The 49,667-nt window shown below is 65.7% G+C and carries 39 protein-coding genes and 1 pseudogene (1 of these 40 only partly in view); 17 read left to right on the top strand and 23 right to left on the bottom strand.

Features of this window, described 5'->3' with window-relative positions; genetic code table 11:
- Positions 1-353: hypothetical protein (locus J8847_RS12155; RefSeq protein WP_211524966.1), on the top strand; the 353-nt coding region annotated here is incomplete at its 5' end.
- A gap of 30 nt (positions 354-383) precedes the next feature.
- Here J8847_RS12155 and J8847_RS12150 read toward each other — a convergent pair.
- Positions 384-3,401, bottom strand: coding sequence for a TonB-dependent receptor (locus J8847_RS12150; protein WP_211524965.1), 3,018 nt, complete (start codon positions 3,399-3,401; stop codon positions 384-386).
- A gap of 106 nt (positions 3,402-3,507) precedes the next feature.
- Between J8847_RS12150 and J8847_RS12145 the strand changes: the two genes are divergently transcribed.
- Complete coding sequence (locus tag J8847_RS12145) at positions 3,508-3,957, top strand: nuclear transport factor 2 family protein (RefSeq protein WP_211524964.1); 450 nt, start codon at positions 3,508-3,510, stop codon at positions 3,955-3,957.
- Positions 3,958-3,978: 21 nt separating this feature from the next.
- Here J8847_RS12145 and J8847_RS12140 read toward each other — a convergent pair whose 3' ends face one another.
- The 7 genes and pseudogenes from J8847_RS12140 to J8847_RS12110 form a co-directional block, all read right to left on the bottom strand.
- Complete coding sequence (locus J8847_RS12140) at positions 3,979-4,431, bottom strand: hypothetical protein (protein WP_211524963.1); 453 nt, start codon at positions 4,429-4,431, stop codon at positions 3,979-3,981.
- Positions 4,432-4,530: 99 nt separating this feature from the next.
- The gene (locus J8847_RS12135) at positions 4,531-5,739 is read right to left on the bottom strand and encodes a transposase (protein WP_229512753.1); all 1,209 of its coding nucleotides are present in this window, start codon (positions 5,737-5,739) and stop codon (positions 4,531-4,533) included.
- On the bottom strand, positions 5,730-6,356 hold the full coding sequence (locus J8847_RS12130) for an IS607 family transposase (RefSeq protein ID WP_211524962.1): 627 nt from the start codon (positions 6,354-6,356) through the stop codon (positions 5,730-5,732). The genes J8847_RS12135 and J8847_RS12130 overlap by 10 nt, the downstream gene beginning before the upstream one ends.
- Positions 6,357-6,529: 173 nt before the next feature.
- Positions 6,530-6,715 (bottom strand): annotated as a pseudogene (locus tag J8847_RS12125) (IS1595 family transposase); the annotation flags it as partial.
- Positions 6,716-7,128: 413 nt separating this feature from the next.
- Entirely contained in the window at positions 7,129-9,432 is a 2,304-nt protein-coding gene (locus tag J8847_RS12120; protein WP_211524961.1) for a diguanylate cyclase domain-containing protein, read from the bottom strand.
- Positions 9,433-9,470: 38 nt separating this feature from the next.
- Positions 9,471-13,829 carry an EAL domain-containing protein gene (locus tag J8847_RS12115; protein ID WP_211524960.1) on the bottom strand — a complete coding sequence of 1,453 codons (4,359 nt, stop codon included), beginning with the start codon at positions 13,827-13,829 and terminating at the stop codon, positions 9,471-9,473.
- Between the two features lie 454 nt (positions 13,830-14,283).
- Positions 14,284-15,936, bottom strand: coding sequence for a M28 family metallopeptidase (locus J8847_RS12110; RefSeq protein WP_307727516.1), 1,653 nt, complete (start codon positions 15,934-15,936; stop codon positions 14,284-14,286).
- Positions 15,937-16,064: 128 nt separating this feature from the next.
- Here J8847_RS12110 and J8847_RS12105 point away from each other — a divergent pair, with 128 nt between their 5' ends.
- The gene (locus J8847_RS12105; protein ID WP_211524958.1) at positions 16,065-16,514 is read left to right on the top strand and encodes a nuclear transport factor 2 family protein; all 450 of its coding nucleotides are present in this window, start codon (positions 16,065-16,067) and stop codon (positions 16,512-16,514) included.
- A 69-nt stretch (positions 16,515-16,583) separates the two neighbouring features.
- Here J8847_RS12105 and J8847_RS12100 read toward each other — a convergent pair whose 3' ends face one another.
- The 5 genes from J8847_RS12100 to J8847_RS12080 all read right to left on the bottom strand — a co-directional run bounded on the left by J8847_RS12100 (position 16,584) and on the right by J8847_RS12080 (position 22,251).
- The gene (locus J8847_RS12100; RefSeq protein WP_211524957.1) at positions 16,584-17,363 is read right to left on the bottom strand and encodes a PEP-CTERM sorting domain-containing protein; all 780 of its coding nucleotides are present in this window, start codon (positions 17,361-17,363) and stop codon (positions 16,584-16,586) included.
- Between the two features lie 242 nt (positions 17,364-17,605).
- Positions 17,606-19,690 (bottom strand): M13 family metallopeptidase, encoded by a 2,085-nt coding sequence (locus tag J8847_RS12095; RefSeq protein ID WP_211524956.1) that lies wholly within the window; start codon positions 19,688-19,690, stop codon positions 17,606-17,608.
- A gap of 155 nt (positions 19,691-19,845) precedes the next feature.
- The gene (locus J8847_RS12090; protein WP_373888834.1) at positions 19,846-20,991 is read right to left on the bottom strand and encodes a branched-chain amino acid ABC transporter substrate-binding protein; all 1,146 of its coding nucleotides are present in this window, start codon (positions 20,989-20,991) and stop codon (positions 19,846-19,848) included.
- A 44-nt stretch (positions 20,992-21,035) separates the two neighbouring features.
- Positions 21,036-21,245: a DUF2945 domain-containing protein gene (locus tag J8847_RS12085; protein ID WP_211524954.1), complete on the bottom strand. Its 210-nt coding sequence runs from the start codon at positions 21,243-21,245 to the stop codon at positions 21,036-21,038.
- Positions 21,246-21,348: 103 nt separating this feature from the next.
- Entirely contained in the window at positions 21,349-22,251 is a 903-nt protein-coding gene (locus J8847_RS12080) for a class I SAM-dependent methyltransferase (protein WP_211524953.1), read from the bottom strand.
- A gap of 222 nt (positions 22,252-22,473) precedes the next feature.
- Between J8847_RS12080 and J8847_RS12075 the strand changes: the two genes are divergently transcribed.
- A complete protein-coding gene (locus J8847_RS12075) occupies positions 22,474-24,213 on the top strand; it encodes a methyl-accepting chemotaxis protein (protein ID WP_211524952.1) in 1,740 nt (579 codons plus the stop codon).
- Between the two features lie 18 nt (positions 24,214-24,231).
- On the opposite strand, the gene J8847_RS12070 is transcribed toward J8847_RS12075, so the two are convergent.
- From J8847_RS12070 to J8847_RS12040, 7 genes are all read right to left on the bottom strand, one after another.
- Positions 24,232-25,311: a hypothetical protein gene (locus J8847_RS12070; RefSeq protein ID WP_211524951.1), complete on the bottom strand. Its 1,080-nt coding sequence runs from the start codon at positions 25,309-25,311 to the stop codon at positions 24,232-24,234.
- A gap of 32 nt (positions 25,312-25,343) precedes the next feature.
- A complete protein-coding gene (locus J8847_RS12065; protein WP_211524950.1) occupies positions 25,344-26,654 on the bottom strand; it encodes a GGDEF domain-containing protein in 1,311 nt (436 codons plus the stop codon).
- Positions 26,655-26,805: 151 nt separating this feature from the next.
- Positions 26,806-27,675 carry a hypothetical protein gene (locus J8847_RS12060; RefSeq protein WP_211524949.1) on the bottom strand — a complete coding sequence of 290 codons (870 nt, stop codon included), beginning with the start codon at positions 27,673-27,675 and terminating at the stop codon, positions 26,806-26,808.
- Positions 27,676-27,684: 9 nt separating this feature from the next.
- Entirely contained in the window at positions 27,685-28,848 is a 1,164-nt protein-coding gene (locus J8847_RS12055) for a hypothetical protein (protein WP_211524948.1), read from the bottom strand.
- A 61-nt stretch (positions 28,849-28,909) separates the two neighbouring features.
- Positions 28,910-32,074, bottom strand: coding sequence for an outer membrane lipoprotein-sorting protein (locus J8847_RS12050; RefSeq protein ID WP_211524947.1), 3,165 nt, complete (start codon positions 32,072-32,074; stop codon positions 28,910-28,912).
- Positions 32,056-33,246, bottom strand: a complete 1,191-nt coding sequence (locus tag J8847_RS12045; RefSeq protein ID WP_211524946.1) for an alkane 1-monooxygenase — start codon at positions 33,244-33,246, stop codon at positions 32,056-32,058. The genes J8847_RS12050 and J8847_RS12045 overlap by 19 nt, the downstream gene beginning before the upstream one ends.
- 17 nt (positions 33,247-33,263) lie before the next feature.
- The gene (locus J8847_RS12040) at positions 33,264-34,295 is read right to left on the bottom strand and encodes a 2Fe-2S iron-sulfur cluster binding domain-containing protein (RefSeq protein ID WP_211524945.1); all 1,032 of its coding nucleotides are present in this window, start codon (positions 34,293-34,295) and stop codon (positions 33,264-33,266) included.
- 314 nt (positions 34,296-34,609) lie between these two features.
- Between J8847_RS12040 and J8847_RS12035 the strand changes: the two genes are divergently transcribed.
- Genes J8847_RS12035 through J8847_RS11990 form a run of 10 tightly spaced genes read left to right on the top strand, consistent with a single transcriptional unit; the run spans position 34,610 to position 44,405 of the window.
- Entirely contained in the window at positions 34,610-34,891 is a 282-nt protein-coding gene (locus J8847_RS12035; RefSeq protein WP_211524944.1) for a MoaD/ThiS family protein, read from the top strand.
- Between the two features lie 2 nt (positions 34,892-34,893).
- A complete protein-coding gene (gene moeB / locus J8847_RS12030) occupies positions 34,894-36,045 on the top strand; it encodes a molybdopterin-synthase adenylyltransferase MoeB (protein ID WP_211524943.1) in 1,152 nt (383 codons plus the stop codon).
- A gap of 10 nt (positions 36,046-36,055) precedes the next feature.
- Positions 36,056-36,508 carry a hypothetical protein gene (locus tag J8847_RS12025; protein WP_211524942.1) on the top strand — a complete coding sequence of 151 codons (453 nt, stop codon included), beginning with the start codon at positions 36,056-36,058 and terminating at the stop codon, positions 36,506-36,508.
- Positions 36,505-39,183, top strand: coding sequence for an aminotransferase class III-fold pyridoxal phosphate-dependent enzyme (locus tag J8847_RS12020; RefSeq protein ID WP_211524941.1), 2,679 nt, complete (start codon positions 36,505-36,507; stop codon positions 39,181-39,183). The genes J8847_RS12025 and J8847_RS12020 overlap by 4 nt, the downstream gene beginning before the upstream one ends.
- On the top strand, positions 39,180-39,920 hold the full coding sequence (locus J8847_RS12015) for a hypothetical protein (RefSeq protein ID WP_211524940.1): 741 nt from the start codon (positions 39,180-39,182) through the stop codon (positions 39,918-39,920). The genes J8847_RS12020 and J8847_RS12015 overlap by 4 nt, the downstream gene beginning before the upstream one ends.
- Positions 39,921-39,931: 11 nt before the next feature.
- On the top strand, positions 39,932-40,279 hold the full coding sequence (locus tag J8847_RS12010; RefSeq protein ID WP_211524939.1) for a hypothetical protein: 348 nt from the start codon (positions 39,932-39,934) through the stop codon (positions 40,277-40,279).
- Between the two features lies 1 nt (position 40,280).
- Positions 40,281-41,570, top strand: coding sequence for an APC family permease (locus J8847_RS12005; RefSeq protein WP_211524938.1), 1,290 nt, complete (start codon positions 40,281-40,283; stop codon positions 41,568-41,570).
- Positions 41,567-42,496: a ferritin-like domain-containing protein gene (locus J8847_RS12000; RefSeq protein ID WP_211524937.1), complete on the top strand. Its 930-nt coding sequence runs from the start codon at positions 41,567-41,569 to the stop codon at positions 42,494-42,496. The genes J8847_RS12005 and J8847_RS12000 overlap by 4 nt, the downstream gene beginning before the upstream one ends.
- Positions 42,497-42,513: 17 nt before the next feature.
- Positions 42,514-43,578, top strand: coding sequence for an alkane 1-monooxygenase (locus J8847_RS11995; RefSeq protein WP_211524936.1), 1,065 nt, complete (start codon positions 42,514-42,516; stop codon positions 43,576-43,578).
- The gene (locus tag J8847_RS11990; protein ID WP_211524935.1) at positions 43,575-44,405 is read left to right on the top strand and encodes a metal-dependent hydrolase; all 831 of its coding nucleotides are present in this window, start codon (positions 43,575-43,577) and stop codon (positions 44,403-44,405) included. The genes J8847_RS11995 and J8847_RS11990 overlap by 4 nt, the downstream gene beginning before the upstream one ends.
- A 9-nt stretch (positions 44,406-44,414) precedes the next feature.
- On the opposite strand, the gene J8847_RS11985 is transcribed toward J8847_RS11990, so the two are convergent.
- The 3 genes from J8847_RS11985 to J8847_RS11980 are packed head-to-tail and all read right to left on the bottom strand — an operon-like array spanning position 44,415 to position 45,970.
- Positions 44,415-45,131 (bottom strand): LuxR family transcriptional regulator, encoded by a 717-nt coding sequence (locus J8847_RS11985; protein ID WP_211524934.1) that lies wholly within the window; start codon positions 45,129-45,131, stop codon positions 44,415-44,417.
- Positions 45,132-45,190: 59 nt separating this feature from the next.
- On the bottom strand, positions 45,191-45,313 hold the full coding sequence (locus tag J8847_RS24345) for a hypothetical protein (protein ID WP_267875487.1): 123 nt from the start codon (positions 45,311-45,313) through the stop codon (positions 45,191-45,193).
- Positions 45,314-45,349: 36 nt separating this feature from the next.
- Positions 45,350-45,970 carry a TetR/AcrR family transcriptional regulator gene (locus J8847_RS11980; RefSeq protein ID WP_211524933.1) on the bottom strand — a complete coding sequence of 207 codons (621 nt, stop codon included), beginning with the start codon at positions 45,968-45,970 and terminating at the stop codon, positions 45,350-45,352.
- A 203-nt stretch (positions 45,971-46,173) separates the two neighbouring features.
- Between J8847_RS11980 and J8847_RS11975 the strand changes: the two genes are divergently transcribed.
- The 3 genes from J8847_RS11975 to J8847_RS11965 form a co-directional block, all read left to right on the top strand.
- Entirely contained in the window at positions 46,174-46,662 is a 489-nt protein-coding gene (locus J8847_RS11975) for a helix-turn-helix domain-containing protein (RefSeq protein WP_211524932.1), read from the top strand.
- 168 nt (positions 46,663-46,830) lie between these two features.
- Positions 46,831-47,757 (top strand): helix-turn-helix domain-containing protein, encoded by a 927-nt coding sequence (locus tag J8847_RS11970; protein WP_229512751.1) that lies wholly within the window; start codon positions 46,831-46,833, stop codon positions 47,755-47,757.
- Positions 47,758-47,948: 191 nt separating this feature from the next.
- Positions 47,949-49,667, top strand: partial view of an MASE4 domain-containing protein gene (locus tag J8847_RS11965; RefSeq protein WP_211524931.1) — the 5' portion only. 1,053 nt of this gene lie beyond the right edge of the window; 1,719 of the gene's 2,772 nt are visible here — the first part of the coding sequence; its start codon is at positions 47,949-47,951; the stop codon falls past the right edge of the window.

Raw genomic sequence — 49,667 nt, 5'->3', positions numbered from 1 at the left:
ATAGGGCGCTGAACACGCCTGGTTCGCTCGCGCGGCACGCCAGTTCGCTGGTGGTCGATCCAGGCTTTCAGGCGCGTTTCCCGTGCGTGCGGACCAGCATCCAGTGTAAATTGCCGACCAGTAGCAAAACCTTGGTCCGGCAAACCGATGGTGTGGCAGCAGGCGCGACGCTAAGATTGAAAATCCTTGTGTCGGTGGTTCGATTCCGCCCCGGGCCACCAAGAACATGCAGTTCCTCCCTCCCAAGACGCCAACCCATGCAGGTTGCGTTGTCGTTTCCAAAGCTCACAATACGCGTAGCGCTGCTCGTGACGAGCGAGCGCTGCTGGCGGTTGGCTGGCGTTGCCGTTTAAGAAGAATAGGTTCTTCCCGACCCTCGCCTGCTACAACTGCAAGCCCAGAACCAGGCCGAAGCGACGAGGCTCCAGCAGGAAGACATTGGTGTAAGAGCCGGCCGCCTGGGTGGAGGACCAGCGCCCGGTGGCGGCATCGCTGCCGTTCAGGTTCTGCGCATAGGCGCGCACGAACCAGCTTTTCCCGCGCCCGGACAGCTCCAGCTGGGCGTTGACGGTGGCGTAGCCTTTGATGCGGTCGAGCGGCTTGTTGAATGCGGTGGAAAACGTTTTCCCCGTGTAATGCGCATCGATCCTCGGCACCAGACTCATGCCATTGGCCAGACGGAAGCTGTATTCGGCGCCGGCCGACAATTTGAAACGTGGCGACAGCGGCAGTTCATTCCCCGCGATGTTCACTTCGACCCCGTTGCTCACCGTATACTGGGCGCCCCCTGCTGCCCTGAGTGCATCGCACATGCTGAAGGCGCCGGTCGTGCTGGTGCCAGGCAGGGCGACCGGCTCTCTCAGGCCCAGCGCTGCGTTCACCCTGCTCACCAGGGCATTGGCGCCGGCGCCGCTTCCTCCGGCCGCCGGAATGACGGCGCAGTTCGACCCGCTGCCGACGTCCTTGATGACGACGACATCCGAACGTCCGGCGGACGGGTCGCGCGGATCGATCAGCGGCAAGTCCTTCAGCCGGGTCTTGAGGAAGCTGGCCGAGAGGTTCAGCCTGAAGCCGCGTGCCGGAACCAAAACCGATTCCAGCTCCGCCCCATGGATATCCGCGTCCGCATTATCGTTCACGACCGTCCGCGCCAGCAGGCGGCTGATCTGCAAGTCCTTGTAGCGCATGGCGAAGACACTCGCGCCGAGGTTGAGCTTCCCTCCCAACAGCGTGTTCTTGGCGCCCAGTTCGACGGCATCCAGCACTTCCTTCCTGAACTCCGTCGCCGCCTCGAACTCCACCTGGGCCGCCGGGTTCATGCCGCCCGCCTTGTAGCCGCGCGCATAGGATGCGAAATACAGGCTTCCCGGGCGCGGACGATAATCGGCCACCAGCCGGCCGGTCAGCGCATTGGACCTGGTGCGCTGGTCGGCAAACGGCTGGGCGCCAGGCTGCGTGGCGTCGGCATCGAAGCTCCCGGCATAGGGCGACTGGAACGCATCGCCTGTGCCGAAGGGCACCGGCACCGAGAGCAGCAAGGCGCGCTGGCGCTGCCGCTTTTCGTCACTGGAATAACGCAGGCCGGCGGTCAGTTTCAGGGTCTTGCTGACGTCGTAATAGGCCTCGCCGAACACACCGTGGCTGTCCAGCGTCAGCTCGGCAAGCTCCGCATCGTAGTACGACGGGGCGATGAACACATTCGGGAAGGACAGGTCGCCCGCCGCGCGCCGGCCGAGGCTGGTGAGCGCCCCCAGCACTCCCCCGGCGTAGTCCAGGGCAAACAGGTTCACGAGATAATCATTGTCGCGCACGTAATCGAGGTAGACGGCGCCGAGCAGGAAATTCCATGGCCCATCGAGCTTGCTGTCCAGATGGGCCTCGACCGTGCGCTGGGTGAACTTGTCCCGGAAAACTTCGAACTCGGCGCCTCGTGGCGAGCAGCTATTCACGTGTCCGCCGAAGACGCCGGTATGCTGGCGGTTCGGTTCCGAGGTACACAGTCCTCCCGCAAGGCCATTGGGAAACAAGGCCTGGGCCGCCAGCGTGAATGGATTGACGCCTCCGGGAAACGCGGATCCCGGCGCGCTTGCCAGCGCCGCGAAGTTGCGCAGGCCAGGGTTATCCGTCAGCGGATTCACTGGCGTCATGTTGAAGTCGGCCCGCTGGTCGCTGCGGTCGCGCACATAGCCTCCGGTAACGGTCAGCGCATATTTCTCCCCGATTTTTTGCTCGAGCCGCAAGATCAGATGGGCATTCTCGACCTGGTAGGACGGCGCCATGTCGGCGCGCACCTCGCGCAGGTTTTCGACCGGCGGCTGGCCGCCGTAGAACGGGTCCGGGCCATACACGCTCGACAGACCCAGGCCGGCGATCATCGGATTGCCTCCGCTGGCGATGGCAAGGAACTCGCGCGACGCCAGCACGCCGCCGACATTGCCATGGAAATTAGGCGTGTCGAATCCCAGGCGGTCGGGCCGGCAGCCCATGATGCCGACCTCGTCGCGGGCGCACAGGTGCCTGGTGAAGCGGCTGCGGTTGTCGTCCTCCCGGAAGTACGAGGCGATCAGGTCGAGAGTGGTCGACGCGCCGGACCGGATACGCAGCGTGGCACGCAGTGCCGCCAGGTCGCGCCCATCGATGCGGCTGTTGTCGAACAAATTCTTCGTGTATCCATCGCGCTTCAGGTAAGTCCCGGCCAGCCGCAGGCCAATGGCTTCGTTGATTGGAAGATTGAGCATGCCGGTGACCCGGCGCGTATCGTAGTCACCCGCTTCGGCCTGGATGCTGCCGTGCCGCTTGTCGAAACTCGGGCGGGCTGTGACGAAGTTGACCACCCCTGCGGTCGCATTCCGGCCGTACAGCGTTCCCTGGGGGCCGCGCAGCACTTCGACGCGCTGCAGGTCGAAGAATTCGGTTTCGAAAATGCGTGGCTGGAGCAGGGGCATGTCGTTGACATGGATGGCGGTCGCCGGGTCGCAGGAGATACCGGTGCACAGGTCGCCCACGCCCCGGATCGTGAATGTGGCGCCATCGAACTGTGCCTTTGTGAAATTTACATTCGGAACACTGAATTGCAGGTCGAGGGCATTGTTGATCTGGCGCGCCGCCAGGTCGCTTGCGGTCAGCGCGGTGACCGCCATCGGCACATCCTGGAGAAACTGCGACTGGCGTTGCGCCGTCACCACCACCTGGTGCACGACCTCGGTGTCGCCGGCGGGGGCTTCGTCGCGGCCGGACGTTTGCACCTGCGCCAGCGCATCCTTCGCCGCGATCGCAAGAACGATGCATGAGAGTGCGGAACCGAGCGCAGGCTCGCGGCATTTTCCGGTACGCATATCCATCGCCTCCTTTTGCAGGGAAACAGGATCCATCCGTGGCATCGCGCCATCCGAGTCTGCCATGAATACCGCAGTGCGCAAACCCTCTTCTGGGCGAGGTATTTCACCTTGACGAGCCGATGACGTCGCACATACTGGAAATCCCAGCTTGACTCCACAGGAGACGGCCATGAACGAGCAGCAGAATATCGAACTGATCAAGCAAGCCTACGACGCCTACAAGCGCGGCGACATACAGCAGCTCCTCGCGTGCGTGGACGACCAGGTCGAATGGGAACTGCCGGAGACGCCCGGCGTGCCTTTCACCGGCAAGCGCCGGGGCTGCGAACCGGTCCGTGAAGTTTTCCGTATTCAGCAACAATTGTTAACTGTGCGGGAATTCACCGTGAACGAATTCATCGCCCAGGGGAACAAGGTCGTCGTGCTTGGCCATGGGGCGTGGACGGTGAAGGACACCGGCCAGGATTTCGAGAGCGACTGGGTGGACGTATTCACGATCAAGGACGGCAACATCGCGGCGTATCGCGATTTCATGAACACCAGCGCCGCGCTCAAGGCCTTCCAATGCGAAGCCATTCCCGCTGCGCCGCGCCCGGCGACGGCGACCGCCCCACATTGAACTGGCTTCAGCTATCCAGCCTCAATCTTTCTTTTCCCGGAATTCCCCGTCGATCACCCTGTCGTCGGTGCCGGTGGCACGGCTTTGCCCAGCGAATTGGAAAACAGACGAGACCATGCGATCGAACACAGCTCGCCTCAAGCGCGGGTAGGTGAGAAGAAAAGCCGTCGTGAAACCCATGAACCCTGCCGGCACGTAGTCGCCCTTCAACAGAAAGTGCAGCAGGCAAAGTGCGAGCAAACCGATGATGAGCGGCCGCCGGACAGGTTTGGGTAACAGGCCGACAACGCTCAGCTTGCCTTTGCGTATCCATGGAAATCTTGCGAAAAGCGCGCCCAGCAGCAGCCCCGCGATCACCCGATTCGTGCCGAGATACTCCGCCAGCACCCCGACGACAAGGAAACCGGTATAGGTCATGGTGCTGGCCAGCGCTGCCAGGGCTAACAGTGCGATTGCGAGCGTTAGCTTTGGCATACGGATCACCGCTCTGACGAATAAGCCGAGGATTTGCGTACTCCTGTAAATGGACATCGGATGGCTAGCGCAGATTCTAACAGCACCGTTCCTCCAGACTTACGCAAAGCTATCCGTAGTTACTTTGCCGCTGGATTCCTGCTTCACCGGGGCCAGTTTCGTCCCGCGCTCGCGCGCAGGGCCAGCGCCTTCCCCTCCACAGGCAGTCACGGTAGAACTTACCGCGATATGCTTCAGATTGATGGCCGCATTGACGTCTCGCTCGTGCGCCGTTCCACAGCCCGGGCACGCCCAGTGGCGGATCGCCAGGCTTAGCGCTTCCAGCCGGTAGCCGCAGCTGGAGCACAGCTTGCTGCTCGGGTACCAGCGGTCCGCCAGCACAACCTGACCGCCGCGCCATGCGGCCTTGTATTCCAGCTGGCGGCGCAACTCGTAGAACCCCATATCCGAGATCGCCCGCGCCAGGTGTCCGTTGGCCAGCATGCCCTTGACGTTCAAGTCCTCGATACCGATCGTGTGAAAACGGCGCGTAATGTTAGTACTCAGCTGGTGCAGGCTGTCTCGGCGAATGTTGCCGATCCGTGCGTGCAGGCGGGCCAGTTCCAGCTTCGCCTTCGCCCGGTTGCGCGAACCTTTCACCTTGCGCGACAGGCTGCGCGACAGACGGCGCAGGCGCGGCAGCAGGGTACGCAATGCCTTCGGACCTTCGAACTTCTCGCCGGTCCACAGGGTCGCCAGCGCCGAAACCCCGAGGTCGATCCCTACCGCACCTTGGTTCTCGGCTGGCGGCAGGGACAGCTCATGAGTGTCGACGGTGATGCTGGCGTACCAGTGATCGGCGACGCGTGAGATCGCAGCCGATACGATCCGGCCGGTAAAACGCAAAGTTTCGCACATGCGGATCCAGCCCAGCTTCGGGATGCGGATCCGCTTGTCCTCGACCCGGAACTGGTCGTTGCTTAAGGTGAAGCGGTCATCGCGCCCCTTACGACGGAAGTTCGGATAGCGGGCACGTTTGTTGAAAAAATTGTCGAAGGCGCGGCCCAGCTGCATGATCGCCATCTGGGGCGCGTTCTTGGTGACTTCCAGCATCCAGGGAAATTGTTCGCGCTTAATGGCGTTGAGCTGGCGCCGCAACGCACCTTCGGACGGCTTGGGCAGCGATGGATCGGCCTTGCAGGCTGCGTACTGTTTGCCCCACTCGTCTAACGCCCAGTTGTAGGCGAAGCGCGCCACGCCAGCCGCCCGGGAAAGGTACGTCGCCTGGACATTGTTGGGATCGAGCCGGATGCGGTGCGCTACGAGCATTGCGCCTCCTTCACGGCGCTGCGCACGCCTTCCAGCAGCTTCTGGTTCTTGCGCGACCTGCTGCCGTACAGCCTTGCCGAGAACACGGTAACGATCTCCAGTACGTCGCTGGCCAGGTCTTCCTCGAAGCTCGTCTCCGCACCTTGATTGATGATCACGACCTCGACCTCCCTGGCTTCGCAGACAGCAAACACCAGTTCGGCGCCAAAACGCAGCAGCCGGTCCTTGTGCGTGAGCACGAGACGGCCAATTTCGCCCGCCAGGATCCGCTCCAGCAGTTGTCTCAAACCCTTCTTGCGGTAGTTCATGCCGGAGCCCAGATCCTCGATCACGTCGAAGGTCCAGCCCTGGCTTGCGCAGTACAATTCCAGCACCTGCCTTTGCCGTTCAAGGTCGGCCTTCTGGTCGTGGCTGGAGACACGCGCATAGGCGGCCGTTCTCCGTTCGGCCTGGATGCCATGGTGCAGTCCAGGGCGCAGCGTGGCCAGGTCATAGCGCCGTTGTCCGCCCTCGGTCCTCGCGGGAATAAGCTTCCCGCTCCTTTCCCAGCGCCGTAGCGTACTGGTAGAGACACCAATCGCTTTCGCGGCGGCACCAATTGTGATTAGCTTGGTCATAATACATATGACCGCACAAATCCGAATAAGTTCTGAGCTAACTGTTTGAACCCCGGTCGGGGCTGTCCGGTCTCTGCACCAGGGATGCAAACGAAAAGGCGCTGTCACCGTTGAGTGTTGAAGATGCCAATCGCGGCTCGCAGGAGAGCGTCAGGCGAATCCAAGCGATTTCCATCCAGCGCCCAGCGCCATCCGAGATAGTTGGGAAGGTAGCGAGTGGCTACGCCATGGAAGCGGGCGAGCCATTCCCGGAAGCGGCGATGGTAGGCGTTGACGTTCTGGACATGGACTGCCCCGCGCACACGCTCGCCGGCGCGCAGGTTGACGGCCTGGTGAGAGATGCCGGATTCACGCGCAAAATAGCGGTCCAGCCCAACCGTCGAACGCAGCACCTGAAGCAGCTGCTCGCGTTGACGCTTGCTTAGGACTGCGACCTGTTCCAACAGCTTCTTGAATGTCGAGTCCTTCATCGCTTCCTCCGCCGAGATATGGATCCTCGTTAGACCTCAGCAGTTAAGGAAGATTCAACACTCAACGGTGACAGCGCCAACGAAAACGCCACCTTCGCGGTGGCGGTCCTGTGTCCGGAACAGCTGGCGCCGCGCCCTGGCGGCCCTAATGGAAGACGATGCGCCGTCATTGGTGCCCATGGCGAAGGCTCTCATCCATTCCATGCTTCGCCCTGTCTGCGCTGGTGTGAGAGCGCAAATTTTCCAAACCGCAACTCATCGCGAAGCTGCTGTCAGGCCGGGCTCGATCGCATCGCGTGAACCTAGTCCTTCTCCGCCGGCTGCTCCGCCGTCCCCGCCTGCCGGAAGCAATTCCTCCCCGCCCGCTTGGCGTCGTACATGGCCTGGTCCGCCGCCTTCACCAGCGTCTCCGGCGTCATCGCCGCCTCGAAGTAGGCGATACCGATACTGGTGCTGACCTGTAAGGTCGTCCCGCCCACGCTGAAGGGCGGCACCATCGCGTCGACCATCTTCTGCCCGATCACCGCCGTATCGCCCGGCTGGTGCAGCCCTTCCGCGATCAGCACGAACTCGTCGCCGCCCAGGCGCGCGATGAAGTCGGACTCGCGCAGCACCTGGCGCACGCGCTGGGCGAACATGCGGATCACCTGGTCGCCCACGTCGTGGCCGTAGGTGTCGTTGATGTGCTTGAAGCGGTCGATGTCGAAGTACATCAGCGCCAGGCCGCCGCGGCGCTGGGCGCGCTTGACGGCTTCCTCCAGCTGGTTGTTGAAATAGCCGCGGTTCGGCAGGCCAGTCAGGGTGTCGTAGTTCGCACGCCGGAACAATTCCTGCTCCATGTACTTGCGCGCCGTGATGTCCTCGGTCACGGCCAGCACGCCCACCACCTTGCCCGCCTCGTCCCTGAGCGGGATCTTGCTGGTCTCGATCCAGCACTCGGTGCCGTCCTTGCGCAGATCGGTGGCCTGCATGCGCATGCGCCCCACGCCCGAGCGCATCACCTCGAGGTCCACCTGCCGGTAGTGCTCCGCCATGTCCTTCCAGGCCGCGAAATCGCCGTCCTTCCTGCCGACCAGCTGGTCGATGCCGTCCAGCCCCATCTCGACCAGCAGCGAGCGGTTACCGCCCTGGAAGACACTGTCGAGGTTTTTCCAGAATACGCTCTGCGGGATGTTGTCGATGATTAGCTGGAGCATTTGCTGGGATTCGTGCAGCGCCTGCTCGGCTTGTTTGCGGTCGGTGACGTTCTCGGCGAAGCCCAGTACATGGGTCACTTCGCTGCCGGCGCTCATCGGCACCAGTACGATCGACACATCCGGGCAGCGCCCGTCCGCGCGCATCAGCCTGGTGGTATAGGCGACCGTTTTCCCGGCCAGGACGTCCTTGAAGTGGTTGGCCAGCGCGCCGCGGTCTTCCTCCGCCACGAAGGCTTCGAAGGGCGCGCCGATCAGGGCCTCGCGGCCGACGCCCAGCTCCCTGGCCATCTGCTGGTTGGCATGGATGAAGTGCTGCTCGAGGTCGATCGCATACACGGCGAAGGGATGGTGCTCGAAGAAGCCGGCGAAACGCTCGTTGAACTCGCGCATCGCGCGCTGGCGCGACACGTAGCGCGGCCAGGCCGCCACGCCGTAGCTGGCGACCAGGGTCAGCAGCAGGCCGATCGCCAGCACCGTGGTGCCGGCCCAGGCGGCCTTCGACGCGAGCGAGGCCTTCTTGGCGTAGAAGTGCAGCAGCCAGGTACGGTTGGCCACCGGGATCTCGGCGCGGTGGGCGAGCAGCTGGGCGGCGTCGGCCTTCAGCGCATGGGAGACGCCGTCGCTGTCGAACAGCAGGTGCTCGCGCGCCAGGCTGCCGTCGAAGACCTCGACGTCGAACAGGCTCGCCAGCCGTCCATGATCGAAGCCGAGGAACAGGCGGTCGACATACATGGCGGAGAAGACGAAGCCTTTCAGCCCGCCGCGCGCCTGCCCATCCGCGGCGGAGGGCGTTCGCATGCTGCGCACAGGCGAAAAGATCAGGACCACGGGACGGTGGGCCGCATGGCGCAGCGCGGGGTGCACGGCGGTCGCCACCGGCTCGTCGCGGCGGGCGGCTTCCTGCATCGCGGCCCAGCGTTCGGGAACCGAGGAGAAATCGGCGCCGCGCAGGCGCCCCGCCCGGGTCGGATCGGTGCCGTGCACGGCGTAGTACAGCGGATACCAGGCGTCGGCGCCGGCCCGCTGGTCCGAGATGCGGTAGCCGGGGAAGGTCCGCGCCGCTTCCGCCTCGAAGCGTCCGGCATCCGCAGCCGGCACCTTGGGCAGGTAGCCGAAGGAACTGGCGCCCTCCAGCCGCTCGAACACCCGGCTGGCGCCGATGTAATTGTCGAATTCCTCGGCATCGATGCTGCTCGACGCGCTGAAGAAGGCGCCCAGGGCGCGGTCCGCGCCCTCGTACAGCTCCAGGCGGTTACGCAACAGGAAGGCGTAATTCTCGGCCGTCTCCTGCAGCTGCGCGATCTGCTCCGCCTCGCTGTGGCGCGCGCCGGCGAAATAGCCCCAGGCCGAGGCGGCGAAACCCGCCGCGAAGACGATGGCCGGCAGCTTCACCTGGCGAAGCTGTCGCAAGGATTGTCGAAGAAGGGTGAAATGTGAAGACATGGTGTTCACAGTACTTGCTTGGCCGGCGGGCTGGCGGCGTGCGCCAGGCCGTTGCCGTTGATGAGCCAGTGATAGCGGAAGGCTTCCGCGATGCTGGCGCGCATGGCCTCGTCGTCCCAGGGCTTGGCATGGAAGCGGAACACGGAGCCGCTGTTGGTGGCCGCGATGATGGCGTCGACCGCGGTGTAACCCGACAGCATGATGCGGATGGTGTCCGGGTAGATCGCCTTGACCCGCGCCAGGAATTCGGTGCCGCTCATGCCGGGCATGCGCTCGTCCGACAGCACCACCTGCACCTGGTTCATCGCCAGCAGCGCCAGCCCTTCCGCACCCGACTTGGCGCGCAGGATGCGGTAGCCGTCGCGCCGCAGCAGCCGGTGCAGGGAGGCCGCCACGTTCTCTTCGTCGTCGACGATGAGCAGGGTCGGCTGGCCGCAGGCTTCCTCCGCCACCTGCGGCATCGCCTGCTGCCCGGCCAGCAGGCGCTCGAAGTCCTCGGCCGCCAGCGGGCGGCTGAAGTAATAGCCCTGGATCTGGTCGCAGCGGTGCCGGCGCAGATAGGCGAACTGCTCCTCGGTCTCGACGCCTTCGGCGATCACCTGCAGCTGCAGGCTCTGGCCCAGCGTGATGATCGAGCGCGCGATCACGGCGTCGTCGGCGTCGGTGGTCAGGTTGCGCACGAAGGACTTGTCGATCTTGAGGACGTCGATCGGGAAGCGCTTGAGATAGGAAAGGCTGGAATAGCCGGTGCCGAAATCGTCCAGCGACAGCTTGACGCCCATCGCCTTCAGGCGCTGCATGACGTCCAGCGCGTGGTCGACGTCGGCCATGACCTGGCTCTCGGTCAGTTCGATGTCCAGGCAATCGGCGTCCAGGCCGGTGTCGGCCAGGGTCCGACCCACCAGGCCGACCAGGTCGTCGTGATAGAGCTGGCTGGCCGCCAGGTTGACCGCCACCCGCAGCTGCCCCGGCACCAGCCACTGCCACTGCTTGGCGTGGGCGCAGGCGGTGCGCATGACCCAGGCGCCGATCGGCACGATCAGGCCGGTCTCCTCGGCGATGCGGATGAAGCGGTCGGGGGCCACCATGCCCAGTTCCGGGTGGCGCCAGCGCAGCAGGGCTTCCATGCCCACGATGCGACAGGTGCGCGCATCGACCTGGGGCTGGAAATGCAGCAGCAGCTCGCCGCGCTCCAGGGCATGGCGCAGGTCGCGCTCGAGGCGCAGGCGGTCGCCGGCGTCCGCGTTCATGGCGGCGGTAAAGAATTGCGGGTGATTGCTGCGCGCTTCCTTCGCCCGCCGCATCGCGACACGGGCGTTCTTCATCAGAGTCTCGGCGTCCTCGCCGTCGTCCGGATAGGCGGCCAGGCCCACGCTCGAGCTCAGGAAATAGTCCTGCCCGTTGACCGGCAGCGGCGCCGCGATCGCTTCCTGGATGCGCTCGACCCTGGCCAGCACCGTTTCCTCGTCCATGCCGTCGGCGAACAGCAGCATGAGCTCGTCGCCGCCGACGCGCGCCGCCGTGTCGCCGGCGGCGAGCAGGCCCTGCACGCGCTGCCCGATCCGCTGCAGCACCATGTCGCCGGCCTGGTGGCCGAGGGTTTCGTTGACGAGCTTGAAGCGGTCCAGGTTGACGCAGGCGAGCCAGCCGCAGCTGCCCTGCTGCACCGCCCTGGCGATGGCGGCGCCGGCGCGGGCGGCCAGCAGCGAGCGCTTGGCCAGGCCGGTCACCGCATCGTAGTGAGCCTGGTACTCCAGTTCCGCCTGGTATTGCCTGGCGGCGCTGATGTCGTACATGACGTTCAGGAAGTGGGTCACCTTGCCGCCGGCGTCGCGCACCGGCGAGCAGTAGCATTCCATCCATACCAGGCTGCCGTCGGGCCGGTAGGTGCGGACCGCGGCATGGCCTTCGCGCTGCTGCGCCAGGGCCGCATCCAGCTCGGCGATGGCCTCCTGCTCGCGGTCGTCGCCCAGCAGGAACACGAGCGATTTTCCGATCGCCTCGGCCGCCGGATAGCCGGTCACGCGCTCGAATGCCGGGTTGACGTATTCGACCGGATAGTCCGGCGCCTGGGCGCTGCGGATCACGATCGGATTGGCGCTCGCTTCGAGCGCGCGGCGCTTCAGCCGCAGCCTTTCCTCGCTCTGGCGCGCCTGGTGCTCGGCGCGCTCGCGTCCGATGGCGATGCTGATCGTATGGGCGCAGGAGCCGAGGATCTCGAGTTCGACCGGCACCGGCGGGCGCGCCGCCTGGGTGTACACGTCGATGGTGCCGAACACCTCGCCGCTGCTGGACAGGATGGGATAGGACCAGCAGGCCCGCACCGCCGGCGCCAGCGCGGCCGGCCCGCCGTCCTGCCATGCCGGCTCGCCCCGCATGTCGGCGGCGATCACGGGGCGGCGCGCCAGCGCGGCGCGGCCGCAGGGCAAGGCCTGTTCGCCGACCGGCGTACCGTCGAGGGCCTGTCCCAGCCCCTCCGGCAGGCCGGAGGCCACCGCATGATGCAGGCGCTCCCCGTTCTCGCCGAGCAGCATGACGGCGCAGCCGGCCAGCGGGTCGGAGGCGGCGATGATGTGGGCCGCCGCCTCCAGCACGTCGAGCAGCATGGCGCCGGCAGCGATCTGTTCCAGCAGCCTGGTCTGCTCATCCTTGAACACGCGCAGCCTGCGGCGTTCGGTGATGTCGTCGAAATACACGGTCACGCCCTCGCTCGAGGGCGACACCCGCACCGCGAACCACCAGGCGCTGGGCGCATAAAAAAACTCGAAGGCGACCGTGTTGCCCTCGCCGGCCGCGCGCCGGTATTCCTGCTCGATCATGCTGCCGACCAGCTCCGGATACTCGTCCCACAGGCTTTTCCCGAGCAGCGACTCGCGCGTGCGGTTCAGCAGGCGCTCGGCTTCCTTGTTCACGTAGGTGAAGCGCCACTCGGCGTCGAGCGAATAATAGGCGTCGGTGATGGATTCGAGAATCGTGCCCAGGCTGGCGGCCAGGCGGGCGATGCGGTCGTTCGCCAGCTTGCTGTCGTGGTGGTCGGTGGCGCTGCCATACCATTTGACGATAGCGCCGCCGTCGTCGCGGATCGGCATGGCGCGCACCCGGTGCCAGCGGTAGCTGCTGTCGGCGGCCCTGAAGATGCGGTATTCGGTCTCGAACACCTCGCCGCTGTCCACCGCGGCGCGCCAGGCGGCCAGGGTGGGCGCGATGTCGTCCGGGTGCAGGATCCGGGTCCAGCCCTGGCCGGGTCCGAACAGGTCGGCCTGGCCGGAATAGGTGCGCGACAGGTCGTTGGCGTAATCGACGACGCCGTCGGGCTCCGCCGTCCAGACGATCTGGGGCATCGCATCGGCCAGGCTGCCGAAGCGCTGGTCGCTGCGGAACAGGCTCTCGGCCGCCTGCGCTTCGCGCGCCGCCTGCTCCGCCGCCTGGCGCGCCGCGTCGCGTTCGCGCAGGCCCCTGAGCATCACCCAGGCGGTCCACACCAGCACCAGGGTCAGGATGCCGGTGCTCCACGCGGCCGCCTGGCGCACGCGGTAGTACGGCGCCAGCACCGCCTCGAGCGAGCGGCCGATCGCGAGCGTCAGGCCATACTGGGGCAAGCTATGCCACGCATACTGGCGTTCGAGGCCATCGATGGGAGAAGCCATGCGGAACACGCCCGACAAAGGAGCAGCCGGTTCGATGAACGGCGCCTTGTCCATGCTGCGGCTTTCGCCATCGGGCGGCGCCGGCGAGCGCGCCAGCACCTGTCCGCCCGCATGCGCGAGCAAGATCACCGAGTCGTTCCCCAGTACGATCTTGTGCGAAAAGCGCAGGAAGTAATCGGGCGCCACCGACAGCGCGATGACGCCGGCGAAGCGTCCGTTCCTGATCACGGGTCGTGCGAACACGATGCCGCGGCGCCCGGAAACACGCCCGGTCAGGGGCTCGCTGACGGTCAGGCGGTCGCGCGTGGCGTCGCGCAGCGCGGTGAAATAGTCCCGGTCGCTCAGGTCGACCTTCCCCGCCTCGACGCCGCGGTTGGTGAACACCAGCCTGCCGTCGGCGTCGAGGATGCTGATCCAGACGGTGGTCGTCTCGTCGAGTTGCGACTGGCGCAGGCGCAGCTTGCCGGCGAAATTCGCGGGTTCCTCCAGCCACCGCTCGCGCAGGTCGACCAGGGTCCGTTCGACCGCCCGCACCGAGGACTGGGTCTCTTCGGCCATGATCCGGGCCAGGTTGCCGGTGTCGGTACCCGCATCGACGAGCGCCTGCTCGCGCACATGCTGCAGGAAGGCCGCGGCCACCAGCCACAGCGCCGGCAGCAGGCAGGCCAGCAGGATGGCCGGCTGCCTTGCCCGCAGGCCGGCCAGGGCATGCGTCACGCGCGTTCTCGCCTGGCCACCAGTGCCGGACGCACGCGGCCCCGTATGCTCCCTACCATCGTTTTCTGCGGCTTCTGACAAGTCCGGCTCCCAGTGAAAATCATCCAGCGCCAACAGCCGGGCCCGGTCAACGGGTCTTCGCTGCTTGGAAGTGTTTCCTTCGGGTTCACGGAAGGTGGAGACTACCGGTGGGAGATGCTGGAAGGCCACCGGGACTGCGCAAGCGTGTCATACGTGACAAGGTCGCTTCACAATTCGGAAAATATTACCACGTGGATACTTTTGATTCTTCAGAGAAATCACGAAATCTTGAACGAGTGTTGCTTGAGCGCCGCAGCACAGCGTCGGGCAGGTAGGAACGGTGGTTTTAAACGTGGGGTGTCATGACAGAAAATAACAACGCCACCGAAAACGGTGGCGTTTCGTGCTCCAGCCTGAGTTGTCTGGCTATTTACTATTTACGCTCTGCAGCGGACTTGTCGCGCGCCGCGCGGAATTCCGAGTCGGCAGCCCAGTTCGGCCAGGCCGTCGAATTGGCCAGTTCGGAACCCAGCGCGTACAGCACCTCGAGGTCGCGCGCCATGCCGGTGAAGGTCCAGGCCGGATCGAATTCGTCCGAAGGCTGGTGGTAGTTCTTCTCTGTATAGGCCTCTTCCGCCGCCTTGCCGGCCGCGACGCCGCCATCGGCCCAATCGTTGCCGGAACCGAAGGAAATCGCCGGCACGCCGCGCTTGGCGAAGGGGAAGTGATCGGAGCGGAAGAAGTAGCCCGCCTCCGGCTTGGGATCCGGCGACAGGCGCATGTCCCACTGCCTGGCCTTGGCCACCAGGCGGTCGAGCAGCTCCAGCTTCGCGCTGCCCGAGATGTTGAAGTCGCGTGCGGGACCGCGCGGGCCGAGCGCATCCATGTTGATCAGGGCCACCGTCGAGGCCAGCGGATACAGCGGATTCGAGGCGTAGTATTCGGAGCCCAGCAAGCCCTTCTCTTCCGCCGTCACCGCCAGGAACACGACGCTGCGCTGGGGCGCGGGCTGCTTGCCGTAGGCGCGCGCCAGCTCCAGCATGGCGGCGATCCCGGTCGCGTTGTCGATCGCGCCGTTGTAGATCTTGTCGCCCTTGGCGTCGGGCTGGCCGACGCCAAGATGGTCCCAGTGGCCGCTGTACATCACGACCTGCTTCGGCTGCTTGCTGCCTTCGCGGATCGCCACCACGTTCTTCGACTTGATGACCTGGGTGTCCACCGCGTAGTCGGCCGACAGGCTCACGCCCTTCAGCTCGACCGGCTTGAAATCGCGGGACTGGGCCTGCTTCTTGGCCGCGTCGAAATCCAGGCCCGCCGCCTTGAAGATGCCGGCCGCCAGGTCGCGCTGGATCCAGGCTTCCATCGGCGCATGCGACTTGCGCGGCTCCTTGCGCACCACGTCGTACATCACGTTGGTGTTCGAGTTCTGCACCGTCGGCCAGCCGTAGGAAGCGGGCGCGGTCTCGTGCACGATGATGGTGCCGAGCGCGCCGCGGCGCGCCATCTCTTCATACTTGTAGGTCCAGCGGCCGTAATAGGTCATGGCCTTGCCGCCGAATTCGCCTTGCCCGGTCTCGAAGTCCGGATCGTTGATCAGGACCACGGCAAGCTTGCCCTTCAGGTCCACGCCCTTGAAGTCATCCCACTTGCGCTCCGGCGCGGTAACGCCGTAGCCGACGAAGACCAGCGGCGCGTTCTTGAAGGAGACCTGCTTCAGGCCGCTCATCGAGGCGCGCACCGCCATGTCGGGGCCTTGCGCCAGCGTGCGGCTGGTCCCGCCCTCGGTCAGGGTCAGCTTGACCGGTCCCTTGATCTCGAAGCGGCCGAGCGGCACGTCCTGGGTCCAGGCGCGCTTGCCGCCCGCCAGGTCGCCGCCCGGCTTCAGGCCGGCGGCCTTGAATTCCTGCACCAGGTAGTCGACGGTCTTGTTCTCGCCCGCCGTATTCGGGCCGCGGCCTTCGAATGCGTCCGAGGACAGGACCTTCACGTCCTGGGCCAGGCGCTTGGGATCGAAGCTGGGGCCATCGGCGGCGTAGGCGGCCTGGGCTGCAGCCAGCCCCATCAGTACAAGGGTAGCGTTCTTCAATGCGGTCTCCATTGCAATAAGAAATAGCAAGGCGGCCACAGTAACATAGGTCGCGCCCGCCGTGACGGGTTCTCCTTGACGGCTGCGCTTCCTGGCACATACTGGAAATTCACCCACAGGAGGTTCTCATGAACGAGCAGCAGAATGTCCAGATGATCCAGCAAGCCTACGCGGCCTATGGGCGTGACGAACTCGACCAGGTGCTGGCCTGCATGGAAGACCAGGTCGAATGGGAGTTGCCGGACGTGCCGGGCCTGCCCTTCACCGGCAAGCGCCACGGCTGCGACCAGGTGGCCGAATTCTTCCGCACGCTCGGCGAGATGCAGGCGGTGCGCGAATACGCCCCGAAGGAATTCATCGCCCAGGGCGACAAGGTGGTGGTGCTGGGGCATGGCGCCTGGACCGCGAAAGATACGGGCATGGATTTCGAGAGCGACTGGGTGCACATCTTCACGATCCGGGACGGGCGCATCGCGGCCTTCCGCGAGTTCCTGGACACCAATGTTGCCGTGGAAGCCTTCCAGTGCTATCCGGCCAGCGCCGGCGCCAGGACCGCCGGCAATCCGGCGCTGAGCTGAGCCTTGTTTCCAACAAAAACGCCAACCCCGTAGGGTTGGCATTCGTGTGTCGGCTGCGTCGGGTAAGGCTTAAGCCTTCGCCTGCTTGCGACGGCGCACTGCCGCCAGGGTGCCGGCGCCCAGCATCAGCAGGGCTGCGCTGGCCGGTTCCGGCACGTCGCCCGGCGGCGGCAGTTCGCCGCCGAAGCCGTCGATATAGGCATAGCCCAGGTGGCCGGTCGGCTGGCAATCGGCTGCCAGCAGGGAGATCGTGAAATCGTGGCCCGACAGCGAAGCATCGATGGACAGCTGCTCGATCTGCCATTGCGGGGTGTAGAAGTAGTTGCCGAGGGCGCTGAAGCGGCCATCCACGCCGCCGCCGCCGTCGTACACGCGGCTGATGAGCAGCTGGCCGGTGGTGTCGTCACGCAGCTCGATGACCATCAATGCCGATTCGCTCGGATCGTGGGCGCCCTCGATCACGGCTTTCCATGCGAAGAAGATGTCGCTCTCGGTGTAGTTCAGCACCTTCTGGCTGATCACCGAAGCGTAGCCGCCGGTGGTGGTGTCTTCGGCACGGTAGGAATAGCCGCCCGAGTAGACGGTCGAGCCCAGGGCTGCACCGACGATCGGGTCGACAGTGCCGGCGGTGATGATGGAGGAACGTGGCGACGGCCCCTCGTATTGCGAGCCGCCAGGAAGAAAGTCCGCCGGCACCAGAGGGTTTGCCACGTCCCAGCGGCCGCCGCCGCCGGTCGTCCAACCATTCGTATTGCCGTCTTCAAAACCGCCGTTGATCAGCGGTGCAGCCTGGGCCGAACCAGCAGCTGCGACGAACAGCAGAGCCGGCAGAACTTTGCAGAATTTCATGTTGATCTCCCATCAGATAGTGACATTAAGTTTTAAGGTGTTACGGAAAGTCACCTGAGCATGAAATGTGCCAGTAACTTATCTGATTGATATCAAACAAGAAATTATTTTTTAGTCAAACCTTTTGCTTGCTTTTGTTAAATTATTCGACACCGGAAATGTAACCTCCAGTCAATTTAATTTGCTGCCGACAATATTTCGTTGAGCGAGAAGTACGAAAACCTGCCGGCAGCAAACAGGGCTTACCAGAAAATCACACGATCCTGGGGCGCCAGGTACATCTTGTCGCCCGGCTTCACATCGAAGGCTTCATAAAAGCCCGGATGGTTGCGCAGGCTGCCGTTGACGCGGAACTCGGCCGGCGAATGCGGATCGGCCTTGATCTGGGCGATCAGGCTGGCGTCGCGCGCCTTGCCGCGGCGCGCCTGGGCCAGGCCCATGAACAGGCGCTGCTCGGCCGTGAAGCCGTCGATCACCGGGCCCGGCTTGCCCTTCAGGTAGATCTTGTAGGCGCGGCTGGCCATGATCGCGCCGGCGTTGTCGGCGATGTTCTCGCCCAGGGTCAGTTCGCCGTTCAGGTGGTAGCCCGGCAGCGGGCTGTAGGCGCCGTACTGCGCCACCAGCACCTTGCCGCGCGCCGCGAACTGCTCCGCATCCTGCCTGGTCCACCAGTTGCGCAGGTTGCCGTCGCCGTCGAACTGTGCGCCCTGGTCGTCGAAGGCGTGGCTGATCTCGTGGCCGATCGAAATGCCGACCGCGCCGTAGTTCACCGCCGGTTCGGCGCTGGCGTCGTACAGCGGATACTGCAGGCGCGCCGCCGGGAACACGACTTCGTTCAGCTCCGGGTTGTAGTAGGCGTTGACGGTCTGCGGCGACATGGCCCAGGCGCTGCGGTCGACCGGTTTGCCCAGGCGGTTCACCTCGTAGGCATGGCCGAACTCGCGCGCACGCATCACGTTGCCGACCAGGTCGCCGCGCACGATGTCCAGGCCGGAATAATCGCGCCACTTGTCCGGGTAGCCGATCTTGACGCTGATCTTGGACAGCTTCAACTGGGCCTGCTTCTTGGTCTCCGGGGTCATCCAGTCGAGCATCTCGATGCCTTCGCCGAAGGCGGCAATGAAGTTCCTGGCCATCTCCTCGACCTGCTGCTTGCGCTCGGCCGGGAAGTGCTGGGTTACGTAGGCCTTGCCCACCACTTCGCTCAGGTTGCGGTTGATCTCGGCGATCGCGCGCTTTTCCAGCGGGCGGTTGACCTTGGCGCCCGAGAGCACGGCGCCGCGGAAGGCGAAGCTCTCGTCCACGAAGGGCTGCGACAGGTAGGGAGCGTAGGCGCTCAGCAGGCGGAATTCGAAGTAGGACTTCCACACGGGCAGCGCGGTGGCCGCGATCAGCTTGTCGAGCGCGGACAGGTAGCTCGGCTGGCTGACGATCAGGGAGTCGATCTTGCCCTTGGCGCCCACGCCTTCCAGGTAGGCGTTCCAGTCGAAGCCCGGAGTCAGGCCCGGCATCTGCGCCAGGCTGTATTTGTTGTAGGCCTTGACCGGGTCGCGGTTCTCGACCGCGCTCCACTGCACCCGCGCCAGCTCGGTTTCCAGCGCCACGATCTGCGCCGCCTTGGCCGCGGCGTCGGCATGGCCGGCCAGCGCCAGCATCTTCTCGACATGCTGCTGGTACTTGGCGCGGATGTCCTTCAGACGCGCGTCGGTGGTGGAGAGATAGTAGTCGCGGTCGGGCATGCCGAGGCCGGACTGCACGATGTCGACGATGTAGCGGGTGGAGTCCTTGTTGTCCTGGTGGACCGCCATGTCGAGCGGGCTGCCGGCGCCGATGCGCGAAAAGCGCGCCATCAGCGCGGCCAGCGCGCGCTTGTCCTGCAGGGCCGCGACCCGCGCCAGCTCCGCCTTCAGGGGCGCCAGGCCCAGCTCGTTGCGGCGCTTCTCGTCCAGGTAGCTGGTGTAGAAATCGCCCATCTTCTGGGCGTCGGAGCCGCGCGCCGCGTCCCTGGCGGCGGCGGCCTGCTCGACGATCGTGCGCAGCTGCTGCTCCACCTTGTCCTGGGCGATGTTGAAAGCGCCCCAGCTGGAACGGTCGGACGGGATGTCCACGTTCTTCAGCCAGCCGCCCTGGGTGTAGCGGAAGAAATCGTCCTGCGCGCGCACGCCGCGGTCCATCGACGCGACGTCGATGCCCGATACCGCGCCGGCGCTTGCCGCGGGCGCAGGCATGGGCGCAGGGGCGGCATCATGCGCGCCATCATGCGCACCGGCGTGGGCGGCGACCGTAAACAAGCCCGCAATCAGACTGCTGCACAAACGACGCTTCATGTCTCTCTCCAATATGGTTGTTGTTGTGAACCGAGCGATCCTAATCCACGGGCGTGGCGCTGCCAAGCGCATTTGGATATGCATGGAGAGGGTGACGGAAAAGCGCAACAAGGCCCGTCAATACAGGCCGTATGAAAAATGCGCCGGCCGCTGCTTTATTGGGCGCGCAGCACCTGCAGCTTGGTCTTCCTGCCCTGGCGGTAGGTGTACAGGGTAAGTGCCGCGTCGCGCAAATCGCCCCTGGCGTCGAAGGCGATGGGGCCGGTGATGCCCGCATGCTCGATCTTCGCCAGCGCCGGCAGGAAGCGGGCCGGCGCGCTGGACTGTGCCTGCTGCATGGCGGCGGCGAACACCATGACCGCATCGTAGGCATAGGGCGCATAGGTCTGCAGCGGGTAGCCGTAGCGCTGCCGGTAGCGTTCGCCGAAGGCGGCGAAGGCGGCTTCGCCGGCCTGCTCGACGCCGCCGGCCACCGCGCACCACACCTTGTCCTCGCCCAGCGCGTCGCCGGCCAGCTGCGGCAGCTTCTCGGAACAGACGCCGTCGCCCGCCACCAGCCTGGCCTGGATGCCGAGCGCCTTCATCTGCTTGAGCATGGGTCCCGCCACCGCATCCATGCCGCCGTAGAAGATCACGTCCGGCTGGCGCGCGCGGATCTGGGTCAGGATGGCGCTGAAATCGCTTGCCTTGTCGTGGGTGAACTGGCGGCTGACGATGGCGGCGGCGCCGCCCGCCTTCACGGCCCGCACGAATTCGTCGGCCAGTCCCTGGCCGAAGGCGGTGCGGTCGTCGATGACGGCGATCTTCTTCGCCTTGAGCCTGTCGACCGCCTGGCGCGCCAGGGCGCGGCCGATCAGCTTGTCGTTGGCGACCACGCGGAAGGCGGTTCGATATCCCTGCTGGGTGTAGAGCGGCGTGGTGGCGGCCGGCGAGATCTGGGGAATGCCGGCGCTCGCATACAGCTTCGAGGCGGGCACGGTGGTGCCGGAATTCAGGTGGCCCACCACGGCCACCACGCCCGCGTCGACCAGCTTCTGCGCCACCGCGGTGCCGGTCTTCGGGTCGCTGCCGTCGTCCTCGGCCTGCAGCACCCACTTGAGCTTCTTGCCGCCGATCGTGACGCCTTTCGCATTCAGGTCGTCGACCGCCATGCGGGCGCCGTTCTCGATGTCCTTGCCCAGGTGGGCGCCGGGTCCGGACAGGGGCGAGGCGCTGCCGATCCGGATCTCGGACTGGGCCTGTGCGAGGGGGACGGAAAGAAGAAACGACGACAGCAGCAAGGCAGTTGAACGCATGGACATCTTCCTGGATGAGATGCCTGCGATTGTACTGCCGGGACAGACTATCAGCGCTTTTTCAGGGCCTCGGCCTTGTGCGCCGCTTCGGCGCCGGTCTTGTCGCTGACGACCAGGTATTCCGGATGCTCGCTCGATGCGGCGACGTGGTGCCCCTTGATGTCGGTGGGCGAGGTCAGCTTTTTCTTGACCGTGCCGCGCACCACGCCTTGCGCCGACTTCCACTCCACCTTGTCGCCGGCCTTGAATGTGTCCGTCATGATCTTCCTTCGCGTGTTCGGAAAACAGGATGTCCCGCCGTGCTCCCGGGGGACCACGGCGTATTGGACCACGGATCCGGCGGCGCTGTCGCCGCATCCGCCTTCAGTGCAGGGACGCAGCGCCCTTGTTGACCACGACTTCCAGGTACTCGGCCGGAATGACCAGCGCGCCCGGCCCGGCCGTGTTGGCGCCTTCAAACAAGGCCAGGACATCCTGCTCCAGGGCGCGCTGCCCTTGCTGGTCCAGGTTGCGGAAGGCCATATGGGTGGGACCGTAGAAGTCGCGGAACACCTGCAGCATGTGCGCCGGCGATTCGTAGCGGAAGTTGAAGATCCGGCGCTCGAATCGGGCGTCGCCGGCATGCACCCCGAACAAGCTCCGCACATGGTCTTCCTTGCCCCACAGCAGCGGCGACTGCAGGCCCGCCGGCGGCGGCACGTACTTGCCGATGGTCTTGAACAGCTGGCCGAGGAAGCCTTCCGGCGTCCAGTTGGCGAAGGCGATGCGGCCGCCCTCGCGCACCACGCGCAGCATCTCGCCGGCCGTGCGCGCATGGTTGGGGGCGAACATGACGCCGAAGGTGGACAGGGCCGCGTCGAAGCTGCCGTCGGCAAAGGGCAAGGCCTCGGCGTCGGCTTCGCGGAACTCGACCGCCAGGCCCTCTGCGGCGGCGCGCAGCCGTCCCTTCTCCAGGAGCGCCGGCACATAGTCGGTGGATACCACCTGGGCGAAGCGGCGGGCCGCGGCCAGGGTGGCGTTGCCGTTGCCGGCGGCGATGTCGATCACCCGCTCGCCGGCACGGATGTCCGCGGACTCGGCCAGGTTCTCGCCGACGATCTGCAGGGTCACGCCGATCACGGCGAAATCGCCGCTGGCCCAGGTGGCCTGCTGGCGGCGCTTGATGGCGTCGAAATCGGGGGTGGCTGTCGCCGGCTGGGCGGCAGGCTGGGCGGTGGATGGGGCGGGCTGGCCTGCCGGCTGGGACGGCTGCGTGGGTTGACTCATGAAGACCTCCTCGATGTGGACCGGACGGGACGCCGGCCAAAGTGTGACCACCCGCGCCGGGTACAGTTCGCGGGTCCTTGCGCCAGCCGACATCCTGTGCGGCCGCGCCATTGTCTAATGCCTGAAAGCTATTCCTTCTATTAGTTTCCAATAGGAACTAACTCATGGTAGTCTGCCCGCCGCAAAAAGCGCCTTGAACCAGCTTCGACCACAAAGAGAAAAATGACAACCTGGACAATGAAAAAAACCTTCACCCTCGCCCTGCTGGGCTGGGTCGTTCTCGCACTCCTGTTCGGCGGCGCCCTCTACCGCGTCCGCCAGACCCAGGCGCAGGTGTCGCTCGCCAACGAGGCGCGCTACCAGTCCTATATCCTGGCCGACGAGCTGCGCCAGAGCTCGGACGACCTCACCCGCCTGGCGCGCACCTACGTGGTCACGGGCGACGCCAAGTACGAGCAGCAATACCTCGAGATCCTGGACATTCGCAGCGGCAAGAAGCCGCGCCCGCAGAACTACGAGCGCATCTACTGGGACTTCGTGGCGGCCGGCGAAAGCATGCCGCGCCCGGGCGGCGAGACCATCGCCCTGTCCGAGCTGATGAAACGGGCCGGTTTCTCGGAGCAGGAGTTCGCCAAGCTCAAGGAAGCCGAGAACAACTCCAACGCCCTGGTCAAGACCGAAGTGGTGGCCATGAACGCGGTCAAGGGCCTGTTCGACGACGGCAGCGGCCGCTTCGTGGAAAAAGACGGCCCGGACATGGAAATGGCGCGCAAGCTGCTGCACAGCGACGACTACCACCGCTTCAAGGCCCAGATCATGAAGCCGGTCGACGCCTTCCTCGGCCTGCTGGACGAGCGCACCGGGCAAGCCGTGGCCAAGGCCGAGGAAGCGAGCCGCCAGGCCTTCCTGGTCGCCGTCCTGCTGCTGCTGGCCTCGGTGCTGCTGGTGGCGGGCGGGCTGTTCGCGGTCTACCGCCGCCTGAGCCTCCAGCTGGGCGCGGAACCGGCCGAGACCCAGCACCTGGCCTCCGAGATCGCCGCCGGCAACCTGGCGGTGGCGATCGACCTGCGCGCGGGCGACGACAGCAGCCTGCTGCACGCGATGCGCACCATGCGCGACAACCTGGCGCGCGTGATCGGCGAGCTGCGCCACGGCACCCAGACCATCGCCAGCGTCTCGGGCCAGATCGCGGCCGGCAACCAGGACCTGTCGGAACGCACCGAGCAGCAGGCCGGCTCGCTGGAAGAAACCGCCTCCTCGATGGAAGAGCTGACCGCCACGGTGCGCCAGAACGCCGACAACGCACGCGAAGCCAACGAGCTCGCCCTCAACGCCTCGAACATCGCGGCCAAGGGCGGTGCGGTGGTGGCGCGGGTGGTCGACACCATGGGCGCGATCGACGCCTCCTCGCGCAAGATCGTCGACATCATCGGCGTGATCGACAGCATCGCCTTCCAGACCAATATCCTGGCGCTGAATGCGGCGGTGGAAGCGGCGCGCGCCGGCGAACAAGGGCGCGGCTTTGCCGTGGTGGCCTCGGAAGTGCGCAACCTGGCGCAGCGCTCGGCCGCCGCCGCCAAGGAAATCAAGGAACTGATCGGCGACTCGGTCGGACAGGTCGACGTCGGCAGCAAGCTGGTGAGCGAAGCGGGGATGACCATGACCGAGGTGGTCGACAGCGTCAAGCGCGTCACCGCCATCATGAGCGAGATCCTGGCCGCCAGCCGCGAGCAGAGCGCCGGCATCGACCAGATCAACCTCGCCATCACCGGCATGGACCAGGGCACCCAGCAGAACGCGGCCCTGGTGGAAGAAGCGGCCGCCGCCTCGCAGGCGATGTCGGAACAGGCGCGCCACCTGGCCGAGGTGGCCAGCGTGTTCCAGCTGGAACATGGGCACGCGGCGGCGCCGGTCGCGCCACGCCAGCTTCCTGTTCGGGCGCTGACGGCACGGGCGGCTTGACGAACCAGGTCCTGGCTCTCAGTCCGGATCGTCGCCGAAGTCGTCGAGCGCCCGGATCCAGGCTTTCAGTTTCGCCGGATTGTGCAGCGTGGCCAGGTCGCGCTGCAGTTGGGCGTCCTGTTCCTTCAGCTCCTCGATATCGGCCCCCAGCTCGATCAGCAGCATGCCGGGAAGCAGGCGCTGGGCGGGGTCCCCGCCCGGGCCAAGAATGCGCGCCGCCTCGCTTTCCATGGCGGCGGTCTCGCGCTCCAGGAACTTGAGTTCTTCTTTCAGCAACTTGACGCACTCGGCCAGCTGCTTTTCGCTCAGGCGCTCCGCCAGGCCCAGCTGCTCGGCCTCGAACTGCACCTCCAGCAGGCCGGCCAGGTCGCCAGCCTCCTGGGCGCTACGGGCGCGCTGCAGCAGGTCCTGCGCCGGGGCTGCCTCCAGCGCCACGCCGAGGCGAGCGGAGAGCGCCTGCACGATTTCCTCAATTCGCTTGCTGTCCGAGGCCCAGACATCGTTTGCCTGTTCGATGGCAGCCAGGCGCCGCTCTGCGCGCGCACGTTCCATTTGCTCGTCCTCTTCCAGCAGCTCCAGGATCGTGCTCCGTCCTTCCGGGGTAGCCAGGTCGATGTTTTCGTCAATCTCCTCGCCCAGCGCCTCGCTCAGCATCGCCCGCAATTCCCGGCCGGCGCGGTCGTCCTCGTCCTCGTCCTCATCCTCGTCGTCCTCGTCGTCGTACGGCGGTTCGCCGGCGTGGCGGTCGCACAATGCTTCCAGCTCGGGATCGTCCCCTTCGTCCAGCAGCTCGATCGCCCCGTCGAAGATGAAACCGGACAGCGTGACGCGTTCCTCTTCGTCGAGCGCCTCCGATCCATGTTCGCGGTCCAGCAACAGCAGCAGTTCTTTCAGGCGCCGGTCGACGCTTGCACTCAGGGGAGCGAGCTCGGCCCTGGCGAGGCGCTCGGCTTCATCGTGTGCGTTTTCCCAGGCCGCCGCCACGCTGCGCGCCGCCTGTAGTTTCTCGGCGAGCGGGGCGAACTGCCTGCGCGCCTGGGATGCGGACTTGCCGCCTGGCAGGGCGGGACGGCGAGAGGAATGCCTGGATGACGACATGCTTGGCTCCGAAAGAAAAAGATGATGCCGGCTTAGACCGGACGGATGCACACCTGGTTGCGCCCGTTCTCCTTGGCTTCATAGAGCATCGCATCGGCGCGCAGGAACAGCTCGTTTTCGCTCTTGTACTCGGGGAAGGCGGCCATGCCGCCGCTGAACGAGAAATGGCGCACGTCGCCGGGCGCGACCTCGAAAGCGGTGGCGCAGAAGGAGCTCCGCATCGCGTCCAGGCGGCGCTGCCCTTCCTCCAGGGTGGTGTTCCAGAACACCACCACGAATTCCTCGCCGCCGAAGCGGCTCAGCAGGTCGCCCTCTTCCACGTGCTGGGCCAGCGCCAGCGACAGGCGCTTGATCACGATGTCGCCGAAATGGTGGCCCCAGGTGTCGTTGATGGTCTTGAACTTGTCGATGTCGACCACGCCCAGGCTCAAGGGCACTTCCTCGCGCGCCGCCTGGCGCACCAGTTCCTGGGCCTTCTTCTGCAGGCCGACCTTGTTCAGCAGCCCGGTGGCGCGGTCCTTGCCGATCAGGTCCTTGTTGACGCGGATCTTGTCGGCGCGGTTGATCAGCTGCCCGGCCAGCAGCACCGGTTCGGTCGCCTGCATGATGGCGTCGAAGCCGCCGGCCAGCGCGCGCCTGGTCAGGTTGGCGTCGAGGCGCTGCTGCAGCAGCATGATCTCGCGCACCGGATCGGCTTCGACGTTCTTCTTGAGGATGCGGACGATGGCTTCGTTGCGCTCGAACTCCGCTTCGGTGATCAGGACCATCTCGGGCTGGACGTCCTTCACCCGCAGGTGCAGGGTCTGGGCGTCCGTATGGCGCAGCAGTTCCAGGCGGCGGCGCAGCAGCGCGTCCTCGTCCAGGCCCGGGACCTCGCCGAGCACCATCAGGCGAATCAGGTCGCCCCGCTTTTTCTGGATGAAGAGGTTGAACAGCTTGTCGACCAGCAGGTCGTTCGGGATCGGCTTCTCGGCATAGGCCAGGCAGTTGCTGTCGACCAGGCGCTGCTGCAGCAGGAAGCGGCTGCCCTGGCGCGCGCTTTGCAGGTAGACGTAGGAGTGATTGGCGGGCAAGCGCTGCAGCAGTTCGCCCAGCATCAGGGTCTTGCGCTTGTCCTCCATGTCGGACTGCATGTTGTGCAGCGCATCGAGGTCGATCACGAACAGGCTGTTGCCGGTGTCGGCCTCCACGGCCTTGACGAAATCTTTGACTTCGCAGAAAAACCGGAAGTCGAAATCGTATTTGTGGGCGTGCAGCTGCAGCTCGTCCTGGTTATCCTTGATCGTGAAGTTCTGCGACAACAGCAGTACGTGATTCCGGTAAAGCGGCGCCTCGCTCGTCATGTCTCATCAGCTTTCATCGTCGTGCCGGCGGCCTTCGCTGCCGCGCGCTCAGACACAAGGATGCCGATCAAACCAGCTGATGGCAAGCAAAACCCATGCGGCATGGCGGCAAGCCGGTGCGATATTGCCGCATGGAATTACTCAGCAGGATTCAGGCGGCGACCTTGAACGCGGTATAGATGTCGCGGCTCCAGGAGACATTGCGCTGGCCGCTGACCAGGCGCGCGAAGTCCTTCAGCATCAGCCAGCGCGCATTGCCGCTCGGGTAGCAGTTCAGGTAGCGGCGGTTGTCCTTCTCGCCCGAGCGCCAGGGCGTCGAGATCAGGGTGTGGCGCCCGGTGGCGGTGATGCGCTTGAGGGTCGGCACGTAGTGGCTGGTGTAGACCGGGTCGAAGTAAGGCGTGCCGGCGCGGCTGCCGCCGTAGACGATGGGCACGTTGGCCGCCATCGCGATGATCTGCTTGACCGGCAGCGCGCGCAGGGCTTCCAGCTCGGGCGAGCAGCGCTCGTTATTCGACAGCACCAGCAGCGGCGCGTTCTTGGATGCGGCCAGGTAGACGTGGATATTGCTGCCGAAGCTGGAGAAAGGCTGGTCGACGAAGTCGCCGAACATGTATTCCAGCGAAGCGATCAGCGGATCGACCGTACCGAAGGCCGGCCGCCCGGTCATCAGCTTGCCGATCGAGCGCAGGCCGGAGAAGCGGCCCACGTGGTGCTGGTTGCGGAACACCGTCTCGGCTTCCTCGTGGCACAGCGATTCGATGCTCACCTTGTTGCGGCCGGTGGCGAAGGCCAGGAAACCGAACAGCGCATACACCGAGCCCGAGAAGGCATGGATCTCGCCGAAGCGCGCCAGGCGCTCCATGCCGATGGCGTTGAGCACGATGTACTGGCGGGTGAAGCTCGGCCCGGTGCTGTCCAGCAGCAGGCAGGAGTCTTCCGGGGCGTGGCGGGCCAGATCGTCGCCGATCTCGGCCACGACACGCTTCTTGAGCGACAGGATATTGGCTGGAACTTGCATGGAATGTCCTTAGTAGATGAAAACGACTTCCGCGAACGCCACGGTGTTTTTCTTGATGCTGCCGAAGAAACTCTCTTCCTTCCCTTTGAACACGTCCGCTCCAGCCAAGAACTTGATGTGGTCGGAATAGCGCAGGCTCACCCGTGGACGGATGGCGTAGTCGTGCTCGCGCAGGTTCACCATGCCGACCAGCTCGTAGTCGACGCGGTCGTTCCACAGGCGCTGCCCATAGCGCACCGTGAAACCGTCCTGGTATGTGTGAAACTGGTTGTTGGCGATGCGCAGGCGGCGCCGCAGCGCTTCTTCCGCCGGCGTGATATTGCCGATCACGGGCGCCTCGCCGAAATGGCGGAAGAAATACTGGACGCTGGCCGTGGCGGCGCCGGGCAGGTTGGTCTCGGCGCCGACGATGCCGTACCAGTGCGACAGGCGGCCGTCCGTGGCGCCGTAGCGGGTGTCGCGGTAGCGCAGGCGCGCCAGCTCGCCGCGCAGGCCCCAGGCGCCCACCGTGGCGGCGCCGTCGATGCCGAAGGCGCGCAGCGGGGCATAGCCGCGGCTTGCGCCCAGGATGCGGTTGGCCGGCCCGCGAATCAGCTGCAAGGAACGCAGTTTTTCCAGGCCGTCGAAGTAAGACACCGACCAGTCGAGCGACTCGCCCGTGTGGTCGAACTTGAGCGCGTATTCGGTTTCGTCATCGTGCGGACGCGCCGGCAGGGCCAGTTCATTGTTGTCGCTCGGTCCCTTGCTGGGCCGGAAGCGCTTGGCCAGCACGCTCAGGCGCCCTGCCTCGCCCAGCTCGCGGGTCACGCTCAGCGCGGGCGCGCCGATGCGCTGGGTTTCGTCGACCGTGAACGGCGAGGTGTAGTCGCGCGCCGTCAGGTTGTCGGTCGGGTTGACGCGGTCGGCCCTGCCCCAGGCCACGATCTGCGGTCCCAGGCGCACCGTGGTAGCTTCCCCGTCCCACTGCAGGTAGGCCTCGCGCAGGGCGGTGCGGGTGTCATCGCCACGCTGCTGGGGGAACTGGTAGATGGTGGCGTCGACCTTCAGGCGGATGCTGTCGGCCAGGTCGGCGCCGGCGCTGGCCGCGACGGCGCGCGCCAGCACGCCGCTGCGCTCGTCCAGCACGCGGTTGCCGCTCCAGGCGCCCACGGTCAGGGAGGCATTGAATTGCACGTCTTGCGCGGCAGCCAGCGCAGGAATGCTGAAAAGGGCCGCGAGGGCGGCCCGAAGCTGATTACAGTTCTTTTTCAAGATAGCGTGGCGTGAAATACTCGGTCTTGACACCCTGGTTGGCCTTGAAGTCCTTCCAGTCGATCACGGTCTTGTGGCCCGTCTGCACGTTCTGCACTTCCATGTGCATCGGCTGCCAGCGCTGGCGCGCAGGGTCGACGTTGACGATGTTGGCCAGGGTCGAGACCTTGAGCAGCTGCCTGGCTTCGTCGTAGAACTCGGTCTTGACGGCCAGGTAGGACTGGCTGTCGACCCAGCTCAGGCGGCGCGAGTAGCCCGATTGCGCGGCCACTTTCGCATCCTTCGGCAGCGACTCGACCACGGTGCACTGCTTGCCGTCGACGGTCTCGGTTTTCACGACCTTGTGGGTCCAGTCGCCCACCTTGTGGCCGATCACGTCGCCGTAGGACAGGTCGGTGCCGACGAAGCTCTCGTTCTTGTTGGACGAGCTCAGGCGGCGGGTCTTCTTCATCGCCGGCAGGTAGATCCACATGTCGTCGTCGCCGCCGCTCTTCTCGACCAGCAGGGTCACCGTGTTCTTGATATCCGAGGGCGACAGGAAGCGGGTCACGCGCTTGGTGTCCAGGGCGTTGTCCAGCATCTTGGTGGCGCCGAAGGTCTCGCGCACGCGGCGGTCGCCGTTCTTGTTAATCAGCTGGAAAGTCGCGTTCGAGGTCGAATCGTCGAAACGGTTGGCCACGAAGTTCTTCTCCATGATCTCGTTCGCTTGCATGCTGGAGGCTTGTGCATCCTGCGGCAGCATCGAGGCGCCCAGGCCGACGCTGGCGGCCAGCATCAGCGCGGTGCCGGCCTTGCCTGCCGGGACGGCCATCGGCGCATGCCTGGCGGCCTGCTTGCGCAGGAAGCCGGGCTTGAGCACGTGGATCATGGACGGCAGCAGCAGCAGGGTCGTGACCACCGAGGCCACCATCGACAGCACGATCAGGATGCCCGACCAGATGTGGATGTTGAAGCCCTTGGACAGCATCAGTACCGAGTAGCCGCCGGCGATCGCCGTGCCCACGTAGAGGATGGCGCGGCCGGCCGACTCCAGTGCGCTGTCGATTGCCGCTTCCAGGGTGGCGTGGTGGCCCAGCTCTTCGCGGATGCGGTACAGCAGGTAGATCGCGTAGTCGGCGCCGATGCCGATCGCCATCGGGGCGGTGATCGCGTTCGGGGTGTTCAGCGGGATGCCGGTCAGGCCCATCACGCCGAAGTTGACCACGGCGGTGACGGCCAGCGGGGTCACCACCAGCAGCGCGCCCAGCAGCGAGCGGAACACCAGGGCCGAGACCGCGAAGATCACCAGGCCGATCTGCAGCACGTTCTGCAGCTTGCCGTTCACCAGCGATTCCGACAGCGCGGTCGACTGCGGCACGCTGCCGCCGAAGTGGATCTGGATGCGCGGGTCGCCATGGTCCTTGAGGAAGGCCTTGGTATTCGCGATCACCTTCTGGATCTCGCCGCTGTTGTCGTACTTGACGAAGGCGGTGATGTTGGCGTTCTGGTAGTTGTAGTCCACGTAGCGGTCGAAGTCGGCCGGTTCGCCCGACATCGAGTACAGCAGCAGGAACTGCGAGACCAGGTCGCGGCTGTTCGGGATCGCCAGCTGGTCGGGCGCGTCGGCGTTCATGGCCTGGTTCATGCGCTTGACCAGGTCGACCACCGAGATGGTCTTGCCGATGCCCGGCTGGGTTTCCAGGAAGCGCTGGGTGTCTTCGATCAGGTGCAGGACCTTCGGATCCTTGATCACGTCGTGCTCGCTGCCTTCGAAGATCACGTACAGCGTATTGGTGCCGGCCATGCGCTCGTTGATGAGGTGGTCGTCCTGCTGGAACGGCAGGCTGGCCGAGAAGAAGCTCTTGTTCGAGTTCTCGACTTTCAGGCGGGTGATGCCGAAGGCGGACACGGCGACGATCAGGGCGAAGGCGATCCAGGTCCTGGCGACCGCGCGGGGACCGGCGCCGCGCTTGACCAGGTTGATGACCGGGGTCAGGACGTCGAAGCGCTGCTTCTTCGCGCGCAGCTTGGGCGCCTTCAGCCACGAGCGTACGGCCGGGATGAAGGTCATCTCGATGACCAGGCCCGACAGGATGCCCAGGCCGGTGAAGATGCCGAAGTTGCGGATCGTGGTGATCTCGAAGGACATCAGCGACAGGAAGCCGACCACGGCGACGAAGCCGGCGGCCAGCATCACCGGGCCGACCTTGCTCATCGAGCGGATCACGGCTTCGCGGTTGGCCAGGCCGGGGGCCAGGCCGCGCTTGATGGCGATCTCGAATTCCTCGTAATACCGTTTCAGCAGCTGCACCGCGTGCCCCGCCACCACCGCCAGAATCAGGATCGGCGTCACCGCGTTGAAGGCGTCCATCGGGACCTTGGAGATGCCCATCAGGCCCAGCGCCCACAGCACCGACAGCAGGGCCGTGACCAGCGGCAGGAAGAAGCCCTGCCAGGTGCGGAAGGCTTCCAGGTGCAGCAGGCCGACGATCAGGAAGGCGATCGGGAACAGCAGCGCCATGCGCGCGGTGTATTTTTCGACGTAGTAGACGAACATCGGCGTGCCGCTGACCGACACCTGCACGTGTTCATCGGTATTCGCGGCGGTCAGCTTGTAGGCCGCTTCCAGGGTTGGGGTAAAGCCCTTCGGGCCCTTTTCCACCGCGATGGAAATGGCCGCCATGTCGCGCTTTTCCGAGACGACCACGCCGGTGTACAGCGGGTTGCGCTCGATCGCGGCCTTGAGATGGGCGATCGATTCCGCATTGATCTCTTCTCCATGCAGCATGGGTTTGACTTCCAGGCCGTCCTCCGCCCCGGTGATGCCCTTGGCGCGCTTGGCCGCGACGCTCATCAGGGTCTCGGGCTTGACGTTGGGCAGGCGGGTCAATCCTTCCGAGATGGCGCGCACGCGCTCCAGCACCGCCGGCTGGTAGATGTCGCCGTGCTTGGGCGAGACGCCCACCACCAGCACATAGTTGGAACCGAACACCTTCTCGGCGAAGTTGGTACCGATCACATACGGATGCTTTTGCGGCAGCATCTGGTTGGGATCGACGATGACCTTCAGGTGGCGCATCTGGGACACCATGAAGACCGTGGCGAGCACGGTCAGCAGGATGACCAGGAAGCGCCAGCGGACGACCTTCTCTATATATTTTGCGAACATTGGCTGTTTCCTTTCGTGGTTGCGCTCATGAACACGGGGTGGGCGCTGGCCCGGCTGGCTTCTTCCGCCAGGAGTTTTTCCTCCGGAGTGGCGGAAAACCGGTCCCAGCGGGCCAGCTGCGGCGCCGCGAAGCGATGCCACCAGAAGGGCACCAGGGCGACGACGATCGTGCTGATGTAGCCGTAAGTGAGCTGCAGGGGCGTGTCGACAGCCTCCAGCTCCCAGTACTTCTTGTGGGCGTTGGCGTGGTGGTCGGCGTGGCGCGACAGGTTGAGCAAGGCGTTGGAGGACATGCGGGTATCGCAGTCCCAGCTGTGGCGCGGTTCGACCCGGGTGCCGGGGACGCGCACCACGCCGTAGTGCTCGATGTAGTTGACGGTCTCGAACAGGAACTTGGCCAGCACGATGATGAAGGTGTAGACCGCCACGCCGGCGAGGCCGGCGGCCCAATACCACAGTCCGTACAGGACGGCCGTCATTGCCAGGCCGGTGAGCACGCGGTTGTGGAGGGAGAACATTCCCTTGCCGCGGTTGCGCAGGCGCTGGCCTTCGATGCCCCAGGATTCGCCGTACTGGCCGATCGTGGAGCGCAGGAAGAAGCTGTAGACCGACTCGCCGCGGCGCGCGGTGGCGGCGTCGAACACCGTGCCGACGTTGCGGTGGTGGGCGTAGACGTGCGAGATCGAGAACTGGGCGTCGCCCACCATCGCCAGCAGCCAGCGGCCGGTGAACATCGCCACCTTGTCGGTGGTGCGGTGCACCAGCTCGTGGGCGTACAGGTGGTTCGAGGACAGCACGTAGCCGACCGCGAAGGTGCTGGCCAGCAGGCCGCGCAGGCCGGCCGCTTCCTTGATCGCCAGCAGATCCACAGGGAAGTGCTGGCCGACGAAGGCCGAGAGGCCGAGCAGGTCGCCGGGCGCGGCGATCCACATCACGCTGAACAGGTAGAGCGAGACGAAGGGCACGTACAGGTAGACCATCGCGTCGAGGATCCAGTGCTGCGAGTACTCCGGAACGCTGCGGTCGGGCGGGGTCAGGATGTCGCCCACGGCATTGAGCAGGGTGATCACCACCGGGATGAAGAAGGCCCACTGCGGCGCCAGGAAGACCGTGAGCGCCGCCGCCGGAACGATCCAGCAGGTGAGGTAGGAATGCTTGAAGTATTTATACATGGTCGATGGCGCCGCGCTCAGGCGGCGCGCTGCTGTTCGTATTTGTCGAAAGCCATCTGGCCGGCGCGCAGGCCGACCCCCTTGAGGGCGTCGATCGCGGTGTCCACCAGCGGGGTCGGTCCGCACAGCAGCACGCGCCAGGCTTCGTCCGGCTGGGAGAAGCGCGGATCGCCTTCGGCCGCCTGGCGCAGGATCTGCGGCAGGTGCTCGGCCACGTAGCCGCGCCGCCCCTGCCAGCCGCTGTCGCCCGGTTCGCGGTCGAGCACGACGTCGATCTGGAGCGGCACGTTGGCGCTGTCGGCGACGCGGCGCAGCTCGTCCAGGCCGTACATCTCGCCGCGGTCGCGCGCCCCGACCACCAGCAGCACCGGGGCGGCGGGAGTCGAGCGGTCCATGCTGCGCGCATGGCCGGCGATGATGCCGCCGATGGCGCCCAGGCCGCTGCCGCCGGCGATGCACAGCAGCGGCGCCGGCTGTTCCTTGGCGGCGCCGGGCTGGAGCCCGAATTCGCCGAACGGCGCCTCGACCAGCACTTCCCTGCCGAGGTTGGCCGTATCGGTCATCCAGGACGAAACCGCGCCGTCGGGGTAATGGGTGATGTCGAAGGAGATCAGCTGCTCGTTCTCGCCCGAGGCGACCATCGAGTAGCAGCGCGGGTCGACCGGCATCCCGGCCGGCACCAGGCGCGCGAACTGGCCGGCGCGCCAGGACAGCGGCGCGTCCAGGCGCAGCTGCACCCGGTGGATGCGCGCCGTCAGGCGGCGCACTTCGACCAGGCGTGCGTTCTGGATCGCGGTCTCCTCGATCGCGCCCGCATGCCAGGCCACCACCATGTCGGACTGCACCGAGGTCTGGCAAGCCAGGTAGGCGCCGGCGGCGATCTCTTCTTGCGAGAACACATATTCGCGTTCGATCAGGGATTTCGGCTGCCCTTCCACGACCCGGATCTGGCAGGTCTTGCAGGCGCCGACGCGGCAGTTGTAGGGCGCCGCGACGCCCTGCTGCAAGGAGGCTTCGAGCAGGTTGTCGCCTTGCTTGAGCTCCAGCACAGTGTTGCCAGGTTGAAACCTCACCGCGAACCTGGCGACTTCCCTGGGCTTCTTACGAAACAAACCTAACATCGATTCTCCCGTTCTTAGCGTCTCCAGCCCCGTTTTCGGCGGGCCGGACCAGCCAGAAGACTAGCTGCGACAGGGAAACAGCGAAATAGTCTGAGGGGACTAGTCCTCTCAGACTGGGTGCATGGGATGGGCTGACCGGCTTATATCCAAGGCCTGACGACTTGGAAATAATCCATTCCTAGAAAAAAGCCAAATACGGCCCCTCCCCCGGGGCTCGACACTTCAAAACGAATGGAGTCCATGTGAGCACTGTCTACGTACACCTGCCGATCCCGCTGCGCAAATTCGCCAAGGGGGCCACCTCGATCCAATGCCACGCCGATACCGTGCTCGACGCCCTGCTCAAGCTGGACGAGATCGAGCCATCGATGTCGCAGCGCCTGCTGGAAGCCGACCGCAGCGCGCCGAAGAAGTACATCAACGTCTATGTCGACGGCAAGCACATCGCCAAGACCGGCGGCCTGCAGACCCCGCTGGTCCAGGGCGGAAAGCTCGACATCGTCACCGCCTTCGCGGGAGGCTGAGCATGAGCTACGAACAACGCGCGGCCTGGCTGCGCCAGACCATGACCGAAATCTCGCCGGAACAGGCGCTGCGCATGGTCACCAGCGAAGGCGCCCTGCTGCTGGACGTGCGCGACGGCGAGGAAATCAAGGGCGGCATGCCCGAACAGGCCCTGCACCTGGCGCGCGGCCAGCTGGAGCTGAACGTGCACCACCTGGCCCAGGACCTGGAGCAGCCGGTCGCCGTGCTGTGCGCCGGCGGCCTGCGCTCGCTGTTCGCGGCCGAGAGCCTGCAGAACCTGGGCTACACCAAGGTCTACAGCGTACGCGGCGGCTTCAAGGGCTGGAAGGAAGCCGGCCTGCCGGTGCGCGTGCCGCAGCAACTGAGCCCGCAGGCGCGCGAGCGTTATTCGCGCCACCTCCTGATTCCCGAAGTGGGCGAACAGGGCCAGCTGCGCCTGATGAACAGCCGCGTGCTGCTGCTGGGCGCCGGCGGCCTGGGCTCGCCCACCGCCCTCTACCTGGCGGCGGCCGGCATCGGCACCATCGGCATCGTCGACCCGGACGTGGTCGAGAGCAGCAACCTGCAGCGCCAGGTGATCCACGGCGAAGACCAGCTGGGCAAGCTGAAGGTCGACTCGGCCGAAGCCTCGATCCGGCGCCTGAATTCCCAGGTCAAGGTGATCAAGTACCCGGTGCTGCTGGACGAGACCAATGCGCTCGAGCTGCTGGCCGGCTACGACCTGGTGGTCGACGGCTCGGACAACTTCAAGACCCGCTACATCGTCAACGACGCCTGCGTCAAGCTGGGCATCCCCAACGTGCACGGCGCGATCTACCGCTTCGAAGGCTATGTGACCACCTTCGCCGCGGGCGAGGACCAGCCCTGCTACCGCTGCCTGTATCCGGAACTGCCGCCGCCCGAGATGGCGCCGTCCTGCGCCGAAGCCGGCGTGCTGGGCGTGCTGCCGGGCGTGGTGGGCCTGCTCCAGGCGGTCGAAACCATCAAGCTGCTGCTCGGCATCGGCGAGAACCTGGCGGGCAAGATGCTGCGCATCGACGCCCTGCACAACGAATTCTCGCTGCTCGGCGTCGACAAGGCGGATGGCTGCCTGTGCACGCACCACAAGGACGACATCCGCATCGAGCCGATGAGCTACGTCTGCGCGGTCTGACGGGGTGGCGATGATCACAGTTTATGACCTGCTGGTCCTGGTCCACGTCATTGCGATGCTGTCGTGGATCGGGGCGATGTACTTCAACCTGACCCTGTTGTTCCCGATGTACAAGGCGCAAGGAGCGGTGCGCTATGGAGAGCTGATGCAGGCCCAGGGCACGCGCGCCGCGCCCCTGCTCTACCTGCTGATCTTCCTGACCTTCGGCTCCGGCATCGCGCTGTCGCTGCTGGGTCCCATCGCGCCGACCTCGCCGCTGGCCCTGGCCAAGACCGGCTGCCTGGTCCTGATGCTGGCCTGCCACCTGTACGGCAGCCTGGTGCTGTGGCCGCGCGCCTTCTTCGCGCTCGACTCGGAAAAGGCGGCGATCTTCTTCGCCTACCGCGTCTCGATGTTCTTCAGCGCCGGCGCCGGCACCGTCGCCATCGTCCTCACCTATCTCGGAAAGCAGTTCAACCCATGAAACCAAGCGCAACCAGTCACCTGAATCCGGACCGGGACTTCCTGCTCAGGCACATCCAGTTCGACAAGACCATGGTCCGCGGCGACGGCGTCTACCTGTTCGACGAGGACGGCAACCAGTACCTGGACTTCCTGGCCCAATACGGCGCCGTGCCCTTCGGCCACAATCCGGCCCAGTCGTGGGACGCGCTGTGCGCCGGCCGCGGCGAGCCCTCGATGGTCCAGCCCTTCTACACGCCGGCCGCCAAGCAGCTGGCGCGCGAGCTGATCCAGCTCGAGCCGGAATTCAACTTCGCCCACGCCGTGTTCACCAACAGCGGCGCCGAGGCGGTCGAAGCGGCGCTCAAGATGGCGCGTTCCACGACGGGGCGCGAGAAAATCGTCAGCCTGCACCTGGGCTTCCACGGCAAGACCGCGGGCGCGCTGGCCGTGACCGGCAACCCGGTCTACAGCGAGCCCTTCCTGGTCAGCACCGCCCAGAGCATCAAGGTCGAGCCGGAAGACATCGACGCCCTCGAATTCGCCTTCGCCGGACACGAGATCGCCGGCTTCATCCTCGAGACCGTGCTGGGCGAAGGCGGCATGCAGCCGCTTTCCGACGCCTACATCCAGCGCGTGGCCGCCCTGTGCAGGCAGCACGGGGCGATGCTGATCGTGGATGAGATCCAGACCGGCATGGGCCGCCTGGGCGAATACTTCTCGGTCAAACGCGTGCCCGGCGTGCGCCCCGACATCGTGTGCCTGTCCAAGGCCCTGAGCGGCGGCCTGGTGCCGATCGGCGCGGTCCTCTGTACCAAGGCCGCCTGGAGCGAAGCCTTCGGCTACTACCACAGCTCGACTTTCGCGAACAACCAGGTCGGCTGCCGCGTGGCCCTGTCCACCCTGGCCCAGCTGCGCGACGGCGACGGCGCCCTGCTGCGCCACGTCGACGCGATGGCCGCCCACCTCGACGCCGGCCTGGACGTCCTGGTCGAAAAATACCCGGATGTGTTCAGCCAGCACCAGGGCAAGGGCCTGATGCACAGCCTGCGCATCAAGCCCTTCAACGGCCACGAGAGCTACTTCCTGGCCCACGCCAGCGTGCAGGGCTATATCGTGCCGCTGATCTGCGGCTACCTGGTGAACGTCTCGAAGATCGTGGTGGCGCCGCTGTTCAACCGCCCGGACCTGCTGCGCATCGAGCCGCCCCTGATCATCGAGCGCGAGCACATCGACCGCCTGCTCTCGGCCCTGGACGAGTGCGCCCACCTGATCCGCTGCAAGCAATTTTCCAGCCTGCTGTCCTACCTGGTCGGCCGCCAGCCGGAAGAGCTGAGCTATTCGGGCAAGGCCACGGCCGACATCGCCCTGGTGCCGAACGGCGGCCAGGAAGCGGGCAAGATGCCGGAACGCCTGGGCAGCTTCGCCTTCCTGATCCACCCGACCTCGAGCGAAGACCTGCTGAACATCATGCCGCGCTCGATCATCGACCTGGACGGACCGCACAAGAAGGAGTTCGAGGAGTGGATGGCGAGCTGGTTCTCGCGCCGCTACGAGCCGGCCCCGGTGTTCCACGCGCCGCGCATCGAATCGAAACTGGGCGGCTATGTCGAAGGCTGGCTGATCGCCTGCCCGCTGCCGCCGGAACGCATGATGCGCCTGCCCAAGGCCCATCGCATGCGCCTGCTGGAGCAGTATGTCGAGGCGGCCAAGTCGGTCGGCGCCGACATCGTCGGCCTGGGCGCCTTCACCTCGATCATCTCGCGCGGCGGCATGGACATCGCCGATGCCGGCATCCCCATCACGACCGGCAACAGCTTCACCGCGATCGCCAGCGCCGAGAGCCTGCACAAGGCCCTGGTGGCGACCGGCCAGAGCCGTTTCGATTCCCGCGTGGCGGTGATCGGCGCCTCCGGCTCGGTGGGCCGGCTGGCGGCGATCCACCTGTCGACCTATTACGCGTCCCTGATCCTGGTCGGCAACTCGGCCAACGCCCAGGCGATCGACCAGCTCGGCGAGATCGCCGGCGAGATCTATGCCCAGGCGCTGATGCAGATGCAGCGCGGTTCCGGCATCGGCCTGGCCCAGTACCTGCGCAGCCACCTCGTGGAACCGCTGAACGTGGTGGCGCGGGTCAACCAGATCGTGCTGCGCGACGGGACGCCCGACTACCGCGCGGTGCGCCGCATCGTCGAAGAGAACCTGCCTTCGCCGGCGCCGATCGAGGTGTCGGTCGACATCGAACAGGTGATCCGCAACGCCCACGGCGTGCTGTCCGCCACCAGCGTCGGCCGCAGCTTCATCGAGCCGGCCTGGCTGCGCGACGCGGCCGTCGTGTGCGACGCGGCCCGTCCGCCGGACCTGAAGGCGAATGTGCGCGAGGAGCGTCCGGACGTGCTGGTGTTCGAAGGCGGCGTGGTGCGCTTCGTCGAGCCCTACAAGTTCGGCCGCGCCAACATCCTCGGCTTCGACCCGACCCTGAACCTGGCCTGCCTGTCCGAGACGGTGGCGCTGGCGATGAGCGGGGCCAAGCAGTCCTACAGCCTGGGCAACCGGATCCCCTACGACCAGTCGCTGCGGATCTACAAGCTGGCGCTGTCGCATGGCTTCTCGGACTGCATCGCCACGGTGGAAGGTGAACTGGACCTGCAGACCGCCGGTTTTGCCGAAAAAAGCATCGCCAATCTGAACCCATGAGCGCACAAGCCATCTACCTGGGCGCGCTGCGGCGCGCCTACTTCTCCGACCACAGCGTGCTGTTCTACGGCGTGCTGGCGGTCGGCTGCGGCATCGCCTCCTTCCTGCACCTGGAAGCCTGGGAGGCGCTGCTGTACGGCGCCATCGGCTGGGCGGTCTACCTGCCCGAGGAATACTTCAGCCACGTCTGGGTATTCCACGGGAAGATTCCGCAGAGCCGCTTCCTGTACCGCCTGCTGTACCGCCTGCACCTGGGCCACCACGACAAGCCGCGCCGCCTGGACCTGCTGTTCACCCCGACCTGGTACACCCTGCCGGCGCTGGTGCTGAACGTGGCCGTGTTCCATGCGGTGACGGGCGACGTCTGGCAAACCGCGGCGCTGTCCACCGGCCTGATGCTGGGCTATCTGCTGTTCGAATGGTGGCACCTGATCGTGCACTCGCCCTACGAGCCGGGCCCTGTGATGCGCTACATCCGGCGCCAGCACATGGGCCACCACCACTGGAACGAGATGCGCTGGTTCACGATCACCCCGCCGGCCGTGCTGTTCGACGTGCTGTGCCGCACCGGCGGCCGGGTCCACGACGCCCCGCGCAGCAAGAACCCGCCGACGGCGGGCCTGGAAGCCCACGACGAACGCCTGCTGCATGCGCGCCGCCACTACCGCGGCGCCAGCGACTGGAACGAAGACGAATCGGCGATCTGGCAGCTGGAACGCCGCCAAGCCACCCAATGACAGGAACCACGATGCTCGACGTACTCGACAACTTCAAGAACCAGGTGAACGGCAACGCCCAGATCCAGCGCATCGTCAAGGGCTGGAACACCGACGTCGCCCTGGAAGAGCGCGACACCGCCACTTCCTGGCGCCTGCGCGTCAAGGAAGGCATTATTCAAGCAGTCGAGCGGAGCAACCCGGCCGCCAACGACGACTGCCCGATGCGCATCGTCGGCGAGGCCGACACCATCCGCGCCGTGTTCGAAGGCCGCATCAACGGCATCCGCGCCAACAACGACGGCCTGATCGAGATCTACGGCCCGATGGGCGACCAGGTCAAGCTGGACGCCATCGCCCTGATCCTGTGGGGCATCTGAAGTGAGCAGCCTGCGCGAAGCCGTCATGCTGGTCGCGGTCGCGGCCGGGATGGCGATCACGATCAGCTGCAACACGGTGCTGGTCTCGCTCTTTCCGTACGCCGGCGGCGCCAGCCTGTTCGCGGCGCTCGGCATCGCCGGCCTGTGCATGGGCGTGGTGGTGCTGTGCTTCGCCGAGCTGTCCTCGCGCTTTCCCGGCGCGATCGGCATCCGCGCCTTCACCAAGGCCGCCTTCGGCAACCGCTTCTCGCTGGCCGCCACCCTGTTCTACGTGGCCATGGTGCTGCTGATCGGCGGCCTGGAGGTGTACCTGTGCCACCTGATGCTGGTGCAGGTGCTGCCGCCGTTGCTGGCGGCGGGCGTGCTGGCCGTGCTGCTGTCCTCCGTCCTGTTCGTCAACCTGCGCGGCTTCGAGCTCTCGCTGCAGCTGCAGGTGGCGATGACGGCCGCGGTGGCGGCCACCATGGTCGCCCTGGCGGCGCTGGCCCTGCCGGGCCCTGTCTCCGCGCCAGTGACCACGCCGGCGCAATTGATGGATGCGGTACCGCGCGCCCTGTTCCTGTTCATCGGCGTCGAGTGGGCGATCCTGTACGTGGCGCGCCACGAATCCTTCCGCCGCACCCTGCCGCTGGCCCTGGTGAGCGCGGTAGCCCTGATCGCCCTGCTCTACGGCCTGTTCGGCGCGGCCCTGCAAGGCCGCTTCGCACCGGGTGCGCTGGGCAGCCTGGCCCTGCCGCACCTGGAGCTGGCGCGCGCCCTGGATTCCCGGATCGCGCTGTGGCTGGCCACCATCGTCGGCCTGCTGGCGGTGCTCAGCTCCTTCAACGTCGGCCTGTCGGGCGCCGCCCGCATCCTCTACAGCCTGGCGCGCGAGCGCGAGCTGCCGGCCTGGTTCGCCCGCCTGAGCGGCGAGCGCCTGGCGCCGCGCAACGCCATGCTGTTCGTGTCCTGCGGCGTGCTCCTGATGGCGCCCCTGATGTCGCTGCCGGCCCTGGCCGAATCGCTCAGCATGCTGTTCAGCTTCCACTTGGCCGCCGTCTACGTCTGCGTGCTGCTGGCCTGGACCCGCATGCGCAAGCTGCCGGATGGCCGCGGCATCCGCCAGCCGGTGCCGGCCTTCGCCGTGTGGGCCGTGATGGCCTTCCTGGCGGTGACCGCCGTCGGCGTCATGGCCGACCCGCAAGCCGCCAACGCACGTTTCATCCTGCTGGGCGAATGCCTGGCCATCGGCGCTATCAGCGCCTACCTGTTCCGCATCACTTCGGTAAAAACCCAAGGAAAACCACAATGAACGACATGACCGCTCCGGCGCTGGCCGCCGCCACCGCCATCGAACCCCAGCAGAAGTTCTGTGCCGACGATTGGGATGCCTCCCGCTTCGACGTCCAGCACTGGCTGGGCCGCGCGGCATGGCGCACCCTGAAGGACACCAGCTACGGCATCAGCCCGGGCGTAGGCCTGACCCACCGCGCGGTGCACGAGGACCGCCTGGTCAACCAGATCTACAAGCTCGACATCGCCACCTTCCTGACCGCGGAGCGCGTGTCCTACACCGGCATCGCCAAGCTGATGCAGCATGCGCCGGACGAAGCCTCGCAGATTTTCCTGGCCACCCAGGTGGTGGACGAGTCGCGCCACTACGAAGTGTTCTGCCAGCGCCTGGCCCAGTTCGGCGTCTCGCCGGAACAGCGCGACCAGCTGATGGAAGACATGACGACGAAAGAGCTGCGCACCTTCTACGACCTGATCTGCGAACAGGTGGACAAGGGCGACTTCGCGGCCGCCATGATGGCCCACAACATCGTCCTGGAAGGCATGGCCTACCCGATCTACCGCTACGAGTCGGCCTACTGGTCGGTGTTCGACCCGAGCCTGACCCAGCTGATCCGCGGCGCCTTCGCCGACGAGGTGCACCACGTGCGCTTCGGCGAAGCCATCATCAGCCGCTACACCCGCTTGGGCGACACCTCGCGCAACCGCATGATCAAGCTGGCCGACGAGTTCCACAAGCTGATGACGGCGGTGTTCGAGTCCTCGATCTCGCACTACATCCACCTGTACCAGCTGGTGACCGACCAGTACATGGACGAAGTGGGCGATATCGAGATCTTCCAGGGCCGCAAGATGCGCGACGTGTCCGAGAAGGACCAGGCCTATATCCTGATGGAGCAGATCCAGCAGGAGCACGCGACCAGGATGCAGCGCATCGGCCTGTAAGGACGGAAGCACGAACCATGTCGCCTTACATCGTCTTTTTCCTGCCGGCGCTGGTGCTCTACGCGACCTGGTTCCTGTGGTCGCGCGAGCACGGTGGTCTAGCCTTCGCCTGGGCGGCGATCGCCTTCATCTTCGCCGTGGTGCCGCTGGCGGACTACGTGGCGGCGCGCCGGCGCCGCCCCCGTCCGGACCCGTCGCCCGAGCGCCCGGTGAGCGAGACCCTGATCGTCCTGCTCAGCCTCCCGCTCCAGGTCTTCAACATCTTCTTCTTCGCCTGGTATGTGGGCACCCACGAGCTGGCCTGGTGGGAAGCGGGTACGGTGCTGTTCATCGCCGGCATCCTGTCGGCCCTGTACGCCCAGAACCCGGCGCATGAGCTGATCCACCACGGCAGCCGCTTCGAGCGCGTGATCGGCACCATGCTGTTCTCGACCAGTATCTATTCCGGCGCCAAGCTGGCCCACGTGCACAGCCACCACCTGCTGGTGGCCACCCACCGCGATCCGACCTCGGCCAAGTACGGGCAGTCGCTGTACGCCTTCCTGCCGGGCGCGGTGGCGGTCAACCTGTTCGGCTGGTGGGGACCGAAGGGCGGCAAGGTGGCGAAGGCCTCCCTGTTCCGGCGCAAGATCGTGCTCGAGAACCTGCTCGGCTACGGCATGAGCGTGGGCTGGGCCGCCGCCATCGCCCTGCTGTTCGGCCCCGGGGCGCTGGTGTTCTTCCTGCTGCAGTCGGCGATCGGCATCCTGGTGCTGGAGATGATGAACTACATCGGCCACTACGGCCTGGAGCGCCGCGTCGACGCGGCGGGCCGCATGGAGCCGGTATCCGAGCGCCATGCCTGGGACTGCGACCTCCCCTTCAGCAACCTGGTCCTGATCTCGGTGCAGAAGCATTCCGACCACCACATCAATCCGAACAAGCCCTACGGGGAACTGCGCTGCACGCCGCACAGCCCGCGCCTGCCGCTGTCCTACCCGCTGCTGTTCCTGCTGACCCTGGTGCCCTTCCTGTGGCGGCGCGTGATCCATCCGCGCCTGGACGCCTACCGCACCGGCGGCGCGCACAGGGAGGCGGCATGATGCAGGCACACCACAGCAGCACCCCGGTGGAACTGGCCTTCCCGGTCCCGCGCTTCGATTTCAGCCACTGCGATCCGGCGGCCTGGAACGGCGGCTCGGCCCCGCGCAGCCATTTCTGGAACACGATGTCGAGCCTCCTGCCCAACATCGAGTTCTGCGCGATCCGCAGCCTGATGCCGCTGGTGGCCCAGATCCACGATCCCAAGCTGGCGCGCGAGGTGCGCCAGTTCTGCGACCAGGAAGCGGCCCACGGCACCGCGCACTCGCACTTCAATGTCGAGCGCCTGCACCGCGACTATCCCGGCCTGGCGAAGATCGAAGCCTGGGAACGCGGCCTGTTCACCTTCTTCGCGCGGCGCCTGCCGCGCAGCCTGTTCCTGGCGCTGTTCGTGGCGGTCGAGCACTGGACCGCCGCCTTCTCGCAATACGGGCTGGAGGAGCCGGACGCCTGGTTCGAGAACTGCGATCCGGCCATGTTCAAGCTGTGGGAATGGCACGCCGTCGAGGAGCTGGCGCACAAGGCCGTCTGCTACGACGTGTTCCGCTATCTTGGCGGGCGCTATCTGGCCCAGGTGGCGGGGATGGGACTGCTGCTTGCGGCGGTCATGCTGCCGGGGATCGCCCTGCGCATGACTTACCTGTACTGGAAGGATGGCCTGCTGTTCAAGCCGCGCGCCCACTTCGGTTTCGCCGCGTATCTGTTCGGGCGGCGCGGCGTGCTCACGCGTACCGCCCTCGATTTCCTGCACTACTTCAATCCACGCTACCGTCCCTGGGACGTGGATTCCCTGCCCCTGATCCGCGCCTGGCAGGCACGCGTCGAGTAAGTCATGAACTCAGTGCAGACACTTTGCGATGGCCTGGGTCCGGTTGTTGACCTGGAGCTTGATGAGGATGCGCTGCACGTGGTTCTTGATGGTCGAGACCGCGACGCCCAGGATGCAGGAAATCTCGGAATTGGTCTTGCCCATCCGGATCCAGTCGAGGATCTCGCGCTCGCGCGGGGTCAGCACGGCGGCCGGATCGTCCTTGTCCCTCTGGCTTTCCTCGAAGGCCAGGCGCGACAGCACGCTGTGCAGGATCGGCGTCATGATCGACAGGTTGCGGCGCAGGGCTTCGCCTTCCTGGGCTTCGGCCTTGGGATCGGTCATGCACAGGTAGGTGGTGGAACCGTCGCGCATCTCGGTGTTGGCCGCCACCGCCACCCGCGAGAAACCCTTCTGGCGGAACATCGCCTGCCACAGGGCTTCGCCGCCGCCATCCGGGCACAGGTCCTGCATCACCGGCGAACGCGCGGCCCGCGATTCCTGCAGCAGCGGCATGGTGAGGTAGCGGTCCTGGATATCGAAAGTCTTGATCAGGGCGCCCGGAAACGAGGACGACACGAAATACGGCGTCATCGAGAATTCCGGCTGCATGCGCCCGTAGCCGATCAGGACGCTGCTCGCGCCGCTGTTGTCGATCAGGTGGGCGTCGGCCCATTCCGCCAGTTGTTGTCTCGTCCCGACTTGCGTCAGGTGTTCGATCGCGCTAAGCACAGTCACATCGTTCATTTTGGTCCTGCGAAGTTATGATTATTCGGAAAAACGATAATGCAGGGGGCATGCCGGTCCTAGCCGAGCATCGGGAGTCCAAAATCCTCGTTGCGGTTCGGGATTGCGTGGGTAAGACGGGCCGCGTAAACCATCGTGACGATACCGGCGGCCACGGACAAAAGCAGGAAATAGCTCAGCATGATGGGTCTCTTTCTGTGGTTGGAAACGGGATTCGCCTATTGCAGCGTGACCGGCGCCTGCGTGTAGGACGCCAGCAGGCGCCGGCAGGCCAACACCATGCGCTGGCCGATGCTCTCGTCGCGCAGGAAACGGGCGTCGTGGGCCATGCCGACGACCAGGCTGTGAATCTCGAAGGTCAGCTGTTCGACATTCGTGTCCGGCGGCAGCTGGCCCAGCTCGACCGCGTCCTGGACCAGCTGGACCAGCAGGGTGCGCCAGCGCGCCAGGCCTTGCTGCAGGCGCTGGTGCAGGGCCGCATCCAGCGCGGCGCCGTCGAAGGCGCCGGCGATGTACAGGCAGCTCGCGCCCATCGCCGCCCCGCTCGCGCGCAAAGCCAGCTTGCGCACATGTTCTTCCAGCGCCGGCAGGCCGCGCGGCGCGGCGCGGGTCGGCGCCACCACGTCGCTCAGGAAGCGGCGGTCGTATTCGTCCAGCACCGCACGCTGCAGGCTGTTGAGCGAGCCGGCGCGGCAGAATACCCCGCTCTTGCTCATGCCCAGGCGCTTTGCCACTTTGCCGAACGACATCTGGGCGATGCCTTCCGCCATGGCGATGTCGAGCGCCGTCACAACGATCTCTGCCAGGGTTTCATCCGCTTTGGTCGATATTGTTTTCATCGCAGTATTGTTCCGAAAAAATTTCTGGAAGACAACTCTTATACATGCCAGTTGCGGTTTCTTAACAACTTTTCCCCCTTTGGTGGGGGAGTTGTACAGACATTTGTGACACGATTTTGTGACACGCCACTGGGTTTCGTTTTGCAAGTGAGTTAAATGTTAAGCGATAGACTTTCATTTTGCAAGTGTGTAAAATAAAGATTATGGATACTCGTTCAGACAACCGTTCAGATACCCGTTCCGCATCCGCCTGCCCGATCGGCCGCGCCGCCCATTTGATCGGCGACGAATGGATCATGCTGCTGCTGCGCGAGCTGTTCCAGGGCCCGCAAAAGTTCGACGAACTGCAGAAGAAGACCGGCGCCGCCACCAATATCCTGTCCAACCGGCTGGGGCGCATGATCGCCACCGGCATCGTGGTCAAGGTGATGTACCAGGAACGTCCTCCCCGCTACACCTACCGCCTCACCAAGCCGGGACTGGCCCTGCTGCCGATCGCGCTCGAGCTGATGCGCTATGCCGAGGAATGGATGCCTTCGGAACTGTGCTCGCCGCTGCAGCTGCGCCACAGCACCTGCGGCAAGCTCACCCGCGCCGGCCAGGTGTGTTCCGAGTGCGGCGGCCCGATCACGATCAAGACCGCGCGCCTGGAACAGCGCGAGCTCGACGCGGAGCTGCCCGGCATCGCTTGATGCTTCCTGCATTTTCTGTTGCGCAGGCGCCTCACGGATTGCGCCAGGACATTGTCTTTACCGCATAATTGATAATGTTTAGTCAATCCATGCTGCGATGTCCCGTCATCCCGACCAGTCCCGCCCTGCCGTCCTTTCCCTGACCCCGACCGGGAAGGGGTCGGTGTCATGACCGCACGCGTGCCGACGCGCACCCCGACCCGTGTCTCCCGGCTGTACGAGGTCATGGACCTGATGCTCGATTCGGTCGGCGACCCGCTCAGCCTGGACGGCCTGGCCGCCTCGGCCAGCTATTCGAGCTTCCACTTCGACCGCATCTTCCGCGAGCTGACCGGCTTTTCGGCCGTCGAATACCAGCGCAAGCGGCGCCTGCGCCGCGCCGCCCACCTGCTGCGCCACGAGCCTGACGTCGCGGTCGGACGCATCGCCCAGGATTGCGGCTTTCCCTGCAACGCCGCCTTCGCCAAGGCCTTCAAGCAGCAGTTCGGGATGTCCGCCAGGCGCTGGCGCGACGGCGGCTGGCGCGCCTACATGGATGCGCAAGTGGGCCGCGAGAGCGACGTCAGCTTCTTCGTGGCGGAGCCCAGCAACCTGGAAGCGATCCTGGCGCCCTATTGCCCGCCCGAGCCGGGCAGCATCGCGGCGCGCATCGCCGTGCGCCTGCTGCCTGCCGTGAACCTGCGCTACCAGCGCTTCTTCGGCCAGTCGGGGGCGGCGCTGTCGATCGCCTGCAACAGCTTCATCTGCGAGCGCGAACGCCAGGGCTTGCCGCCCGGCAGCCCGTGGTACGGCGTGTTCGACGAGGATCCGGGCTTCACCGGCGAGCGCGAATACTGCTACGACTTCGGCTTCGACGACGCCGCGCAGGCCGACATCGAAGACCGCCAGCTCGGCATGCGCGTGCTGCCGGCCGGGTATTACGCGGTGCTGGAATTCCGCCACGACTGGCCGCGCTTTCGCACCATGTACGAGGACTGGCTGGAACGCCAGGCGGTCTGGCGCCTGGACAGTACCCGGCCCCACATCCAGAAGGTGGAGCGCCCGGGCGATGGACAGTGGCAGGGCTGGCTGGCCTTGCCGGTCAAGAAGCGCTGAGCTTGGGCGCATGTCGCCGGGCGGCGCCCCCGTTCGCGACCCTGTACCGTGCTCCGTTTCTTTTCCACCTGACATACGATGGGGTGCCGCGAAAACCTGGATGACGCCCATTGCGCATGAACTACACATCGGAGTTGTCAGGCATTCCGCGCGATCGCACGCCTTCCGCTGACAGCCAGGCGGCAAGAACCTTGTTCGAATACGAGGCCGGTCCGGCTTCGGTGCGCCTGGCGCTGGTCATCGTCGCGGTATCGCTAGGGATGTTTATCACGCTTATCCCGTTCGCGAGCACGCCGCTGGCTGCCCTTCCCTGGTTCATCCCCCTGCACCAGCCGGTTCTCGTGATCAACGACCTGATCACGACGACCCTGCTGCTCGGCTATTTCCGCCTCGTCCGCAAGCACTGCATCCTCATCCTGGCCTGCGGCTACCTGTACTCGGCCGTCATGGCCACGGTGCACTTGCTGTCCTTCCCGGGCGTATTCGCGCCTGCCGGGCTGCTCGGCGCCGGCCCGCAGACCACCGGCTACCTGCACGTCTTCTGGCACCTCGGCTTTCCCGTTGCGGTGATCGCCTATTCCTTCCTCAAGCAAGCCGACCGGACCGCAGACAGGCCGGGGGCGGCGACGGCCAAGGCGGTGCTGGCGACGCTCGCTTGCACCGCCGTGCTGGGATTGCTGGCGACGGTGGGGGGCGACTGGCTGCCAGAGATGCTGAAGGACAACCGCTACTCGTCCGTATTCAACATCGGCCGCTACGGCCAGTGGTTCGTCACCGGGCTGGCCCTGGCGATCCTGTTCACCCGCCGCTCGGCCTCGACCCTGGACATGTGGCTGGTGGTGGTGCTGTCCGCATGGTTCTTCGAGATCGGGCTCGTCAGCGTATTCAACGCCGGCCGCTGGGACGTCGGCTTCTACGCCGGCAGGATATACGGACTGGTCTCCTCGAGCTTCGTGCTCATCATGCTGCTGACCGAGCATGGGCGCATGCACCGCGACCTGGCCGAAGCCCAGGCCAGTGTCCGCACTGCCGCCAGGCTTCAGGAGGCGCAGCAAGTGCTGCGCCTGGCCTTAGCAGCGGGAAAAATGGGCGTGTTCAGCTGGGACCTCGTCAACCAGCGCGCATGGTGGAGCCTGGAAGTGGAGCACGACATCCTCGGGCTGCGCCCCGGGGAACTGGCCCTGGTGCCGGACGCGCTGATGCCCTTCGTGCTCGCCGAGGACCGCGAGCGGGTGCAGGCCCAGGCGCGCGACTGTATCGGCAACAGGCGCGAGTGCGACGTCGAGTTCCGCCTGTGCGACGCGCAGGGGAACCTGCGCTGGGCGTTCGCGCGCGGGAAAGCCGGCTACGACGACAGCGGCAAGGCAACGGTGGTGTTCGGCGTCATCGGCGATATCACGGAGCGCAAGCGCGGCGAGGCGGCGGCGGCCGAGATGGAGGTGCATTTCCGCACCATGGCGGACGAATTGCCGGAGATCGCCTGGATGGCGCGGCCGGATGGCTGGATCTACTGGTTCAACCGGCGCTGGCACGAGTACACCGGGCTGTCGCAGCGCGAGGCCGAGGGCTGGGGATGGCGCCAGGTGAACGACCCGGCGCTGGTGCCGACCATCGTCGCCAAGTGGCGCCATTCGGTCGAAACCGGCGAGCCCTACGAGATGGTGGTGCCCTTGAAGGGCACGGATGGCCGCTGGCGGCAGTTCCTGAGCCGCGCCGTGGCGCTGCGCAACAACGACGGGCAGATCATCCACTGGTTCGGGGTCAATGCCGACATCACCATGCAGACCGAGGCGGAACAGGCGCTCAAGCTGGCGGACCAGCGCAAGGACGAATTCCTGGCCACCCTCGCCCACGAACTGCGCAATCCGCTGGCGCCGATCCGCAACGCCGCCGTCCTGCTGACCCGCATG

Origin of the sequence: Massilia sp. AB1 (assembly GCF_018119385.1) — a bacterium.
GTDB lineage: Bacteria > Pseudomonadota > Gammaproteobacteria > Burkholderiales > Burkholderiaceae_D > Telluria.
This window is presented reverse-complemented; position numbering and strand designations above follow the sequence as displayed.

Excerpts from the sequence above, each read along its gene's own strand:
- J8847_RS12050 (WP_211524947.1), bottom strand. The coding sequence starts at position 32,074 with ATGTTCGCAAAATATATAGAGAAGGTCGTCCGCTGGCGCTTCCTGGTC.
- J8847_RS12145 (WP_211524964.1), top strand. The coding sequence starts at position 3,508 with ATGAACGAGCAGCAGAATATCGAACTGATCAAGCAAGCCTACGACGCC.
- J8847_RS12025 (WP_211524942.1), top strand. The coding sequence starts at position 36,056 with ATGATCACAGTTTATGACCTGCTGGTCCTGGTCCACGTCATTGCGATG.
- J8847_RS12085 (WP_211524954.1), bottom strand. The coding sequence starts at position 21,245 with ATGACGGACACATTCAAGGCCGGCGACAAGGTGGAGTGGAAGTCGGCG.
- J8847_RS11985 (WP_211524934.1), bottom strand. The coding sequence starts at position 45,131 with ATGAACGATGTGACTGTGCTTAGCGCGATCGAACACCTGACGCAAGTC.
- J8847_RS11970 (WP_229512751.1), top strand. The coding sequence starts at position 46,831 with ATGACCGCACGCGTGCCGACGCGCACCCCGACCCGTGTCTCCCGGCTG.
- J8847_RS12100 (WP_211524957.1), bottom strand. The coding sequence starts at position 17,363 with ATGAAATTCTGCAAAGTTCTGCCGGCTCTGCTGTTCGTCGCAGCTGCT.
- J8847_RS11995 (WP_211524936.1), top strand. The coding sequence starts at position 42,514 with ATGTCGCCTTACATCGTCTTTTTCCTGCCGGCGCTGGTGCTCTACGCG.
- J8847_RS12010 (WP_211524939.1), top strand. The coding sequence starts at position 39,932 with ATGCTCGACGTACTCGACAACTTCAAGAACCAGGTGAACGGCAACGCC.
- J8847_RS12140 (WP_211524963.1), bottom strand. The coding sequence starts at position 4,431 with ATGCCAAAGCTAACGCTCGCAATCGCACTGTTAGCCCTGGCAGCGCTG.
- J8847_RS12015 (WP_211524940.1), top strand. The coding sequence starts at position 39,180 with ATGAGCGCACAAGCCATCTACCTGGGCGCGCTGCGGCGCGCCTACTTC.
- J8847_RS12060 (WP_211524949.1), bottom strand. The coding sequence starts at position 27,675 with ATGCAAGTTCCAGCCAATATCCTGTCGCTCAAGAAGCGTGTCGTGGCC.
- J8847_RS11980 (WP_211524933.1), bottom strand. The coding sequence starts at position 45,970 with ATGAAAACAATATCGACCAAAGCGGATGAAACCCTGGCAGAGATCGTT.
- J8847_RS12070 (WP_211524951.1), bottom strand. The coding sequence starts at position 25,311 with ATGTCGTCATCCAGGCATTCCTCTCGCCGTCCCGCCCTGCCAGGCGGC.
- J8847_RS11975 (WP_211524932.1), top strand. The coding sequence starts at position 46,174 with ATGGATACTCGTTCAGACAACCGTTCAGATACCCGTTCCGCATCCGCC.
- J8847_RS12095 (WP_211524956.1), bottom strand. The coding sequence starts at position 19,690 with ATGAAGCGTCGTTTGTGCAGCAGTCTGATTGCGGGCTTGTTTACGGTC.
- moeB (WP_211524943.1), top strand. The coding sequence starts at position 34,894 with ATGAGCTACGAACAACGCGCGGCCTGGCTGCGCCAGACCATGACCGAA.
- J8847_RS12090 (WP_373888834.1), bottom strand. The coding sequence starts at position 20,991 with ATGTCCATGCGTTCAACTGCCTTGCTGCTGTCGTCGTTTCTTCTTTCC.
- J8847_RS11990 (WP_211524935.1), top strand. The coding sequence starts at position 43,575 with ATGATGCAGGCACACCACAGCAGCACCCCGGTGGAACTGGCCTTCCCG.
- J8847_RS12075 (WP_211524952.1), top strand. The coding sequence starts at position 22,474 with ATGACAACCTGGACAATGAAAAAAACCTTCACCCTCGCCCTGCTGGGC.
- J8847_RS12130 (WP_211524962.1), bottom strand. The coding sequence starts at position 6,356 with ATGACCAAGCTAATCACAATTGGTGCCGCCGCGAAAGCGATTGGTGTC.
- J8847_RS12105 (WP_211524958.1), top strand. The coding sequence starts at position 16,065 with ATGAACGAGCAGCAGAATGTCCAGATGATCCAGCAAGCCTACGCGGCC.
- J8847_RS24345 (WP_267875487.1), bottom strand. The coding sequence starts at position 45,313 with ATGCTGAGCTATTTCCTGCTTTTGTCCGTGGCCGCCGGTATCGTCACG.
- J8847_RS12135 (WP_229512753.1), bottom strand. The coding sequence starts at position 5,739 with ATGCTCGTAGCGCACCGCATCCGGCTCGATCCCAACAATGTCCAGGCG.
- J8847_RS12065 (WP_211524950.1), bottom strand. The coding sequence starts at position 26,654 with ATGACGAGCGAGGCGCCGCTTTACCGGAATCACGTACTGCTGTTGTCG.
- J8847_RS12020 (WP_211524941.1), top strand. The coding sequence starts at position 36,505 with ATGAAACCAAGCGCAACCAGTCACCTGAATCCGGACCGGGACTTCCTG.
- J8847_RS12000 (WP_211524937.1), top strand. The coding sequence starts at position 41,567 with ATGAACGACATGACCGCTCCGGCGCTGGCCGCCGCCACCGCCATCGAA.
- J8847_RS12080 (WP_211524953.1), bottom strand. The coding sequence starts at position 22,251 with ATGAGTCAACCCACGCAGCCGTCCCAGCCGGCAGGCCAGCCCGCCCCA.
- J8847_RS12045 (WP_211524946.1), bottom strand. The coding sequence starts at position 33,246 with ATGTATAAATACTTCAAGCATTCCTACCTCACCTGCTGGATCGTTCCG.
- J8847_RS12150 (WP_211524965.1), bottom strand. The coding sequence starts at position 3,401 with ATGGCAGACTCGGATGGCGCGATGCCACGGATGGATCCTGTTTCCCTG.